The 57,671-nt window shown below is 42.2% G+C and carries 44 protein-coding genes and 1 riboswitch (1 of these 45 running past the window's edge); of the genes, 43 read left to right on the top strand and 1 reads right to left on the bottom strand.

The window, feature by feature from the left end:
* From CTER_RS09145 to CTER_RS09100, 9 genes are all read left to right on the top strand, one after another.
* A protein-coding gene (locus tag CTER_RS09145; RefSeq protein WP_004625151.1) for a sensor histidine kinase crosses the window boundary here: on the top strand, positions 1 to 898 show its end. 902 nt of this gene lie to the left of the window's left edge; the window shows 898 of its 1,800 coding nt (coding positions 903-1,800); its start codon lies off the left edge, out of view; the stop codon is at positions 896 to 898.
* A gap of 27 nt (positions 899 to 925) precedes the next feature.
* Complete coding sequence (locus CTER_RS09140) at positions 926 to 2,338, top strand: response regulator transcription factor (protein ID WP_004625108.1); 1,413 nt, start codon at positions 926 to 928, stop codon at positions 2,336 to 2,338.
* A gap of 394 nt (positions 2,339 to 2,732) precedes the next feature.
* Positions 2,733 to 5,198, top strand: a complete 2,466-nt coding sequence (locus CTER_RS26885) for a discoidin domain-containing protein (RefSeq protein ID WP_004625134.1) — start codon at positions 2,733 to 2,735, stop codon at positions 5,196 to 5,198.
* Between the two features lie 319 nt (positions 5,199 to 5,517).
* Complete coding sequence (locus CTER_RS09125) at positions 5,518 to 6,375, top strand: glycoside hydrolase family 16 protein (protein ID WP_004625159.1); 858 nt, start codon at positions 5,518 to 5,520, stop codon at positions 6,373 to 6,375.
* Positions 6,376 to 6,583: 208 nt separating this feature from the next.
* Positions 6,584 to 7,525 (top strand): ABC transporter permease, encoded by a 942-nt coding sequence (locus CTER_RS09120; protein WP_004625170.1) that lies wholly within the window; start codon positions 6,584 to 6,586, stop codon positions 7,523 to 7,525.
* A 39-nt stretch (positions 7,526 to 7,564) separates the two neighbouring features.
* Positions 7,565 to 8,506 carry a carbohydrate ABC transporter permease gene (locus tag CTER_RS09115; RefSeq protein WP_004625142.1) on the top strand — a complete coding sequence of 314 codons (942 nt, stop codon included), beginning with the start codon at positions 7,565 to 7,567 and terminating at the stop codon, positions 8,504 to 8,506.
* A gap of 100 nt (positions 8,507 to 8,606) precedes the next feature.
* Positions 8,607 to 10,253, top strand: coding sequence for a type 2 periplasmic-binding domain-containing protein (locus tag CTER_RS09110; RefSeq protein ID WP_004625138.1), 1,647 nt, complete (start codon positions 8,607 to 8,609; stop codon positions 10,251 to 10,253).
* A gap of 184 nt (positions 10,254 to 10,437) precedes the next feature.
* Positions 10,438 to 11,850, top strand: a complete 1,413-nt coding sequence (locus CTER_RS09105; RefSeq protein ID WP_004625209.1) for a phosphoglucomutase/phosphomannomutase family protein — start codon at positions 10,438 to 10,440, stop codon at positions 11,848 to 11,850.
* 38 nt (positions 11,851 to 11,888) lie between these two features.
* The gene (locus CTER_RS09100; RefSeq protein WP_004625220.1) at positions 11,889 to 14,528 is read left to right on the top strand and encodes a GH36-type glycosyl hydrolase domain-containing protein; all 2,640 of its coding nucleotides are present in this window, start codon (positions 11,889 to 11,891) and stop codon (positions 14,526 to 14,528) included.
* A gap of 254 nt (positions 14,529 to 14,782) precedes the next feature.
* Here CTER_RS09100 and CTER_RS09095 read toward each other — a convergent pair whose 3' ends face one another.
* On the bottom strand, positions 14,783 to 15,457 hold the full coding sequence (locus tag CTER_RS09095) for a DUF2461 domain-containing protein (protein WP_004625216.1): 675 nt from the start codon (positions 15,455 to 15,457) through the stop codon (positions 14,783 to 14,785).
* Positions 15,458 to 15,677: 220 nt separating this feature from the next.
* On the opposite strand from CTER_RS09095, the gene pheA reads away from it, so the two are divergent.
* The 34 genes from pheA to CTER_RS08925 all read left to right on the top strand — a co-directional run.
* On the top strand, positions 15,678 to 16,565 hold the full coding sequence (gene pheA, locus CTER_RS09090) for a prephenate dehydratase (protein WP_479725113.1): 888 nt from the start codon (positions 15,678 to 15,680) through the stop codon (positions 16,563 to 16,565).
* A 224-nt stretch (positions 16,566 to 16,789) separates the two neighbouring features.
* Positions 16,790 to 17,134, top strand: a complete 345-nt coding sequence (locus CTER_RS09085; protein WP_004625201.1) for a MazG-like family protein — start codon at positions 16,790 to 16,792, stop codon at positions 17,132 to 17,134.
* Between the two features lie 30 nt (positions 17,135 to 17,164).
* Complete coding sequence (locus tag CTER_RS09080; RefSeq protein WP_004625186.1) at positions 17,165 to 19,168, top strand: DHH family phosphoesterase; 2,004 nt, start codon at positions 17,165 to 17,167, stop codon at positions 19,166 to 19,168.
* A gap of 111 nt (positions 19,169 to 19,279) precedes the next feature.
* The gene (rplI, locus tag CTER_RS09075; protein ID WP_004625191.1) at positions 19,280 to 19,726 is read left to right on the top strand and encodes a 50S ribosomal protein L9; all 447 of its coding nucleotides are present in this window, start codon (positions 19,280 to 19,282) and stop codon (positions 19,724 to 19,726) included.
* A gap of 28 nt (positions 19,727 to 19,754) precedes the next feature.
* A complete protein-coding gene (dnaB, locus tag CTER_RS09070; RefSeq protein ID WP_004625123.1) occupies positions 19,755 to 21,095 on the top strand; it encodes a replicative DNA helicase in 1,341 nt (446 codons plus the stop codon).
* A 78-nt stretch (positions 21,096 to 21,173) separates the two neighbouring features.
* A complete protein-coding gene (gene tilS, locus CTER_RS09065) occupies positions 21,174 to 22,607 on the top strand; it encodes a tRNA lysidine(34) synthetase TilS (RefSeq protein ID WP_004625179.1) in 1,434 nt (477 codons plus the stop codon).
* Positions 22,608 to 22,728: 121 nt separating this feature from the next.
* The gene (hpt, locus tag CTER_RS09060) at positions 22,729 to 23,268 is read left to right on the top strand and encodes a hypoxanthine phosphoribosyltransferase (protein ID WP_004625174.1); all 540 of its coding nucleotides are present in this window, start codon (positions 22,729 to 22,731) and stop codon (positions 23,266 to 23,268) included.
* A 219-nt stretch (positions 23,269 to 23,487) separates the two neighbouring features.
* Positions 23,488 to 25,353 (top strand): ATP-dependent zinc metalloprotease FtsH, encoded by a 1,866-nt coding sequence (gene ftsH / locus CTER_RS09055; RefSeq protein ID WP_004625182.1) that lies wholly within the window; start codon positions 23,488 to 23,490, stop codon positions 25,351 to 25,353.
* Positions 25,354 to 25,590: 237 nt separating this feature from the next.
* Positions 25,591 to 27,321, top strand: a complete 1,731-nt coding sequence (locus CTER_RS09050) for a sensor histidine kinase (protein WP_004625192.1) — start codon at positions 25,591 to 25,593, stop codon at positions 27,319 to 27,321.
* Positions 27,314 to 28,984, top strand: a complete 1,671-nt coding sequence (locus CTER_RS09045) for a response regulator transcription factor (RefSeq protein ID WP_004625223.1) — start codon at positions 27,314 to 27,316, stop codon at positions 28,982 to 28,984. Before CTER_RS09050 ends, CTER_RS09045 begins: the two co-directional genes overlap by 8 nt.
* A gap of 117 nt (positions 28,985 to 29,101) precedes the next feature.
* Positions 29,102 to 30,001 (top strand): ABC transporter permease, encoded by a 900-nt coding sequence (locus CTER_RS09040; RefSeq protein ID WP_004625205.1) that lies wholly within the window; start codon positions 29,102 to 29,104, stop codon positions 29,999 to 30,001.
* A gap of 15 nt (positions 30,002 to 30,016) precedes the next feature.
* Positions 30,017 to 30,901 (top strand): carbohydrate ABC transporter permease, encoded by an 885-nt coding sequence (locus CTER_RS09035; RefSeq protein WP_004625154.1) that lies wholly within the window; start codon positions 30,017 to 30,019, stop codon positions 30,899 to 30,901.
* A 21-nt stretch (positions 30,902 to 30,922) separates the two neighbouring features.
* The gene (locus tag CTER_RS09030; protein WP_004625153.1) at positions 30,923 to 32,410 is read left to right on the top strand and encodes a glycoside hydrolase family 43 protein; all 1,488 of its coding nucleotides are present in this window, start codon (positions 30,923 to 30,925) and stop codon (positions 32,408 to 32,410) included.
* Positions 32,411 to 32,550: 140 nt separating this feature from the next.
* Complete coding sequence (locus CTER_RS09025) at positions 32,551 to 34,257, top strand: extracellular solute-binding protein (protein WP_004625127.1); 1,707 nt, start codon at positions 32,551 to 32,553, stop codon at positions 34,255 to 34,257.
* A 353-nt stretch (positions 34,258 to 34,610) separates the two neighbouring features.
* Entirely contained in the window at positions 34,611 to 36,695 is a 2,085-nt protein-coding gene (locus CTER_RS09020) for a glycosyl hydrolase family 95 catalytic domain-containing protein (protein ID WP_051066559.1), read from the top strand.
* 121 nt (positions 36,696 to 36,816) lie between these two features.
* Positions 36,817 to 38,343, top strand: coding sequence for an endo-1,4-beta-xylanase (locus CTER_RS09015; protein ID WP_004625131.1), 1,527 nt, complete (start codon positions 36,817 to 36,819; stop codon positions 38,341 to 38,343).
* Positions 38,344 to 38,396: 53 nt separating this feature from the next.
* Positions 38,397 to 39,785, top strand: a complete 1,389-nt coding sequence (locus CTER_RS09010) for a family 4 glycosyl hydrolase (RefSeq protein ID WP_004625135.1) — start codon at positions 38,397 to 38,399, stop codon at positions 39,783 to 39,785.
* A 158-nt stretch (positions 39,786 to 39,943) separates the two neighbouring features.
* Entirely contained in the window at positions 39,944 to 40,333 is a 390-nt protein-coding gene (locus CTER_RS09005) for a thioesterase family protein (RefSeq protein WP_004625143.1), read from the top strand.
* 57 nt (positions 40,334 to 40,390) lie between these two features.
* A riboswitch (SAM riboswitch) is annotated at positions 40,391 to 40,495 on the top strand.
* A gap of 115 nt (positions 40,496 to 40,610) precedes the next feature.
* Positions 40,611 to 41,801, top strand: a complete 1,191-nt coding sequence (gene metK, locus CTER_RS09000) for a methionine adenosyltransferase (RefSeq protein ID WP_004625157.1) — start codon at positions 40,611 to 40,613, stop codon at positions 41,799 to 41,801.
* Positions 41,802 to 42,349: 548 nt separating this feature from the next.
* Positions 42,350 to 43,648: a hemolysin family protein gene (locus CTER_RS08995; protein WP_004625103.1), complete on the top strand. Its 1,299-nt coding sequence runs from the start codon at positions 42,350 to 42,352 to the stop codon at positions 43,646 to 43,648.
* A 57-nt stretch (positions 43,649 to 43,705) separates the two neighbouring features.
* Entirely contained in the window at positions 43,706 to 44,053 is a 348-nt protein-coding gene (locus CTER_RS08990; RefSeq protein ID WP_004625217.1) for a glycosyltransferase family 2 protein, read from the top strand.
* A gap of 212 nt (positions 44,054 to 44,265) precedes the next feature.
* Complete coding sequence (recD2, locus tag CTER_RS08985) at positions 44,266 to 46,680, top strand: SF1B family DNA helicase RecD2 (protein ID WP_004625152.1); 2,415 nt, start codon at positions 44,266 to 44,268, stop codon at positions 46,678 to 46,680.
* Between the two features lie 254 nt (positions 46,681 to 46,934).
* Entirely contained in the window at positions 46,935 to 47,477 is a 543-nt protein-coding gene (locus CTER_RS08980) for a ComF family protein (protein ID WP_242834960.1), read from the top strand.
* Positions 47,478 to 47,519: 42 nt separating this feature from the next.
* Positions 47,520 to 47,930: a hypothetical protein gene (locus CTER_RS08975; protein ID WP_004625173.1), complete on the top strand. Its 411-nt coding sequence runs from the start codon at positions 47,520 to 47,522 to the stop codon at positions 47,928 to 47,930.
* Between the two features lie 255 nt (positions 47,931 to 48,185).
* Positions 48,186 to 48,473 (top strand): flagellar biosynthesis anti-sigma factor FlgM, encoded by a 288-nt coding sequence (locus tag CTER_RS08970; protein ID WP_004625195.1) that lies wholly within the window; start codon positions 48,186 to 48,188, stop codon positions 48,471 to 48,473.
* A 99-nt stretch (positions 48,474 to 48,572) separates the two neighbouring features.
* Positions 48,573 to 49,073: a flagellar protein FlgN gene (locus CTER_RS08965; protein WP_004625115.1), complete on the top strand. Its 501-nt coding sequence runs from the start codon at positions 48,573 to 48,575 to the stop codon at positions 49,071 to 49,073.
* 106 nt (positions 49,074 to 49,179) lie between these two features.
* Positions 49,180 to 51,312, top strand: coding sequence for a flagellar hook-associated protein FlgK (gene flgK / locus CTER_RS08960; protein WP_004625116.1), 2,133 nt, complete (start codon positions 49,180 to 49,182; stop codon positions 51,310 to 51,312).
* A gap of 98 nt (positions 51,313 to 51,410) precedes the next feature.
* Positions 51,411 to 53,075 carry a flagellar hook-associated protein FlgK gene (gene flgK / locus CTER_RS08955; RefSeq protein WP_004625106.1) on the top strand — a complete coding sequence of 555 codons (1,665 nt, stop codon included), beginning with the start codon at positions 51,411 to 51,413 and terminating at the stop codon, positions 53,073 to 53,075.
* A gap of 41 nt (positions 53,076 to 53,116) precedes the next feature.
* Entirely contained in the window at positions 53,117 to 54,049 is a 933-nt protein-coding gene (gene flgL, locus CTER_RS08950; RefSeq protein WP_004625177.1) for a flagellar hook-associated protein FlgL, read from the top strand.
* A gap of 95 nt (positions 54,050 to 54,144) precedes the next feature.
* Entirely contained in the window at positions 54,145 to 54,726 is a 582-nt protein-coding gene (locus CTER_RS08945) for a DUF6470 family protein (RefSeq protein ID WP_004625221.1), read from the top strand.
* 147 nt (positions 54,727 to 54,873) lie between these two features.
* Positions 54,874 to 55,320, top strand: a complete 447-nt coding sequence (gene fliW / locus CTER_RS08940) for a flagellar assembly protein FliW (RefSeq protein ID WP_004625185.1) — start codon at positions 54,874 to 54,876, stop codon at positions 55,318 to 55,320.
* A gap of 2 nt (positions 55,321 to 55,322) precedes the next feature.
* On the top strand, positions 55,323 to 55,547 hold the full coding sequence (gene csrA, locus CTER_RS08935; protein WP_004625128.1) for a carbon storage regulator CsrA: 225 nt from the start codon (positions 55,323 to 55,325) through the stop codon (positions 55,545 to 55,547).
* 368 nt (positions 55,548 to 55,915) lie between these two features.
* Positions 55,916 to 56,734, top strand: a complete 819-nt coding sequence (locus CTER_RS08930; RefSeq protein WP_004625099.1) for a flagellin N-terminal helical domain-containing protein — start codon at positions 55,916 to 55,918, stop codon at positions 56,732 to 56,734.
* 89 nt (positions 56,735 to 56,823) lie between these two features.
* Positions 56,824 to 57,671 (top strand): tetratricopeptide repeat-containing glycosyltransferase family 2 protein (locus tag CTER_RS08925; protein WP_004625139.1); only part of this gene is annotated, 848 nt, incomplete at its 3' end.

Raw genomic sequence — 57,671 nt, 5'->3', positions numbered from 1 at the left:
CATAATATGTCTTTTATTCTTTTTCACAATAAATAATATTACAAAGCCCATTCAGAAACTCATATTCTTTATGAACAATATTAAATCAGGAAGTATAAAGGATCTGAGGAAGAAGGTAAAACTTGAGGGAAGCTCGGAAATAAATATTCTGGAATATGAGTTTAACAGTATGATGAATGAAATAAATAACCTGACCAGGCGTCTGTTTGAAACCAGCTCAAAGCTCTACGAGGTGGAACTGCAGAAGGACAAGGCCGAGCTTGCATATCTGAGAAGCCAGATAAATCCCCATTTCCTGTATAACACGCTGGAGGTTATGAAGGGCATATCTCTTGAAGAGGGTGTGGACAAACTGTATGAGATGTCAAAGGCGCTGGCGCTTATATTCCGGTATAGTGCAAACGGGTCAAATATTGTGAAGTTGAACGATGAAATCAACATTATCCGTGCTTACATTCAGATACACATAATAAGATTCGGCAGCAGACTTGAAGCCAACTTTGATTTTGAGGAGAGGACACTGGATGCAGATATTCTCAAAATGATTTTGCAGCCCCTTGTGGAAAATGCCATCTACCATGGAATTGAGCCAAAAAGGGATAAGGGTATTCTGTGGGTGGGAAGTAAGTTCGAAGACGGCAAGCTTCTCATATGGGTGGAGGACAACGGTCTGGGAATAGATCAGGCAAAGCTTGACAGCATAAAACTCAAGCTGGCCGAATCTCCTCATATATTATCTGAACAAAAACAGGACAGAACCATGGGTGACAGCATAGGTATATATAATGTAAATAATAGATTGAAGCTTACATACGGAATCCAACATGGGTTGAATATTGAAAGCAGGAAGGGTGAGGGCACAAGAGTCACAATTACCATTCCGGGGATAGGGGTTTAAATGTGTGATAGAAGAGGCGGAGGGTGTATGTATAAGGTTTTGATTGTTGATGATGAGGAGTTTATTGTTAAAAGCCTGCTTATGGGCACTGACTGGAACAGCTGCGGCTTTGAAGTTGCAGGCAGTGCCAGGGACGGTGTTGAGGCCTATGAGAAGATTTGCCGGATAAAACCGGACCTTGTTTTTACCGACATTCGCATGCCGGGCATGAGCGGACTTGAGCTTATCAAAAATATCCAGGCAATTCACAAGGATATTCTGTTTGTTGTTATAAGCGGATATGCGGAATTTGCATATGCCAGAAAGGCTCTTGACTACGGGGCTGTGGGGTATTGCCTGAAACCCTTTGATGATGAAGAGATCACTAAAGTTCTCAAGAAGGCCGCCAAAATACTTATCAATGGCGGAAGAAAAGAAAAGCCCGACATAATTCCTCTGCTGGAGGAAGAAACCCCCGAAGCCCGGCACCAGTTGGACTCATACTTCACATCCAATGGAATAGCCGAGGGTGACAAGATTGTTATTGTTGCTTCCATAGGCAAGGAGCTTACCTTTGAAAATAAGCAATATACCGCTATAAAGACAGGAAGCAGTAAAACAATTTATATTGGAAAATACGAGGACTTCAGCAGCATAGCCCACAGTATTGAAACAATTCCGGAAGGGGTCAAGGGTGTCGGAATATACGAAGGAGCGTACTCCGCATTTAGCATGAGGAAATACATAGACGAGGCCTTTACACTGGCATATCAGTTTTTCACCACCGGTACCAGAAAAATTACTAACGGAATTAACGGCAATAATATTGATATTGAGACTTTAATGGTAAAATATGAAAATGCTTTTACAAAGATGGATTTAAGCGAACTGGTCAGGCATCTGGACAATTTTTATAAAAACGCTGTTGACGGCAGGCTGTCAATAAAGCATGCCATGAATATTTTCAACAGCTATGTTAAATTCAGTATCAGGAATCTGGGCGAGGACTGTTATGAGGAATATGTCTATAACTTTGATGATCTATGTTATTTATTTATAGATATGTATACCATGGTTGAATATATAAAAGAAAAAATTACAGGGTTTATGGGAACTAACATTAATGTTCTTACAGATGAAGTACGCAATGAGTATTTTAAGAAGATCATCAATTACATAAATCAAAACTTTTTCAAGGATATATCCATCAGAAGTCTGGCCCAGGATTTTGTCATCAATCCAAACTATATAAGTCAGCTTTTCAGAAAAGAGCTGGGAATGACCTTCACCGATTATATTACTAAAATGAGAATGAATTATGCAAAGGAGCTTCTGCAGAAGACGGAATACTCCCAGGGCGAAATAGCTGCAAAATGCGGATATTCGGACTATTTTTACTTTATCAGAGTTTTTAAAAAAACCACCGGAGTAACGCCCGGACAATTCAGGCACAAAGAATAGCATAAAACTTTGTGTGTTTGTGCTAATTGAAACTTTGTTTTGGGTGCGTCCTTATTGCATGAAGTTAGTACGGAAGTTACCAGTTGATATAAAAAAATTACACAGGTAAAGCAAAAATTAAATTAACTTGCACAACGCGTTAAATCAGTTTGAATGTGTTAGCTTAATAATACATAAAAGTAATTATATGGATTGTAATTAGTTGTTTATGGATTAAAACCAGAACTCAAAGAAGTTTATACAAACTTCTTATTTTTTTTGCATTTTTTTAAATATATTATCTAATTCTGGTTCATATAAAAACCGGACCTATTGAGGTAGTATAAAAGTAAAAGGAGAACAGGCACTTTAATGCTAGTGTTAAATTATTGTTTGGAGAATGGAGGATAGTAGTATGAGAATTTTTAATTCAAGGCATCGGGCAAGTTTTGAAAAGGTATTTACTCTTTTGATGATTGTGTGCTTGATTACTACGGTAATACCATTGGCAGGTAATGCTGACACTGCAGGTGCGGCAGCTTACCCCGAATGGAATGCAACCACAGCATATCCCGCAAACAGTATTGTCACCCACAATCGTGCCACCTGGCAGGCTAAATGGTATACTGTAAACGAAGAACCCGTGGATGTTCTGGGAAATGCATGGACGTGCATAATTCCGGCACCGCCCATTCCGCCTGCACCTGCTGAGAATCCGGGCGGATACGATTCACCGGCGGTATTTTTTGATGACTTTAATATGTATTCAACCAGTTCCGACCAGTCACTAATCGATTTCGGATATGAGGTCAGTGACAGGACAGGAGGTCCCGGCCCCGGAGGCTGTGTATGGTCCAAAAACAATGTATCCTTTGTGCCCAATCCGGAGAAATCGTCCGACAAACTTCTCAGACTTACAGCCACAACCAACGGTCAGGGAAATAATACCGTACAGGCTGAACTTTTGGCTCCCCGGCAGTTTTTATACGGAACCTATTCGGCCAGGGTAAAGTTTTCCGATGCTCCGGCATACGGCGCTGACGGAGACCAGGTGGTCCAGACCTTCTATACAATATCACCCTACACACTTGCAAACAGTACCGATTATGGAGAGATGGACTTTGAATACCTGCCTAACGGCGGATGGGGAAAAGATACCAGCACCATGTGGAACACTACCTGGGATACCGGCAGTGACAGAGTGACCCAGGCTACAAGCCAGAGCTTCAACGGCTGGTATATCTGCTCAATACAGTGCTCCAGCTCGGAGGTCAAATATTATATCAACGGTTCTCTGGTTGCCTCACACAGCGGCAAATATGTTCCCACCACACCAATGTTCCTGTCCTTCAATGAATGGTTCATAGATGGAGTATGGGCTGGAGGCAGCAGTCAGAGGGCTTATATCCAGGATGTTGACTGGGTGTACTATGCCAAGGACAAGCTTATGACTCCCGCGCAAACAGAAGCAAATGTCAATTACTACAGGAATAATTCCGTATCCAGAAAAGACACCGTTAAGAATTCGGCTGCCAATAACGGACCAAAGGCTGCCATACTTTCAGCGGATAACCCGGTAAATTCCGGCAGTTATACCATAACTGCAAAGGTGCTTCCAAACAGTGCCGCAACCTCCATAAATATTTATGAAGGCAGCAGCAGGGTGCTAACACAGGCAGTTTCACCAAACTCCTCCCAGGAGCAGACCTTTACATATAATGTAAACGGCAAGGGGAATGGAATATACAGTTATAGAGCCGACCTGTCCAATTCATCGGGAACTACCCAGAGCACGACCACCACTGTTCAGGTAACCCAGTCCTCCGGAAGTACTTTGCTACCTGCATCCATTGGTGTAGACAATGCAAATAATACCGGCAATTATACAGTAACTGTTACCGCTCCTGCAAATAACAGTGCAACCAGCCTCAAACTGTACGAAACGGCAGGCGGAACCACAAATGCAGTCCTGAGCAAAACAATTACGCCAAATTCGCCGGCAGTGCAAACCTTCACTTATACGGCGGCAAATAAACCTGCCGGAACCTACACTTACAGGGCTGAATTGTCCAATCCGGGGGGAAACACCGCACAGAGCACCAATCTTACCGTAACAGTGACCTCGGCTCCTGTTTTAAGAGCTCCGGCCGTTTCAGCCGACAGTACGAACAATACCGGCAATTATAACATCACGGTCAGTGTTCCGGCATACAACAGTGCAACAGGAGTGAAGCTGTTTGAAACAGCGGGTAATGCTACAAGTACGGTTTTGGACAAACCCCTTGCAGTGAATTCCTCCACTGTACAAACCTTCAGTTTTCCAGCTGCAGGAAAAGCACAGGGAACCTATACCTATAGGGCTGAGGTGGCCGATACAGCCGGAAATACCTTGCAGAGCAATACAGTAACAGTCACTGTAAATCAGAACACCGGAGGCAACACCGATAACGTGGCACTGGGAAAGAGTGTGACCTCAAGCACGTATATAGCAAACAGTTCGGTAATTACCGATGCCGACAAGGCCACCTACAATCTGGCCGGTGTCGGGGAAGGCCTGCAGTGGATACAGATCGATCTGGGCCGGAGCTATAACATAAATACCATAAAGCAGTGGCACTATTACGGTGACGGAAGGCAGTACCATGATGTCATAGTCAAGGTATCCAATGATCCGGACTTCAAAACAGGAGTCACCACGGTTTTCAATAACGATAACGACAACAGTGCCGGCTTCGGTGCGGGAACAGACAGTGAATATTCCGAGAGCAGCAGCGGAAAAACCATTAACTTCAACACTGTAAATGCCCGTTATGTGAGACTGTATGTCAATGGAAACAATGTAAATCCATATAACCACTTTGTTGAAGTAGAAGTGTATTAGAAAATGCAGCCGCTGCCAGGCCATATTTGAAGCGGCTGTGGTGAGAAATAACCTTATGTATGGACTGAAATTAGAAATATATATAATGCAAACAGGGAGGAGGGATGGAACCGCCTCCCTGTTTGCATATATACGGGTTTGCCGGTTTGCGTCTATTCAGGGGTTCTTGCGGAAGCAGGTTCAATCCTTTTGATCTAAGAATAGTGTATATAATTTATAAGTTTATTAAATATGAATTCAATTATGTAAATGCTAGACTTATTCCGGCAGGCACTTTTACCGTGCAAAACGAGTTATATTAAAAAAAGGAGAGGTTGCTATGGCACAAGGGAAAATGGAACAGACGGAAGATATACAAATATTGTTTGATGATTTTGACTATACCGGCCCGGAAGACAAAAAACTTGCCGGTTTCAAGTGGTCCGTAAAGGAGGGCATTGCCGGTCCTGGACCTGTGGGCTGCAGCTGGTCCAGAGATAATATCAGTTTTATAAGTGATCCGGAAAACAGCAAAAATAAAATCATGAGACTCAGTGCTTCCACCGACGGTACTGCTTCAGGCTGCAGCCATGCCGAGATACTTCACGAAACAAAATACTTTGAGGGAACTTACGCCGCAAGGGTAAGATTTTCCGACAAGCCTCAGGCCGGAGAAAACGGAGATAAGATTAACGAGACATTCTTTACAATATCGCCCCTCAGATATGCAAATGATCCCCTGTACAGCGAATGTGATTTTGAGTATCTCGCCAATGGCGGCTGGGACAGAGAAGGGGCTACGATGTGGCTTACCTCGTGGCATACATATGAGGATTTCCCCGATTTTAAAATGGATAACATAAATAATGCAATAGGTGAAAGCCATGAAGGCTGGCATGTTTTGGTATGCGTGGCAGCCGCAGGTGAGGTAAAGTACTATATAGACGGTGTGCTGAGGGCTGTTCATGGGGAAAGGTTTTATCCCAGAGCCTTAATGAATATTTCATTCAACCTCTGGTTTTTAAACGAAGAGGGCGCTTTATTGCCGGAAGGCGGTAAAAGAACCTACACCATGGATGTTGACTGGGTCTTTCATTCGGCAAATCAAATAATGACTTCAGAGGAGATTGCAGATTGTGTCAATGCCTATAGGACCCGTGGAATAAAGCGGTTTGATTCGGTTAATGGAAATACGTGACATGGACTGAAATTAGAAAAAATGCGGCATTTTCACTCTTAGCAGCTGAATTATCTAATGATAATACATACTTTAACTAAGCTGTGTTTATGGTTTACATGGAAACCTGTTGTTAAAATAAAAATATAACGAGGCGGTAAATGTCCATTGCGTTATAATTTCTGTGACAACAGTATGAAAAAAATCAAGTAGTTCGGGGAGGAATTACATGTCTTCAAAGAAAGGGTTGCCGGCGCACAAAACATCAATTTTAAAATCAATTCTCTTTTATAAATATTTTTACCTGATGCTGCTTCCTGTAGTCGCATGGTATGCTATCTTTGCATATGCACCGATGTACGGTATAACCCTGGCCTTTAAAACCTTTCATTACGGTAAGGGTATATTGGGCAGTCCATGGATCGGTTTTCAGAATTTTATTGATTTAATGAGTGATACAGGTTTTTGGAGTGCTTTTAAAAACACTATCATCATCAGCTTCGGAAAGCTGCTTTTTCATTTTCCCACACCTATAATTCTGGCTATTTTACTCAATGAACTGATATTTCGACGTGCAAAAAAGGTCTTTCAAACCATACTGACATTTCCGCACTTCATATCCTGGATCGTACTTGCGGGAATCATGACAAATATTCTGGGTCAAAGCGGTGTTGTGAATCAGGTGATTTCAAACCTGGGAGGCGGTACAGTTCCGTTCCTGTCAGATCCGTCAGTATTCAGACCCGTCATTTACATATCTCACATATGGAAGGAAATAGGCTGGGATTCCATCATATATATTGCAGCGCTGGCAGGAATATCGCCGGAACTTTATGAAGCAGCCAAAATCGACGGTGCCAGCAGGTGGCACCAGATCAGATATGTTACCTGGCCCGGAATACGTCCCACCGTTGCAATATTGTTTATATTGACCATAGGTCAGATGCTGAACCTGGGCTCAAGCTTCGATCAGATATTCAATCTATACAGCTCTCCCGTCTATGGGGTAGCAGATACGATTGACACATTTGTTTACCGCACAACCTTCACAATCGGTGCTGATTTCGGATATATGACCGCAGTGGGCTTCCTGAAGTCGGCTATCAATGTAGCAATGATCTACCTGGCAAATACACTTGTTAAAAAATCGGGTGAACAAGGCCTGTTCTAAATTTCACAGGTTCATTAAAATATAAATCGGAGAGAGACTATGAATAATACTAAGACTTATACGGATGATGGTTTGTTCGGGAAAAATTCAAAGAGTGCCGGACAGAAATTCAATAAAGAGGATGTTAGCATAAATATAGTCATAACGGCTGTACTGACATTACTTGCACTTGTAGCCATGTTTCCTTTTTATAATGTCATAATTCTGTCCTTCGCTAGTGTGGAGGGTATGGCCAGGCATCCGGTATATCTGCTTCCCTATTCCTTTGATCTCACAACCTATAAAAATCTTTTTGCCGAGGTGAACTTTTACAGGGCATTCGGTGTGTCGGTTTTTGTGACAATTACAGGGGTGGTATTGAATATGTTCCTTTCGGTATTGGGGGCATATGCACTGTCGAAGAAAGCCATGCCGGGAAGAAACTTCATACTATCGGCAATACTGTTTACAATGTTTTTCTCAGGAGGCTTGATTCCGTATTATCTGGTAATTCAGTCCCTGAACCTGGTAAATAATATTCTGGTAATGGTCATACCTACGGGAATAACCACAATGTATCTGATAATTATGAAAAATTACTTCAACACTCTTCCCGACAGCATTGAGGAGTCGGCAAAAGTGGACGGAGCAAATGACCTGTATATACTCTGGAAGATAATCTTACCCATATCAAAGCCTTTCATTGCCACGTTTGCACTGTTTTATGCAGTTGACAGGTGGAATGAGTGGTATAATTCCCTGATTTTTATCAGTGATTCGGCGAAAGTACCTTTACAGATATATCTGAGAGAGCTTTTGATAAATATGAATGTCCAGCTGAGCTCCTCGGCGGCGGCCGTTGTAGAAAGCAAGGCCGGGGTGGGGATACAGGCCACTCAGATGGCATCCATCGTAATATCCGCAATTCCCATAATGTGTGTGTACCCATTCCTGCAGAAACACTTTGTGAGGGGAATAATGGTTGGGTCCATAAAAGAGTAGTTAAATCAGGATTTGTTTGTTGGCAATGATTCCAGGAAGTTGTTAAATAACCTTGTTATTTAATGATTTCTAAATATAAATCAAAGGGGGAACAAATTAAATGGGTAAGTTAAAACGCAGTTTGGCAATTATGTTAATGTCGGCTTTACTTGTTTCAGGTGTCACCGCATGCGGAGGAACATCGGAGAATACCCGAGACAGTCAGACATCTGCTGCCGCCGGATCATCTGCAAGTTCCGAGAGCACAAATACCGCACCGGATGTAAGTGAAAAGATGGATATTTCGGTAGCGCTTTGGGGTATAGATGAAGCCCTGGCAAATGCCGACAATGACCAATTTTTACAGGCAATGTACAAAAAGCTCAATATTACACTGAAACCCCGCCAGATCACCTGGGACGACTATACGCAAAAGGCTCAGATGTGGTCGGCATCCGGGGATATGCCCGACATAATGTCTATTGATGCTGTAGGGACCACCTATTACAGGAACTGGATAAATCAAGGGGTCATTAAACCGCTGCCTGAAGATTTATCAAAATATCCGACTCTCAAGGAGTATATGAACAAGCCGGATATCCAGGCCCTCAAGCAGCCTGACGGAAAAATATACACAGTTCCGAGGAGTTTGTACGATTCCCTGGACTATTGCTCACACGACAGAATAGTTTTATACCGCTGGGATCTGGCTCAAAAAGCAGGCATAACCAAGGAACCTGAAACCTGGGATGAATTTAATGCAATGCTCAAGGCCATTGTTGACAAGGACCCTGAAGGAAAGAAAATCAGCGGTTTGACTGCCAACAATGTAAAGCAGATCAGCGGATTCTTCTGGCTGTTCAGCGATCCTGCGGCAACCAGTGACGGCAGCGGCAGTGACTTTAAATGGATAAAGAAAGACGGCAAATATGTCCCGGCTGTTCTTACAACAGATCTGGCACTTCCTTCCCTCCAAAACATGAGAACCATGTATGACCAGAGGATGATAGACAGGGATATTGCAAATATGAAGGGCACCCAATCCTATGACAAGTTTGTATCCGGAACATCTGCGGCATTACTGCTGGTTGGTTACGGCAATGTCAACAATCAGGTCAATGAAAGATGGAAGAAGCTCCATCCCGATGTACCTCTTTTTGACGCCGTAAAGAAAGCAGATTACTTCCCGGCCACAGACGGAAACAAATATCACTGTACCTTTAAGACTTATTGGTCTGAGAGCTATTTCAGCAATAAAATGGACGACAAAAAAATGGATAGGATCATGATGCTGTATGATTACATGCTTCAGCCCGAAACAAAGGAATTCTACAGATATGGAGTCAAGGATGTGGATTACAAGAAAGACGGAGACAAGATCACCAAAATCACAAGCCAGGAGGAGCTTGACAAAAAACAGCCATCATCGGCAAATCTCCAGGCTCTGGTTGAATTCGACAACGCGTACCTGTATGATCCCAACAATTCAACTATAGATTCGGCAATACGTGAATCTGCCATAAAAGACCTTGAGCATTCAAGAGAGGTCACAAAGCAGCCCGATTATGAAGTAAAGCTTACAGATATTTCAACTCCCACAAAAGATAAGTTCTCGATACTTGATCATGAATTCATGCTGAAGATCATGGCAGGAAAAGAACCTGTGGAAAAGATGTGGGCCGATGTTCTGAAGGAATATGAAGCCAAGGGCCTGAGCAAGATGATTGATGAAGTCAATGCAAAAGCCAAGGAAATGGGCCTGAACTAAACTAAGATAAATTAAATAAAATAAACCGATTTATCAGGGGTTGCTGCAAACAAATATCGGCAGGTTACTGTTGTGAAATGACACGGTTGTATACTGCAGATGTCCATGGTTTTGCAGCAGCCCCGTTAAATATGGCGCATTAATAATATAAATGAAAAGCTTTGGAACTCACATGGAGGTCAATATGATAAAATTCGGCACAGGCGGCTGGAGGGCAATAATCGGAGAAGAATTTACCAAGGAGAACTTGGTGATACTTGCCCAGGCCATAGCAGATATGATGCAGGATGAAAAAATAAGCCATTTTGGGTTTGTTATTGGATACGACAGAAGATTTCTGTCTGATAAGGCTGCCGGTTGGTTTTCCGAAATACTTGCAGCAAACGGTATAACTGTTTTATTTATAGACAGGGTTGCACCCACTCCGCTGGTAATGTACGCGGTAAAAAACTTCAATACCTGCTATGGAGCCGCTGTCACAGCCAGCCATAACCCTGCCGATTACAACGGTATAAAAATTTTTACCCGAGGAGGGCGCGATGCGACAGAAGCAGTAACCGGGAAAATAGAAGAATACATCGGAAAAATCGCAAAGGAAAATATAAAATCCATTGCCTTTGAGGACGGGATAAAAAAGGGCTTGATAAAAATAATCGATCCAATGAACGATTATATAGATACCATCATTTCCATGATCGATACTCAGGCCATAAAGGAAAGAAAGTTAAAGGTTCTTCTGGACCCCATGTTCGGGGTGTCAAAAACCTCGCTTCAGACCATTCTAGTCACAGCCCGCTGCGAGGTGGATATTATCAATGACAGGCACGATACACTTTTTGGAGGAAGGTTGCCCTCACCAAGCTCCCACACACTGCAGAGGCTCAGGGACATGGTGGTTGAAAAGGGTTATGACATAGGCATCGGAACAGACGGGGATGCCGACAGGCTGGGTATAATCGATGAGAAGGGAAATTTTATTCACCCCAACAGTATACTGGCCATGCTGTATTATTATCTGCTGAAGTATAAAGGCTGGAAGGGCGGTGTGGTCAGAAATGTTGCCACGACACATTTGCTGGATAAGATAGCCAAGGCCTTTGGAGAGGAATGTTATGAGGTGCCTGTGGGCTTCAAGAACATCAGCTCCATGATGGAGGAAAAATCGGCTTTGCTTGGGGGTGAAAGCAGCGGCGGCTTAACCATCCGAGGACATATCAAGGGCAAGGACGGGATTTTTGCGGCAAGTCTCCTTATTGAATTGTTAAGTATCACAGGCATGAAGCTTTCTGATCTGCTGAATGAGATACACGGGCAATTCGGTAAATTTTATTTTGCCGAAGCGGATTTCAGATATATGGATAAGGACAGAGAAAGACTTGTCAGGGTTTTATATGAGGAAAAAAGAATTCCTGATTTTAATATAAAAATAAAAAATATCAGCTATAGTGACGGAGTTAAAATTTATTTTGAAAGTAGCGGCTGGATAATAGTCAGGTTCTCTGGAACCGAACCTTTGCTCAGGGTTTTCTGCGAGATGAATACCCTGGAAGATGCTGACGGTGTCAGCAGAAAGATGAAGGAATTCCTGAAACTTTAGAATATAACCTTAGAATACATTAAAAATGCGAGGGCCATATGGGGACTTTCAAGGAGAAGATACAGGAATTATCAAAATGGAACAGGGAGCTGAAAAATAATAAAATATTGAAGGAAAATCATTCCCTTCCCGGAAACACATATATCCTGGACGATAATGACATTTTATCCCTTCCCAGGGACGACGGAGACTGCCGTTATCCCTATGGCAGGGATGGCTTTAATTTCTGGGCCTATACTTCGGGTTACATGCATTGCAATGAAGGGCTGTTTTCGGTATTCCTGAGAGCAAATGAGGGTCAGGAGCCCAAAGTTGCTTTTTTTGCGGGCTTTCCAACCGGTAATGGAACATATGAACCCGTCTCTCTTTTATCTGTGCCCGCAGCCCGCAGCCTCACACCTGGAGAGGGTGAATTTGAACAGTTTACGGTTTTCTCCAGGAGCAGTGTATATTACATCACTGAAACCCACGGTATGAGATTTACCCTGAGAATCTTTCCGGATAGGGACAGGAAATTATACTTTACCTTATATATTGAAAATCTGGAAGCAGAAAAAAAGGAGTTTTATATATCGAGTTTTATAAACCCATTCCTGAACCACAGCTTGGGTGAGGACGGGGAGAGCCGCTGGTTCAGGGAAGTGAGCTATATTGAAGCCAGCAGCCGGAATAATGACCTGGGCTCCTTTAAAATAAAGGTAAATGAAGATATCAACAGAACCACCTCAGTCTCAAATATAGGTGTAATCCGCAGATTCATAGGTGTTTCAGGAGACAGTGCGCTGATAAGGCATGAGGAATCAGCCTCCAGATATGAATATGTAGGAGGCTCCAGAGGCAGCCTCCATGCTCCGGCAGCTCTTACGGCAGGCGGCTTCCGGCACAAAAAGCATATTTGTGCTTTTACTGAGGCCGGAGCGGCGGCTGATATTATTCATTTACGGCTTCAAGGAAACGAATACATAAGATATGATGCAGTACTGGGCTACAGGATTCATTGCAGGAGTGAAGATGAGGCCGGTTACCTGCTGTCCGGACAATTCACACCTGCCGGGATTGATCTTAGAGAGAGTGAGCTCCACCAACAATCGGTCATGGATGGAAAGGACCTGACTTTGAAGGCAGATAGATCAAATACGGTTTTACTCCGGGAGGGCATATTTAATTCTTTCTTCGAGCACTTAAAAACCCAGGTGGAGTTTTGTTCGCTGATAAAGGGATATGTACAGCTCTATGCCGGCTCATTGATTGGAATAAGGGATATATTTCAGGCACTGGAAGGGCTGGTTTACTGGCAGCCGGACAAGGTCCGCAGAAAGATGCTGGAGGCCATGGAATTTGTACTGGAGGACGGACGCTGTCCCAGACAGTACACACTCCCCACAAGCCCTGAAACCACTCCTGTTATGGACTTGAGGCTGTTTATCGATCAGGGTGTATGGGTCATATCGGCAATGAGTACATACATACGGGTTACCGGCGATAGAAAAATTCTTTCAGAGGTATGCGGCTATTATGAAATAGTCGACGAGAAAAAAAGCCTGGTAAGGAAGAGTAAGTGCAGAGACAGTCTCCTGGAGCATCTCTTTAAAATAATGAAATTTTTGCTTTCAAACCGCGATATAGATCAGACAGGCTGTATAAAAGTGTTGTACGGTGACTGGAATGATGCCCTTGACGGGTTGGGTGTAAGTATTGATCCCAATAAGGAATATGGTACCGGTGTGTCGGTAATGGCCTCACTACAGGTATATCAGAACCTGAATGAGATGGCCCAACTGCTGTTGCATCTCAATGCCGCTAAATACGCGGAAGAAATACGGTACTATAAAGCAGCGGCAGAGGAACTGCGGTTCAACCTGCAAAAATATGCAGTTATAAGCAATGACTGCCGGCAAAAAAGAATAGTCCACGGTTGGGGAGACAGGAGATCATATTTTGTAGGCAGTTTTGATGATCCCGACCATGTTTCAAGGACCGGACTGACCTCCAATGTCTTCTGGGTGCTGAGCGGCCTTAATTCAACAGACAGATACATGGAAGATACCATTTTGGATTCATTCCGGGCATTGGACACTAAATATGGTTTTAAAACCTTTGATCATGCCTTCAGCCCCAATACGCCAGGGGTGGGGAGAATACCCCGGCTGCCGGCCGGAACGGCGGAAAACGGGGCAGTTTATGTGCATGCGTCAGCATTTGCGGTAATGGCGCTGTTTCAGATGGGCCGGCCAAAAGAAGCCTGGGAGCAGCTGACCAAGTTATTTCCTTTCACACACCGGACCATATCCTGCTCACCGTACGTAATGCCAAACTCATACGGATTTAATGAAGAAAAAGGGATAGACGGAGAGTCAATGCTGGACTGGCAGACGGGGAGTTCCAATGTCATACTTAAAACCCTCATACGTTTTGTAATGGGGATTGAACCGGATTTTGACGGCATATGGCTGCAGCCGGCAGAAGGGCTCCCTTTTAAAGGGTTTACCTTTGATATTAAAATAAAAGGCTGCAGGTTGAAGGTACAATATAAAAACTCCGGCAAGGGGGCCAGAACCTATTTTTTGAATGACATAAAAAGAGAAGGTATATACAGTGAAGCCATGAAGCTTAACAGGTTGTGGATATCCGACGGGGACCTGAAAACTTCAGTACTGAATATATTGGTGGAAGACTAGGTTAAAGAGCTGATACAAACAAATGCAATACATATTAAAAGTATTGTAATAGTGCTCCCGTACAAGCATCAATAAATGGCTTGCTCACAAAGTACATACCTGAAATTTGTACAGCTCACCACAAGTGTTTTGCCTACAATTTCAGGCTGTACTTTTAATTGAGCTTCGCATTTATTGAAGTTGTACTCCGCGCACTAAAAAAGATATTCATGTATTACATTTTGCCGCAATATAAAAAAGTCTCCGGTTCGGATTTATATTCTCGATTCAACAACACATAAAAAATCATAGATGGGCTTCAGTTCCTTGAAGCCTTTTTTCAATACCTCGGGAAGCTCCTTTGAAAAGGCCAGCTCAAAGTTGTTTTGCACACTTTCAAAATATATATTTTTTCTGTCCAGCCAGGTTCTTATATTTTCTGGCTGATCGGGAAATTTGGTCCGTTTGTACATTTCCCCGCCTATTATGAATTTATCCTGTGCTTCATAGTATTTTTGGGCCATGATAAAAGCCGGATGTCTGTTGACTATCATATCGCGCATATTGGCCATTGAAGCAGGTTCTGCGCCGTAATAGCCTATTCCGTAGCTGGAACCCTTCTGATCTATTCCAAACCAGAAACAGGGGGCAGTGGACATCAGAGACTTATCCCTTAGAAAAACCAGCCAGACATTATCCCTGTAAAGGGTTTTATCCTTGGTAAAGCGGGTGTCCCTGCGGACTCTGGATATAAGCTTGGAGGGGACAGTTATAAGCTGACTGTCTATCTCCAGCATAGTGGGGGCAAGCTCGTTTATCAGTTCGGTAAAAGGATTGTGAACATACTCTTTATAATCGGCTTTATGGGCATCATACCATTCCTTGCTGTTGTTCATTCTATTTTCAAATAAAAACCTGAGCGCATCTCCGGTAATACCGTTAAAACTCATAACTATCCTCCTGTTATATGTATTATAGTAATAAAGCAAACGTCTGTTCTTTATCTATATATTTTGACAGAAATTTTATCATAAATCAATAGCAAGTAAAGGAACCTGCTTTTCAAACTTATTGGAATTTACCCCATCCCTGTTGGAAAAACAGGAAAAGAGTGATATGATATTTTTACCTCTTTTCCTTGCCTGTTTGTGTATAAGGTGATATATTACAGTGGGGATTGAAGGAATTGAAGTAAAGGATGGATATTTTCAATACATGAATAAAAGCATAGGTTTTTTAGGGCCAAAGGGGACTTTCTCCCACGAGGCTGTTGAAGGATACAGGTCGGGGCAAAATAAAGCATATGAATTAAAGGAATACCATTCCATAAAAGATGTCCTTTGTGCACTTAAGGACGGAGAGGTTGACGAGGCGATAGTCCCTATAGAAAATTCCCTTGAAGGTGCTGTAAATGTCACTCTGGATGTGCTTGCAAAAGAAGAGGACATGTTCATCGTTGACGAATTTATCATACCTGTAAACCTTAATCTTGTGGCAAAACAAGGTACAAAGGCGGAAGACATAAAGGTTTTAATGTCCCATCCGCAGCCCCTGGGCCAGTGCAGAAACTATCTGAACACAAATTTTCCGGGAGTTGTCCAACTGGAGGAAAACAGTACTTCAAAAGCAGCTCAGAAGGTGGTTGACGGGGATGGCACCTGCGCGGCCATTACTTCGAAAATTGCAGCAAAAATCTATGGACTTGAGGTTCTGGAGACAAATATCCAGGACAATGAAAACAACCACACCAGGTTTGTTATAATAGCCAGGTCCTTAAAAGCAAAGACAGGTGCAGATAAAACCTCTATTGTGTTTTCAACCGATAACAAGCCGGGAAGCCTTTACAGGGTGTTGGACATATTCAGCCTGTGGGATATAAACATGACAAGGATTGAATCCAGACCCTCGAAGAGTGCGCTGGGGCAATACATATTTTTTGTTGATATAGACGGGCATATTGAAGATCCGGATGTACATGATGCTCTGACCATGGTGAAGAGGAAAACCTCCTTTTATAAATTTCTTGGTTCTTATCCTGCATTTGCGGGTAAAATATAACATGAATTTTTTATACAGCGGAAAAAATTCCTGTTGAACCTGTGCGTTATAGCCGGGAAATGAAGTCAAATAACCTTATAAGTGGTATAATTTAGGAACGGTTAAATAATAAAATGCGAAAGTAGTACCTGTTATTAATGCAAAACTTAAAGGATAATCACTTGCATAACATTTTGTGGCCGCTATTGCGGCTCAAAGCCATAAATATGGCTTAGGAGGTTAATATGGCTTCATTTGATAATCAACTGGATATTACGAGAAATATTAAAATTATTGACTGGCTGAAAAGTGAGCTTCTGACAGATGTGGCCAACTTGTTCAAGGCGCTGGTAAACGGAGTCGGGGAAGAGGTTTCGGACACCATTTCAGACACTCTTGCCAATATAATTTTAATCTGTTATCTTCTTGGAAAAAGATTTGGAATTAATTATAGAGCAATTGAAACTAAGATTGAAAATAAGATAAGACTTGGTCTTGTTGAAAACCATGATGTAGAAAAATATTATGGGGATCTCTCGGAGCTTTCAAGGCATTTGAACAGCTCAAGAGGAAGAAGACAGGGGGCCTGAGTCGTGTGCTGGGCAAGAGGAGATTTTTAAATGGATAACAAAAAACTATCACGTATTTTTATTCCAAAGGCAGGTTTCTATCTTTGGGTAATTTTATTTTTGATTGTGATAATTACAATATTAAATCCATTGGTAGCTATTCCTGGATTTGTTTTATTTATTTTTCTCGTTATTTACAATTATAAATCAAACCATATCAGGAACAGAGAAATAACTAAATACATAGAAACACTCACATTTAACATCGACTGTGCCACAAAGGATACCCTGCTCAATTTTCCCATGCCTCTGGTGCTGGCTGAACTTGACGGGACAACTGTCTGGTACAATTCTTCCTTCAGGTGTATTTTTGAAGATGATAACCTTCTTCAGAAGACGGTTTCAAACCTTATTAATGAAATAAGGCCCCAGCTTACAGAGGGAGACAGTATAAATATTTCCAGGGATGTCACCATTAACAACCGCTACTATTCCGTATTGGGCAATCTTGTGAAGGTTGATGACAACAACGACAAGGAGAGCGTTATTGTGATGCTCTACTTTGTAGATAATACCGAGCTTGTAAATGAAAAACAAAAGTTTGAGGACAACAAAAATACGGTAGGTGTTATTGTTATTGACAATTACGATGATCTGATGCAGAGTCTTGAGGACTCAAAGAGGCCTCAGATGCTGGCTGAGATAGAAAAGAAGATTACCAGCTGGATAAGCCATACCGGAGGTATACTGAAGAAGTTTGAAAGAGATAAATATTTGTGCATCCATGCCTTCAAGTATTTAAAGGAATTGGAAGAGAAGAAATTTGAAATCCTTGAGACAGTAAAAGAGATCAATCTGGGGAACAAAATACCTGTGACTTTGAGTATAGGTATGGGCATAAATGCTCCTACAATTGTTGAAAACCTTCAGAATGCCTATGCCGGAATAGATATTGCGCTGGGCCGGGGCGGCGACCACGTCGTAATAAAGGACGGAGACAATTTCAGATTCTTTGGTGGCCGCAACAGGGAGCTTGAGAAGCGGACAAGGGTCAAGGCGAGAGTCATTGCTTACGCGTTGAGGGGTTTGATTGATCAGGCGCCGTCAGTACTGATAATGGGACATGAAAATGCGGATATTGACAGCCTTGGTGCTGCATTGGGCATATACAGAATAGTAAAAAGCCGCGACAAACGCGTAAATATAGTGCTGAATCATTCAAATGCAAATATTGATTCAATACTAAACAAGCTTGCAAAGGAGCCTGAATACAGCAATGTTTTTGTGGGCAGAAACGAAGCCCTTGATATCATAACAAAGAAAACCCTGCTGATAGTGGTTGATACCCACAGGCCGAGCTTTACAGAAACACCCGAGCTTCTCAGGATGACAGATCAGATAGTCATAATAGACCATCACAGGCGCGGAGCCGACTTTATACAGGACGCGGTGCTTTCCTACCAGGAGACCTACGCATCCTCAGCCTGCGAGCTGGTTACCGAGCTGCTGCAGTATCTTGAAGAGAAAATCAGGCTTACCAATATTGAAACAGAAGCTCTGTATGCGGGAATAGTGGTAGACACCAAAAACTTTATATTCAAAACCGGGGTCAGAACTTTTGAAGCAGCATCTTACCTGAGAAGGCAGGGCGTGGATACCGTCTCGGTCAAGCAGCTGTTCCAGAACGATTTGAAAACGTATATTACAATATCAAATATAGTAAAAGATGCCGAAGTAGTGTATGATAATATTGCGATCTCAACTTGTCCGACAAATATAAAAAATGCACAGTTGATTGCAGCACAGGCGGCAGATCAGCTTTTGAGCCTTTCGGGACTTGTTGCGGCTTTTGTTCTCAGTTATCATGAGGGAGAGGTGGTCATCAGCGGAAGATCACTTGGTGAGATCAATGTTCAGATGATCCTTGAAAAGCTGGGCGGAGGCGGGCACATGACCGTTGCAGGAGCCCAGATCGAAAATGTGTCGATCCAGGAGGCCAAGGAAAGTCTGAAAACCGCAATTTATGAATACATTGACAGTTTGAACAAGGAATAGCTGTCAACTTCTTTATTCGCCTTACAGCGGATGAGAGAGTGAAAAGATTTCATTACAGTTTTGTGGCCGCTATGCGGCTCAAAGCCATAATATGGCTCATGGAGGTTAATTATGAAAGTTATTTTAAAAGAAGATGTTAAGGGATTGGGCAAGAAGGAACAGATGGTGGAAGCCAGCGACGGATATGCGAGAAACTTCCTGTTTCCAAAGGGGCTTGCAGTGGAAGCAACTGCTGCAAATATGAATATCATGAAGACCAGAAAGGAAGCCGAAGCCCATAAAAAAGAAAAGGAAATAGCCCAGGCTAAAGAGCTGGCTAATAAGATAAAGAGCATTACAGCAACCATAAAGGTCAAGGCCGGTGAAAACGGAAAATTATTCGGATCAATCACCAGCAAGGATGTTGCCGAAACCCTGAAAACCCAGCATAAACTTGATATTGATAAGAAAAAGCTGGTCATGCCTGATGCAATAAAATCCGTTGGTACTTTTGAGGTTGAAGTCAAGCTTTATCCCGAAGTAAGCTCAAAATTTACTGTAAAGATAGAAAGCCTGTAAAAACGCAAAGGAAGAATGGGGAAATGACATGGATTTAGGAGCTCTTGGCAGAATTCCTCCTCAAAGCGTAGAGGCTGAACAATCAGTTATAGGATCAATGCTGATAGACAAGGAAGTAATTCCTGTCGTAATGGAAGTTCTTAAGCCGGAGGATTTCTACAGACCAGACCACAAGGAAATATACGATGTAATTATAGAACTGTTTGACAAGGCTCAGCCCATAGATCTCATAACCGTTTCCGAACGTCTGAGGCTTCATGGCAAGCTGGATCTGGTAGGCGGGCTGGAATACCTGACAAACATTGCAACAGATGTGCCCACAACGGCAAATGTCAAACATTATGCGAAGATTGTTGAAGAGAAGTCTCTTTTGAGAAGGCTTATAAAGGCATCCTCAGATATAGTGGATCTTGGGTTCAATGCATCTGAAGAAGTCTCCTTCATACTGGACAAGGCCGAACAAAACATATTTGATATTCTTCAGAAAAGAAGCTCTCAGGGGTTTGTTCCCATTAAGGATGTGCTTGTTGATACTTTTAACAAGCTTGAGGAATTATATAATAACAAGGGGCACATAACCGGGATTCCCACAGGCTTTGTGGATCTGGATTTTAAGACCTCGGGCTTACATAATTCGGACCTGGTTCTGATAGCGGCAAGACCTGCCATGGGAAAGACCGCCTTTGCCTTGAATCTGGCTCAAAATGCAGCAGTTCACAGCGGGATTCCCGTTGCATTATTCAGCCTGGAAATGTCCAAGGAGCAGTTGGTAAACAGAATGCTTTGCAGTGAAGCCATGGTGGACAGTAATAAAATGAAGACGGGACAGCTTGAGGACAATGACTGGCAGAAGGTTGCCAGAGCTTTGGGCCCCCTGTCCGAAGCACCGATATTCATTGATGATACGCCGGGTATTTCAATAACAGAAATCAGGGCAAAATGCAGGAGAATGAAGCTTGAGCATAATTTGGGGCTGGTAGTCATAGACTATCTGCAGCTTATGCAGGGGAGCAGATCGAGGAGTGAGAACAGGCAGCAGGAAATATCCGAAATATCCCGTTCTCTGAAGATCCTTGCAAAGGAAATAAATGTCCCGGTCATATGTCTGTCACAGCTGAGCCGTGCTGCTGAAACCAGAACGGATCACAGACCCATTCTCAGTGATTTGAGAGAATCGGGAGCAATAGAGCAGGATGCCGATATCGTTATGTTTTTATACAGGGATGACTATTATAATCCCGACACCGAAAAGAAAAACATTGCAGAGATTATTCTTGCAAAACACAGAAGTGGTTCGACCGGTACTGTGGAGATGGTATGGCTTGGACAGTATACCAAGTTTGCCAATCTGGAGAAATTCAGGCAGTAGTCAGTGCTTGGCAATGAAGGCCGGTTTTCAGCCGGATTGAAAAAAATCTATTGCACATTCCTTAACAAGAGGATTTATATGCTGAAACAACAGGTTTTAGATACAATTAAAAAGAATGATCTTATTAAATATGGAGATGGTATCGTGGTGGGCATATCCGGAGGGTATGACTCAGTATGCCTTCTCCATATTCTGTATTCCATAGCAGAGGAATTCTCTCTGAAACTTTATCCTGTTCATATTAATCACATGCTGCGGGGCCAGGAGGCTATGCGTGACGAGGACTTTGTTCTGGCTTTTTGCGCCCGGATGGGCCTTGATGCGACCGCAGTAAGAATCGACATTGCCCAAAAGGCCCGGAATGAGAAAATATCCCTGGAGGAGGCAGGCAGAAATGCCAGGTACGAAACCTTCAAACGGATAGCCGCCGAAAAATCGGCGAATAAAATAGCTGTAGCCCATTCCAGGAATGATCAGGCCGAAACTCTGCTTATGAGAATATTCCGGGGAACAGGTCCTGAGGGCCTTAAAGGGATTGAGTACAAAAGGGATAACATAATCAGGCCTCTGCTGGACGCCGACAGGGCGCAGATCGAGGAATATGTGGGGAGTAACGGCCTTAAAGCAATCACCGACAGCTCAAATCTCCACACCGATTATTTCAGAAACCGCATACGCTTAAATGTCCTGCCGGAGATAAATAAGGCCGTGGGGACCGATATTACCGAGAATTTATTGCGTTTATCAAAAATTATAGTGGCAGACGAGGATTTTTTACGATATAATTCTGAATTATACTATGAAAAAGCGGTGCTGGTTAAAAGGGAGTCTTTCATAGAGCTGGATTTGAGAGTACTGGCCCCATTACACCGGGCTGTGGGCAGCCGGGTTTTAAGGCAGGCATTTATTGATGCCAGCGGTATTGCAACAGGGCTTGAGTATGTACATGTGGAAAAGCTGCTGCAGCTTGTGTCAGACGGACGTACAGGCGCCGGTTTGGATTTGCCGCTGGGCTACAGGGTTGTGAAATCCTATAACTCCATAACCATACAAAAACAGGAGGATGAAAAGACCGAAAAATTTGAGTACTGCTTAAAACTGCCCGGCCATACTGAAATTAATATATTAAATAGCAGGATTAACAGTGAAATACTGAATTTCAATAATACAGAACAGTGCAAAGCTTTTATCGGCCGGCAAAAGGGAATTTACAAAGAATTTTTCGATTTTGAAAAGATAAAAAATAAACTTGACATAAACAAGGATTTTCAACCGGTGGTAAGAAACAGACGAGATGGTGATATTTTCAAGCCGCTTAAGGCAAATGGCACGAAAAAACTGAAAGAATACTTTATTGATATAAAAATTCCTAAAAACCGGCGTGACGGGTTTCCATTAATTGCAATAAATAAGGAGATTATTTGGATTATAGGAAATAAAACAAGTGATAATTATAAAGTAACTGATAATACTAAATCTGTATTGATGATTTCTTATGAACAACTGGATTGATCAGGCTTTTATGGAAAAAGTCAACGACGTAAATGAAAAGCAGATCGTAGATTAATAACTTAATTATAGAATAGATTATTATAATATTGATGCTAAAACTTAACAAGGGGGATAAGTGGCAATGGATGTAATTGAGCGAGTTTTAATTTCGAAGGAGGAGCTCGATAGACAGGTAGAAGAGTTGGGCAGCCGTATTTCAAAGGATTATGAGGGGAAAGAACTGGTCATAATCGGAGTATTAAAGGGTGGTTTTATATTCCTTGCAGATCTTGCAAGAAAAATAACCATACCTGTAGATCTGGATTTCATATCGGTTTCCAGCTATGGAGATTCGTCAAAATCATCAGGCGTTGTAAAAATTATCAAGGATGTTGATACAAATATATCAGGAAAACATGTGTTAATAGTTGAGGATATTATTGATACCGGACTCACATTGAATCATCTTGTGGAATTGCTTAAAACAAGGGGTCCTCTCAGCGTTAAAATCTGCGCTGCGCTGGATAAGCCGTCCAGGAGGAAGGCAGAAGTGCATGTTGAATATAAGGGAATTGAAATACCTGATGAATTTGTTATAGGTTACGGTCTGGATTACGCCGGAAAATACAGAAATCTTCCGGAAGTGTGTATCCTCAAAAAGGATGTATACTCAAAAAAATAAAAAATATTGACAGGCAATTGACTTTGTTGTGTTTTATATGTGTATATGCTAATATAATAATACTGTACAAAACAGGAAAAAAGCTAATATGCAATGATTATAATGTTTGAACGAAGTGGCAGATTGGTATTAAATTATATATGACAAACGTAGGTGGGGTTGGTTGAATCAGCCTATGGACTAGGTTTGATACCTTGGTTAGCATAAGGAGGGAGATATTTGAAATATTTTAAGGGTATCAGTTTTTATATTATTATTTTTATAATAATTTTAGTAATAATTACATTCTATACTGCATCTGATAATCCTCCCAAAATGGATTATTCTATGTTATTGACCCAGATGGATGCGGGAAATGTAAAAAGTATTGGGCTGCAAACTGACACAGCTACGGTAGAACTTAGGAAACCTTTGGATGAAAAAAGCAAGGTGACCAAATATGTGGTAACCGTTCCGCCTGATGTTACTTCGGCATCTGAAAGGTTCACGGATGCATACGTTGAAAAGAAAATAGAAAAATACAGTGTTACAACTCCGCCGCAGCCACCGTGGTGGGTATCCATTCTTCCGACTATCGGATTTATCGTTATAGTTATTTTGATCTGGTTCTTCTTCATACAGCAGTCCCAGGGCGGCGGAGGCGGAAACAGGGTGATGTCCTTCGGTAAAAGCCGTGCAAAAATGACTGTTGATGATAAAAAGAAGATTACTTTTGATAATGTGGCAGGAGCCGATGAAGAAAAGGAAGAACTGGCTGAAATAGTCGAATTCCTTAAAGCTCCGAAAAAGTTTGTTGAGTTGGGTGCCAGAATACCAAAGGGTGTACTTTTGGTGGGACCTCCCGGTACAGGTAAAACCTTGCTTGCAAAGGCCGTATCCGGTGAAGCGGGAGTGCCTTTCTTCAGCATAAGCGGTTCAGACTTCGTCGAAATGTTTGTGGGTGTGGGTGCTTCCCGTGTCCGTGACCTTTTTGAGCAGGCAAAGAAAAACGCACCCTGCATAGTGTTCATTGATGAAATTGACGCTGTGGGCCGACACAGAGGAGCCGGTCTGGGCGGCGGACATGATGAAAGAGAACAGACTCTTAACCAGCTGCTTGTTGAAATGGATGGTTTCGGCATTAATGAAGGAGTAATTATCCTGGCAGCCACCAACAGACCTGACATTCTGGACCCGGCCCTGTTGAGACCCGGACGTTTCGACAGAAGGGTTGTTGTAGGACTTCCCGATATAAGGGGAAGAGAGCAGATATTAAAGGTTCATTCAAGAGGAAAACCTTTGTCCGAGGATGTAAAACTTGACGATCTGGCAAGAATAACACCCGGCTTTACAGGTGCCGATCTGGAAAATCTGCTGAATGAAGCAGCTCTGCTTTCTGCCAGAGGAAATAAGAAGAAAATTGGAAACGAAGAGATAAAGGAAGCCGCCTTCAAGGTCATGATGGGCCCTGAAAAGAAGAGCCGTGTTATGAGTGAAAGAGACAAAAAGGTTACGGCTTTCCATGAGGCAGGCCATGCTATTGCCATAAAGCTTGTATCTACCAGCCAGAAGGTTGACAGAGTATCCATTATTCCTGCGGGTATGGCCGGCGGTTATACTGCAAGCCGACCTCAGGAGGATAAGAGCTACCACACCAAGTCCCAGCTGATAGAGGAAATCATAATTGCCCTGGGAGGCAGAGCTGCCGAACAGATCATACTTAATGAAGTCAGTACCGGAGCTTCCAGCGATTTGAAGAAGGTAAACCAGATTGCAAAGAACATGGTTACCAAGTACGGTATGAGTGAAAAACTGGGAAATATGATTTTCGGGAATGAAAACGACGAGGTGTTTATAGGAAGAGACCTGGCCCATTCCAGGGATTACAGCGATGAAATAGCTGCAATCATTGATAATGAAGTGAAGAGTATTATCGACAATGCGTACGAAAGGACTCTTAAACTCCTGACGGAGAATATCGACAAGCTGCACAGGCTTGCAGAGATTCTTCTCGACAAGGAGAAGGTTGAAGGTGCGGAATTCGAGTCAATATTCGAAGGTTCGGTTCTGGAAGGGGCATCTCCGGCACCTCAATTGGAAGGCTAATTAATATTTTATTTAACAGCAGAAGGGTTTGCTCAACAAAAGGGCAAGCCTTTTTGTTTAAAGAAACTTTTTTTTAGATTATAACGCATAAATTCAGCAGAAAAATTTTCGGTTGTATAAAAATTTTCTTACATCTATGCGTTTCAACGAGGCAATGGTGTCCTAATGGACATCTATTGCCTCGTTATAATGTGGAAATGTGAAAACAAAGCTTAATATTGGGGTGGAGGTTGAAATATGAAAAAGGAATTGTGGCGGAAATCCGTTCTGAAGAGGCTGATCATATCATTTATTTTAATTCTTATGCCCATATATATTCTCAGTATAATTATATACGATCTGGGTATCAGCACCCTGAGAAACGAGATTTCAAATTCCATGGTCTCGCAGCTTTCCTTTTACAAAGACAGTCTTGAGAATGATATAAACAGAGTGGGGAATCTGGAGGTTGAACTGGTCAATGACAAAGACCTGAACAGACTGGCTGCCATCCCGGAATCAATGGACGGGATCGAACAGATGGAGAGAATACTCCGGGTTCAGCAAAGGTTGTATGCCGTTAAGAGCAGCAGTAAATATATAGGGGATATGTATGTTATGATCCCTGCACTGCAGCGGACTGTGTCCTCCACATCGGTATCGGAATTTGACAGTGATTTGTTCGAGAAAATGAAATATATAGATACCCACCCTGAAGCCGAACTTGATAAGAATGTTATCAAATATATGACGGTTTCATATCCCTACGCCTATATGACCAATAAGAGGGAAAAGCTTTTTATTATTGTCATAGAGATATCAAAGAGCAGAGTGATTGAAGCTTTGCAGTCAATGGTACAAAATCCTGCCGCAGGAGTTATGTTTGTAAAAAACTCAAACAAGTCAATAATTGCAGCTGATAATAATGATTTAAACCAGCAGGTGTTTAACAAAATAACCAGAAAAAATAACGCGGAGGAAATCGTTGTAAATAATAACAGGTATCTGGCGGTTTCCTTGAATTCCAGCGTATTTGATTCCACACTGTGCAAATACCTTCCGGAGGATTCTGTATTTTATGCCCTGAAAAAGTACAGCAGCTGGTTTCTGCTGCTGACAGTGTCGGCTGTGGTTATTATAGTACTTTTTTCAATCTACATGTATAATTTCATCCATAAGCCTATCAGCAAGCTGGCCGCATCCTTTAAAAAGGTTGAAAAGGGAGATTTTGAGATAAATATTGAGCACAGGCACGATGATGAATTCAGATATATTTATCACCGTTTCAATGTGATGATTGAAAATCTTAAAGCTCTTGTGGACCAGGTCTACAAGCAAAAAATATTGGTCCAGAGGGCTGAAATGAAGCAGCTTCAATCTCAAATCAGGCCCCACTTTCTGTATAACAGCTTTTTTATTTTAAACACCATGGCCCGGGTAGGTGATTATGACAATCTGGAGGTATTTACTGAGCAGCTGGGTCAGTATTTTCAATTTATAACAAGAAACGCCGCCGATGAAGTTCCTATTGAAAAGGAGATCAATCATGCGAGGGTTTACTCGGAAATTCAGGCCATGCGCTTTTCAAATCAGATAAAAGTCAGGTTTGACCAGCTCCCCGATGAATTCAAGGACCTGGTTGTACCAAGACTTATTTTGCAGCCTGTCATTGAAAATGCCTTTGAGCACGGCCTGACAATGTCCAACGGGCAGGGACTTCTGGTAATCAGTTTTGAGAATAATGAAAACCAATACAAAATAATTGTTGAAGATAACGGAAACAATCTGGATGAACAAATACTCATCTCCATGAGGAGTTCCCTGGAGGAAAATTCCGAAAGTGGGGAGGTTACCGCACTGCAAAATATTCATCAGAGATTGAAACTCAAGTTTGGTTCCTCCAGCGGTTTGCAGCTGGAAAAAGGCGCACTTGGAGGACTAAGGGCTACAATTACAATCTTTATTGAAAAGGAGGATCAGAATGTATAGACTGTTGATAGTAGATGATGAAGCAATAATCGCAGATGGTCTTTGTGAGGTTTTGGGCAATATCAGGGAGGTTGAGCTGGATGTATACAAGGCATATTCAGGCCAGGAAGCCCTGAACTTACTCAACCGCACAAGAATTGACATCGTGCTCACCGATATCTGCATGCCGGAAATAACAGGCCTGCAGCTTTTGGAAACCATCCGCAGCAAATGGCCTGAATGCAAGGTGATATTTCTGACCGGACACAGTGAGTTTGAATACGTTTATACTGCTATTCAAAACGATGGTGTGAGCTATATCCTTAAAACCGAAGGTTATAATAAAATAATTGAAACCGTCATAAATACAGCCGGGAAAATTGAGGAGGATTTGAAGAAATCCGCCCTGGTAAAGCAGGCTCAGGAACAGATTGTAACCACAAAGAGCCTTTTGCAGACAATATATTTGAGAGGAATGCTCAATGACGAATTAAGCCTGTCGGAAATCAGGCAGCAGCAGTTTGATGAGCTGGAGATTCCTTTGTCTGTAAAGAAACAGGTAGTAATGCTGGCCGGAAGGATTGACGATATTCCGAAGGGGACTCCCTACTCGGTAAAATCCGAATGGTTTTTGAACATAAAGTATATCGCAGAAAAATATTTGTCTTCAAAAACATGCTTTGCATATTTGAACCATGACAACTCCACTCTCATATGGTTTATACAGCCTGCGGCAGATGAAGACGGACAGCCCGGCGAGGGGGCATGGAATGATATGCTCACATTTGTAAAGGGTGTTGCGGAATTAATGCAGGAATCCTTTTGGAACTCCACAGGCAAATCCATATCCTTTGTTCTCGATGATACACATGTGGGCTGGAAGGAGCTGCGGGACAGGTATTTTACTTTAAAGATGCTCTTAAACTATAAAATAGGCAAAGGTGAAGGCCGGCTTCTCTCTGATACTACTTTGCTTGAGAAGGATTTTCAGAATTCCTCTGTAATGGGAAAAGGCGGTCTGCCAAACCGGTACAGAACCGATGACCTGGCTGAAATACTTGAAAACGGGACAAAAGAGGATTTCCTCGCATGTCTTGGCAAACTGACAGAGAAGCTTTTGAAAGCACAGAGCATGCATGATATAGTGGCCGTTGAACAATATTTTGCCATAGCATTGGTTATTCTGTCCTATATCAACAAGTGGAATCTCACCGAAAAGATTGCCTTTAAAATAAGTATATACCAGCTGATGAACCTGGAATACCATGAATCCTGGAAATATGCCGTTGAGTATCTAAAACAGCTCGGAGGCATTTTGTTTGAGATACAGGAAGGTGAAGAGGAAAAAAGAGCACAGGATGTTATCGGGATTGTTCAGAAGCATATTAATGACAATCTTCATATGCAGGATGAAGTATCCCTTATTAGGCTTGCTGAAATAGTATATTTCAATCCGTCCTATCTCTCCCGCTTGTTTAAGCAGGTAACAGGAACGAACCTGTCCGACTATATCAGCGACTGCAGGATAAGAAAAGCAAAGAAACTGCTGGAGAGCCCTGATTTCAGGATTCATGAAATTTCCGAAGCGGTTGGTTACTTGAGTGCTACAAATTTTGCACGTTTCTTTAAAAAAGTTACTTCAATGACTCCTCAGGAGTACAGAGACTCAAAACTCATCAAGTAAAGAGATGATTTGAAAGTAAAGATATGAATATTGTTCGGTGATATTGCCGCCCTTATAATTTAATGTAGATACTGCTCTATTAAATAACATAAGCTCTACATAAAGGAGGAGGCAATTATGATCAGCGCAAAAAAGCTGAGGCAACTACCTCTGCATATCATGGTTATACCAGGGGTCATCATAACATTAATTTATCACTATATTCCCATGCTGGGAATTATCATGGCTTTCCAGAAGTTTGTCCCTGCCAGGGGATTTTTTAAATCAAAATGGGTGGGACTTGATAATTTCCAATACATGCTGAATTTACCGAATATCAGATCGGTAATATTTAATACTGTATTCATATCACTGATGAAAATCATTGTCGGTCTTATAGTTCCTGTAGTGTTTGCATTGCTTCTCAATGAAATGAGAAGAGAGCGGTACAAGCGAACCCTGCAGACAATTATCTATTTTCCCTATTTTCTATCGTGGGTAATCCTTGGAGGGATACTTATTGACGTACTTTCCCCTTCAAGCGGTATTGTCAACCAATTGCTCGGCCTGTTTGGAATAGATCCCATCTTCTTCCTGGGGGACGCAAAATGGTTCCCGTATACACTGGTTTTAACAAATACCTGGAAGAGTTTCGGATATGATACCATTGTTTACCTTGCAGCTCTTACAAGTATTGACATGGCCCTGTATGAAGCCGCATATGTGGATGGTGCGGGACGCTGGAAACAAACCCTGCATGTTACCATACCGGGAATACTTCCAATAGTTACACTTATGACTGTGCTTGCACTTGGAAACATATTAAATGCAGGTTTCGACCAGGTATTCAACCTCTATAGCCCGCAGGTTTACAGCACCGGAGATATTCTTGATACCCTGGTGTACAGAATCGGTCTTGTTGATGCACAGTACAGTGTGGCGACAGCTGTAGGTCTCTTTAAATCGGTAATATCATTTGTACTTATTTTAATTTCTAATAAACTGGCCAATAAGTATGCCGGATATAGAATATTCTAGGGAGGATGGGGTAAAATGAAGAATTATTCAACTTTGGGCTCTAGAGCATTTAGTATATTTAACTATGTATTTCTTAGTCTGGTAGCTTTCGGATGTCTTTTGCCGTTAATTAATGTCCTGGCAATATCATTCAGTTCCAAATCAGCGGCAGCGGCAGGTTATGTAAAACTTTGGCCGGTTGATTTCACACTGGATTCTTACGTCTTTGCTCTTAAAAAGCAGGAATTCCTGGCAGCCTTTTTGGTCTCTCTTAAGAGAGTGGGCCTGGGTTACATTGTAAATATGGTACTGACCATATTTATTGCCTACCCGTTAGCCAAGGAAAAATCGGAGTTTTCCGCAAGAAACATATATGCCTGGTTCTTTATTGTAACAATGCTTTTCAGCGGCGGTCTCATACCAACTTATATGGTTGTAAGGTACACCGGCCTGATGGACTCCATATGGGCGCTGATCATACCTAATGCAGTACCGGTATTCAATGTTATCCTGCTGATGAATTTCTTCAGGGGATTGCCGAAGGAAATTGAAGAAGCAGCCTTTATAGACGGCTGTGACTACTGGAGAACTCTTTTTAAGATTGTATTGCCGCTTTCGCTGCCTTCCATAGCCACTTTGTCGCTGTTTGTGCTGGTCGGTCACTGGAACGGATGGTTTGACGGTCTCATCTATATGAACTCAACATCCAAATGGCCGCTCCAGAGCTATTTGAGATCAATAATAATAAACGCCGACACTATGATGAGTGCCAGTGATGAAATTGCAACAATGCGGAATGTATCCAACAGAACCTTTAATGCAGCACAGGTGTTCCTGGCGGCAGTTCCGGTACTTGCGGTATATCCGTTCCTGCAGAAGTACTTTATGAAAGGTCTCGTAATGGGAAGCGTCAAAGGTTAAAAGTATATTTAGGAGGCTAATATGACTTTTTCGGAAGAATTTCACAATAATGTATGGGGAGATATTGGAAATAATTTATATAAAAATCCGGTTCTCAATGCCGACTATTCAGACCCTGACATAATTCGGATAGATAGCGATTTTTACATGGTGTGCTCGGATTTTCACTACATGGGGATACCGGTGCTGCATTCAAAGGATCTGGTGAACTGGACAATAGTAGGGCAGGTTTATGATCAATTGAATATTCACAGCAGATATGATGAGATGGATGGTTATGGCAAGGGAAGCTGGGCGCCTGCCCTCAGATATCATGACGGACGTTTTTATGTATACTTCTGCACACCCGATGAAGGTTTGTATATGAGCAGTGCAGAACAGCCCCAGGGCCCGTGGACTCCTCTGCATGAGGTAAAGAGAATTTCCGGCTGGGAAGACCCGTGTCCTTTCTGGGACGATGACGGCAATGCCTATCTTGGACACAGTACGGTAGGGGCGGGGCCCATCATAATTCACAGAATGAGTGCTGACGGAAAACAGCTTCTGGATGAAGGAGTTATAGCCTATGTGGGAAAAATAGCGGAAGGGACTAAAATATACAAACGAAACAACTATTATTACCTTGTTATTCCCGAAGGCGGAGTTGAAAAAGGCTGGCAGACTGTTCTGAGATCTGCGAACATATATGGACCCTATGAGAGGAAGGTCGTTCTGCAGACCGGCAATACAGATGTTAACGGGCCTCATCAGGGCGGTTTGGTGGAATTGGAGTCGGGGGAAAGCTGGTTCATGCATTTCCAGAGTGCAGGTGCGTTAGGCCGTGTGTGCCATCTGCAGCCGGTGACATGGGTGGATGACTGGCCGTTAATGGGGAATGAAGGTGAGCCGGTCAGTATATATAACAAACCAAATGTGGCCAAATTTTATCCGGTGACATTGCCCCAGGCCTCTGATGAGTTTGATGCTCCCGAACTTGGACTTCAATGGCAGTGGAATCACAATCCCGTCCGGGAAAAGTGGTCCCTGGCTCTGAGACCCGGCTGCCTGTCTTTGACTGCTATGAAAGCGAACAATATTTATCAGGCCAGAAATACACTGACACAAAAGCTGATGGGGAAATACGGAGCTATAACTGTAAAGATGGACACCAGGCATATGCAAGCCGGACAAACGGCAGGCTTATGCTATCTGGGGGGAAAAGAGGAAAACTGGGTCGCAGCTGCGGCTGGTGCTAATTCCTGCCGGATAAAAGCTGTAACCGGGGGTACCGTCTATTATGGACCTGAGATTAAAGCAGGGGAAGTCTGGTTAAAAACAATAGTGGACCTGGATGGTAAAACGGAATTCTATTTCAGTTTAAATGGACATGATTTCTATCGGCTGGGTGGATATTGTATGTTGAAAGAGGGCTTCTGGAAGGGTGCAAGAGTGGGCCTGTTCAGCTACAACACTGAAGCTGCGGCCGGCAGAGCCGATTTTGACTACTTCCACTATGATGTATTTAAGTAAGAGTTATCAATTTTTGTTTTAAAATTCTAATCAAAGTAAAGAGATGAATTGAAAGTAAAAATATGAATATTGTTTGAAGAACTTAGGGGTCCTATAATAAAGTTGAGGCCTCAGTAAACAAATAAAATCGGAGGGAACTTATGAAAAGATTTTCTTTAACCCGACTGGCAGCTCTTTCATTGGCAGCTATGATGACAGTTTCAATGGCAGCTTGCGGCAGTAATGGCAGCAAGACCAGTGAAGCAACCTCAAGCGGTTCTTCAGCCGCTTCCTCAACAGCAGCAGTTGATCAAAAACCTGCGGATCTTTTGGCTAAATACACACCTGAAATTGATTTGACAGCATGGAGATACCTTAACAACGGTATTGAATTTGCACCCGGTGATACTATCGACAACAATGTCTGGATGAAACATTACAAAGAAGACTACGGTATTAATCTTAAGTATGTTTGGACTGTTCCGGAAGAACAGTTTGACCAGAAATTGAATATATCTGTTGCTTCGGGAGACCTACCCGATATTATGTGGCTTAGAAACAAACAGTTGATTGAGCTGGCTGAAAACGACATGCTCTATGATTTGACAGATTTATATAAGAACAATACATCAGATTTTGTAAAAAGTATATTGGAGCAGGACAAGGCAAGCTTTGATTCTGCTAAAATAAACGGTAAGCTTATGGCGATACCAAGCACCGCGTCATCAGTGGACAATCTGCAGATTCTCTATATAAGAGCTGATTGGCTGAAAAACCTTGGTCTCGAAGTGCCCAAGACCTTACAGGAATTGTATACTGTGGCAGAGGCGTTTGCAAAGAACGATCCTGACAAAAACGGTAAGAACGATACCATCGGTCTTGCACTTGTTAAGAACTTCCTTGATACAAATAATAAACATGCATCGGCAGCCGGCCTGTTTGCAGGTTATCATGCTTATCCCAGAAGGTGGATAAAGGATGAATCGGGAAATGCGGCATATGGTTCAATCCAACCACAGGTTAAGACAGCATTGCAGGAGATGCAGAACATGTACAAGGGCGGTCTTTTGGACAAGGAATTCGGTGTCAAGGACAGGGCCAAGGTCACAGAAACAGTATCGGCCGGTAAGGTTGGTATTACCTACGGCGGATTATCCTCACCCGGCGCCTTCCTCAAGGATAACGCAATCAATGAACCTAACGCCGACTGGCAGGCAATAGAACTGGTGTCAATAGACGACAAGCCTGCAATACCTGTTACCTCAATGCCTGTCTCAAGATACTTTGCAGTCAGTAAGAATTGCAAAAATCCTGAAGCAATTATGAAAATCCTTGAAGATACTTGTGTGGGATACCAACCAGGTAATTCCCCGGAATTAAAGGCAAGAAATGACAAGTTCGGTGTAACTCCGGATGGTATAGCCGTATGGCAATATCAGTTGATATCAGTTGAACCGGCTCTTAAAAACCTTAACGCTCACAATAACGTAATAGAAGCTATCCAGAGTAAGGACACTTCAAAATTAAATTCTGAGGAAATGGGTTACTATGAAAAAATTCAGAAATCCCAGGCTGGAGACAGACAATTCTGGGGTGATGAAAGAATATTCGGCACACCTTCCAGCAGTGATGTCATAGGCAAATATGTTGACAGCAACAACCTGCTGACAAATCTGTTCTACGGTTCTCCCACACCTACGATGGTTGAGAAGCAGGCAACACTTGAAGCTATGGAAGATGAAGTATTTACAAAGATTATTATGGGTGCCTCCATTGATTCCTTTGATAAATTTGTTTCAGATTGGAAGAAACTAGGCGGTGACCAAATTACAAAAGAAGTTAACGAATGGTATGCACAGGCAAAATAATATGCTGTACTTATGATTAATTAAATGTATAACATGGAGGATGCGGCTGATTCAGCCGCATTCTTTTTAAGAGTATAGGAATTTATAACTTTTGGAACAGTAATGAGGCACTTATAATACTGAGTTTGAATGTGTACACCAGAGAATTCAAACATTAAATTTCTATACTCGGCGATTGGAAAGGGGAATCCCCTTCCCGGTTTAGAGGGGGTGCTCAGGAGCGTAAGCTCCGTCGAAGGGGGGGAGTAGTCCCCCATAGCGAACAAGATAATTTGCGTAGCATAGGCAGATTACTTGAGTAGGCGCAAGCGGATTTGCGAAGCAAATTTCTTGAAAGGGTAAAAGGGGACGTTATGCAAAAGACCGATTCCAAATATAACTCAGAAAAGATAAACAGATATGCATTGGTTACTCGTAACAGCCCGGTACTGGAAGCGCCGGATACAAAGGCTCCATTAACTGTGGGGAATGGCGAATTTGCCTTTACCGCCGATATTACAGGACTTCAAACCTTTTATGAGCAATACGAATATTTTCCCCTGTGTACAATGGCACAGTGGGGCTGGCATTCCTTCCCGGTTGAAAGGGATTATTCAAAACTGCGGCTTAAACAATATGAAAGCCATGGCAGGCTGGTGGGCTATGCCGCAGATGATACAGGTCAGGAGCAGCTGTTTAAAAATCTGAGGGAAAATCCTCACCGCCTGAACTTGTGTAATATTAAACTGAACCTAAAGGAAAACAACAGGACAGCAGTCCTGTCAGACATAAAGAATGCAAGGCAGAAACTGGACTTGTGGCAGGGCATACTGCAATCCGACTTTACGGTATTTAATGAAAGCGTCAGTGTGGAGACCTGTGCAGACCCGGAAATTGATGCCGTAAGCGCATGTGTGGGCTCAAATCTGGCCCGGTCGGGAAGGCTGGGGGTTGTATTTGCCTTCCCATATGGAAGTCCTGAAAAAAAGGCATCGGATTGGGGACAGGAAGAAGCGCATAAAAGCGAAATCGTTCATTCCAGCTCCGGCAGGGTTATTATCAAGAGAACTTTGGACCGGGATAAGTATTATGTTGACATTGTATTTGGTTCACATGCAGGAATAGAGCAAACAGGCTGCCACCAATTCACTCTTTCACCGGCGGAGAATACAGGCGAAATTTGCTTTACAGCAAGCTTTTCTGCCCAAATGCCTGCAAATACGCCAGGGGATTTTCATGAGACCAAAGGCCGCTCCTCAACTCACTGGGAAAAATTCTGGAGCAGCGGAGGAGCCGTCCAGCTGGTCAACTCTTCCGACAGCAGAGCTGCCGAACTGGAAAGGAGAATAGTTCTTTCGCAATATCTGACGGCTGTTCAATGCAGTGGAACTACTCCGCCAGCTGAGACAGGACTAACCTGCAACAGCTGGTACGGGAAATTTCATCTGGAAATGCACTACTGGCATGCGGCACAGTTTACACTTTGGGGAAAATCCCAGCTGCTGGAACGGAGTCTTGACTGGTATCTGAAGATACTGCCCCAGGCGGGGAAGGATGCTGAAAATCAGGGATATGAAGGTGCCAGATGGACAAAGATGAGTGACCCCGGCGGACTTAATGCTCCATCCAGCATAGGAGTACTTCTGGTGTGGCAGCAGCCCCATCCGATAATGCTTTCTGAGCTGTGCTACAGGGCCCGGCCGGAGATGGAAACATTGAAAAAGTATCGCAGCCTTGTAATGGAGAGTGCCGATTTTATGGTTTCCTTCCTGCATTATGATAACGAAACCGGCAGATATGTTATGGGCCCTCCTCTCATACCTGCACAGGAGACACATGCACCCGAAGACACCATGAACCCGACCTACGAGCTGGAATATTTCCGCTGGGGGCTTAAGACGGCTGTGGAATGGCAGCTGCGTCTCGGGGAGACACCGAACCCCCGGTATCTTGACGCAGCAGCAAAGTTGTCTGCGCTTCCTGCAAAGGACGGCGTGTATCTGGCCCATGAAAACTGTCCCGAAACCTTCACCAAAGCGCCCTTTAACCATGACCACCCCTCCATGCTTGCAGCACTGGGAGTCCTCCCGGGAGACACGGTGGACAGGGGGATAATGGAGAACACTTTAAAGCGGGTTCTTGAATGCTGGGATTTTGATTCCATGTGGGGCTGGGATTTTGCAATGATGGCCATGTGCTGTGCCAGACTTGGCCTTACATCACTTGCGGTGGATTTACTGCTGGCGGATAAACCTAAGAACACCTATGCTTTAAACGGCCATAACTCCCAGGCAGACCGAGAGGACCTGCCTCTCTATTTGCCAGGCAACGGCAGTCTGCTGCTGGCTGTGGCCATGATGGCCGCAGGCTGGGAGGGTGACGGAGGAAAATCTCTGCCGGGCTTCCCGGACGATGGCAGCTGGTGCGTTGAGGCAGAGGGTTTGCTGAAATATATTTAGTCATTTCTTAGTTAGTTTTTGTTTAGCCAGGTGTCGTTGGTGATAGGTTATACCAACCGCTGACACAGCAAGTTAAATTAATTCGTTGTACCGCTAATTAAAAAGGAAAGGTGATAAAATTATGAGCAGGCTTGTTAAAGTAAAAATGACGGATACAAATGATCAACCAATGCCGGAATACATATTAAACACTCTTTACGCAAGCGATATGTATTTTGAACCTGATATCCGTAAAAGCACTGTTATGTCCGACGGCACTGTTGAACTCCAGGTGGAAAGCCCGACCATTATGCTCCATGGACGTGTAAATCTGCCGCTTTATGGCAATATTTGGGTAATGGCCCATAATCACGGGGAAGGATATAAAAGCTCGGATTTTGCAGACGGAAGAAATTTTGATTTTGTTGCTGAAGCAATCGGAACCTATCTCTGGGAGGCTGAAAACTTTTCCAAGGGGATTATCCCCACACCATATGCAAGAGGACATTTCGATGCGGCAAAGGAATATTGCTCACTGGCCGGTGAAGATGTGGATGCCGGTTACTGCCGTTTAAAGGCCCTGTCGCATGCAGTGCTGGCAGCTGAGGCAATGTGTTATGAAACAGCACTTGCAAAACTGGCCGAAAAGCCGAGACCTGAGCTGATGCTAGGCTGCAACATATTCAAGCATGCAGGAAACGACCGGCATGGGGAATATTTCAAGGAGCTTTTCAACTTCGCAACAATACCTTTCTACTCTTACCAGCTGGCTCCCGAGGAGGGACGCCTGGATTTTGAAAGAAGGGATGAATTGGTGGATTGGTGTGAGGCCAATGGGATAACGCCAAAAGGACATCCCCTGTGGTTTGGACACAAGGAAACAAATCCTGCATGGATGTTCACAAAAAGTTATGAAGAGCTCTCAGAGTTTGCAAGGGATACAATCAAAAAGACAGCGGGCCGTTACAAAGGCCGCATAAAAGTCTGGGATTCCATGAATGAACCCCATGACTGGGCAAACTGCTTCAATTTTACTCAGGAGCAGCTTATGGAGCTTACACGTATCTGCTGTGAGACGGTACGTGAAACCGATCCTGGTGCAACTTCAGTCATAAATGTTTGCCTGCCCTTTGCAGAATATGTAGCAGGGAAATTTGTCTGCTACGGACCTGTTTTTGATCAGCCCGTTTCCCCTATGAAATTTTTCAGACGTGCAATAGAAAAAGGCATTGATTTCGATGTGGTAGGAATACAGCTTTACTTCCCGGCAAGGGACATGGTTGCCGTAAATCGTCTGCTTGACGTATATGCAGGCTTCGGAAAGCCCATCCACATAACCGAAATGGGTGTTCCAGGCGGGAACACAAGAGGACAGACTGACGACATCAGCACAGTTGATCCCCAGTCACAGATCGGATTGACAAAAGGCGGCTGGCATTCGGCCTGGAATGAACATGTTCAGGCCGATTGGATGGAACAGTTCTATACCATCGCAGCAGCCCGGCCCGAAATCAAGGCCCTGACCTGGTGGGATTCAATGGACCCTGGCTTTATGAAAACCAGCCCTTTCCTTTTTGAAGACCAGGTGCCAAGGGAGATGTATTTCAGACTCAAGTCGCTGAAGCACAGGCTGAGAGGCAGGCCGGACAATCTGAAAATCGGGCACTGATGATACTGCTTGAATTAAATATCAAAGTCTTAAAGAGTATGGAGGAGTTAAAAATGAAGTACGATAAGAATAATCTAAACATTGCCTATATCGGCGGAGGTTCAAGAGGCTGGGCATGGAACCTGATGAAGGATCTTGCCGTGGATGAGGAGATTTCAGGTACGGTAAGGCTGTACGATATTGATATGGACGCAGCAAAAGCAAATGAAAAAATAGGAAACATGCTTTCATCCCGTGCAGATGTACCCGGAAAATGGCAGTATAAAGCCATGGAAACTCTGAAAGAGGCACTCACCGGTGCGGATTTCGTAATAATATCCATCCTTCCCGGTTCTTTTGAAGAGATGGCTTCAGATGTCCATTTGCCGGAAGAGTACGGAATATATCAGTCGGTTGGCGATACTGTGGGACCGGGAGGGCTTGTAAGAGCTTTGAGAACAATTCCAATGTTCGTAGAGATTGCAGAAGCCATAAAAGCACATTCTCCAGAGGCCTGGGTCATTAACTATACCAACCCCATGACCCTCTGTACAAAAACCCTCTATAAGGTATTCCCGGCAATAAAAGCTTTCGGCTGCTGTCATGAAGTATTTTCAACACAAAAGCTTATGGCGGCAATGCTGAAGGAAATGAGAGGGATACAGGGCATCGGCAGAGAGGAAATAAAGGTAAATGTCATAGGCATCAACCACTTTACATGGCTCAATAGTGCGGCGTATCAGGGTGAGGATCTGCTGCCGCTGTACAGGCAATTTACAGAAAAATATGCCGAAGAAGGTTTTGCAATCGATGTAGAAGCGGATGCCGTACGCAACAGCTATTTTAACAGTGTTAACAAAGTAAAATTTGATCTATTCAGGAGATATGGGCTTGCTGCCGCAGCAGGCGACAGGCATCTGGCAGAATTCTGCCCTCCATGGTATCTGAAGGATCCCGACACAGCCAGGGAATGGGGTTTTGGTTTGACTCCCGTAAGCTGGAGAGTTAAGGATCTAAAGGACAAAATGGAAAAAAGCCGCCGGCTGCTGAGCGGTGAAGAGCAAATGGAGCTGCAGCACTCCGGTGAAGAAGGAATAAAACAAATTAAAGCCCTGGTAGGTTTGGGCGATCTGGTAACAAACGTAAATCTCCCCAATATGGGACAAATACAGGGCCTGCCTGCAGGGGCGGTAGTGGAAACCAACGCCGTATTTTCACAAAACAGCATAAGGCCGGTAAGTGCGGGACAGCTGCCCGATGAGGTATACAGCCTTGTTATACGGCATGTTATAAATCAGGAAACTGTTATAAAAGCTGCCTTCTCCAAAGATAAAGACCTGGCTTTTAAAGCCTTTGCAAATGATCCCCTGGTGAATATCGGCATTAAGGATGCCGGGAGATTGTTTGAAAGAATGCTTGCAAATACCCGGGCATACCTGCCGGGCTGGGAAATTGAAAAATAGTATTGAGAAAAAGTTGGTCAAAAGCACCAAAGAGGAATTTATTCCTTTTAATATGGTGAACCTGCGAGTATAATAAAGCATAGTTCAACAGTTAATTATTTTACTGTTGGCTGTGCTTATTATATTTTAAAATGGAATCATTGAAGGAGAAGAATACTATGGAATTTACAATTGGATTAACAGGCGAAGCATCAGTTCCGGTAGACGGCAGTAATACTGCAGAGACAATGGGCAGCGGGGAGCTGGAGGTTTTTGCGACACCCTCCATGATAGCGCTTATGGAAAAAGCAGCTACCAATGCTCTTAAGGGATTCATGCCGGCAGACAGCTCTTCGGTAGGAACAATGATAAATGTTAAACACTCGGCAGCCACTCCCATGGGGATGAAGGTAACAGCAAAGGCTGTACTGACAGAAGTTGATGGAAAGCGTCTGGTTTTCACAGTTGGAGCCTTTGATGAAAAGGAAAAAATCGGAGAAGGCATGCATGAGAGATTTATCATCAATATAGATCGTTTTATGGCAAAAACCAATGGAAAAATTTTGTAAAAGCTGTTGACGGCTTTTCAAATTTATGATTTAATAGACTCAAAGTCAATATTTTTATCCTTATCAAGAGAGGTGGAGGGAATCGGCCCTATGAAACCCGGCAACCACATTTAAACATGTACGGTGCCAATTCCTGCAGGCATGCTGCCTGAAAGATGAGGGGTGATCATTATATATTATAAGATAAATGACAAACCTCGAAAGAGGTTTTTTTATTGCCTTGAAATGGATAAAAACTGACCTCAGGTTAAATATTATAAAATGGAGGTATCAAAAGATGTCAAAGAGACTATTTACATCGGAATCAGTAACAGAAGGGCATCCGGATAAAATTTGCGACCAGATTTCAGATGCGGTATTGGACGCAATTTATGAACTGGATCCTCAGGCCAGAGTGGCTTGTGAGACAGCAGTAACAACCGGCGTGGTAATGGTTATGGGTGAAATTTCAACTCAGTGTTATGTTGATATCCCAAAGGTTGTAAGAAATACCATCAGAGAAATAGGCTACGATAGAGCAAAGTATGGTTTTGACAGTGAAACCTGTGCAGTGCTTACTTCAATTGATGAACAGTCGGCCGATATAGCTATGGGAGTTGACAGGGCTCTGGAAGCCAAGACAGGAGAGATGAGCGAAGCTCAGATCCAGGCAATTGGAGCGGGTGACCAGGGAATGATGTTCGGCTTTGCGTGTGATGAAACGCCTGAATTGATGCCCATGCCGATAACACTGGCACACAAGCTTTCCAAAAAGCTCAGCGAGGTTCGGAAGGATGGAACACTGGATTACCTCAGACCTGACGGAAAGTCCCAGGTAACTGTTGAATATGACGGAGACAGGCCTGTAAGAGTGGATACAATAGTTATTTCAACCCAGCATGGTCCGGATGTAAGCCATGAAATCATAGAAAGAGATATGATGGAGTTTGTAATAAAGCCTGTTATTCCTGCCAATCTGCTTGATGCCAATACCAGGTACTTTATCAATCCGACAGGCAGATTTGTGGTGGGTGGCCCCCAGGGCGACTCTGGATTGACCGGAAGGAAGATTATAGTTGATACCTATGGCGGTTACGCAAGACACGGCGGCGGAGCATTCTCGGGAAAGGATCCCACCAAGGTTGACCGTTCTGCAGCATATGCGGCAAGATATGTCGCCAAAAATATAGTTGCCGCAGGCATTGCAAGAAAATGTGAAGTTCAGCTTGCATATGCCATCGGAGTTGCAAAGCCTGTATCAGTTTTAGTTGATACCTTTGGTACGGCTGCCATTCCGGAGGAAAAGATTTCAGAGCTTATCAACAGGCACTTTGATCTCAGGCCGGCAGGAATAATAAAAACTCTCGAATTAAGAAGGCCAATCTTCAAAAAGACTGCCGCATACGGACATTTCGGAAGAAATGATGCAGATTTTACCTGGGAGAAAACAGATGTTGCCGAAATACTGAAAAAAGAGGCCGGACTATAAAATAATTCAGAAAAAGTTCGGTATAAACTTAAAAAATTTTCATGGAGGGTGTATTATCAGCCGTAAGGCAGAGAAACACTCTCTGTTTATGTGCATATTTTCTCTTTCCTGTTCATTAATTCTAAAATATTATGACCGGGTGCGGCATATAATATTAATGAAAAATAATATAATGACTGATTTTTATAAAACAACGGAAGATGAGATAAATACTAAAATAAAGAACGGGAGCGGATGAGCGATGTAGATTTCAGCATTTTGAGCAGATTCAGCGGAATTTCACTTTATATGGTTTGACACTCTGATAAAAATATTGTAAATTATTTATAAAAATGTAACAGGGGGGTTAATAATAGTATGGACGATAATCCTGAGGGTACGTGCAATCATAGTACGGCGTTCCGCTGGATATTACTTAATAACGAAATCATTAATAAAAAGAGCTATTTTAGAAGACTCTGACAGTCCTTGCCCTGGATTGGTGTGTCTTTTTTTATTACCTGGAAAATAATTTTTTATTAAGTTTATTCAGATGGAGGATGGAATAATTGTTTACCGAAATTTTTGTATTAGTAATACTTGTAATTATGAATGCTTTTTTTGCAGCTTCAGAAATTGCATTGATATCATTAAATGATAATAAGATCCGTTTGCAGGCTGAAGATGGGGACAAAAAAGCAAAAATTCTACAGAATCTTTTGTCCGAGCCAAGCAAATTTTTAGCTACAATTCAGATAGGAATCACCCTGGCAGGGTTTTTAGCCAGTGCATTTGCTTCAGAGACTTTTGCCGAACCGCTGGTTAGGTTCCTGGTATCAGTTGGGGTACCGGTACCTGAAGCTTGGCTTAAAACGGCATCAATGCTGGTAATAACCATGATATTGTCATATTTTACACTGGTTCTGGGTGAGCTTGTACCAAAAAGGCTGGCCATGAAAAAAGCTGAGCCTATCGCCAGATTTGTAGCCGGTCCGCTGCAGATTCTTTCGGTTTTAACTGCACCGTTTGTAAAAATGCTGACAGTTTCAACCAACTTTTTTGTGAGGCTGTTCGGTGTTGATCCCAATGCCGAAGAGGATCAGGTTACTGAAGAAGAAATCAGGATGATGGTTGATGTGGGAGAAGAAAAAGGCGCCATACATGTAAGCGAAAAATACATGATTAACAACATCTTCGAATTCAATAATAAGACCGTTTCGGATATAATGACGCACAGGACGGATATAGCGGCACTTCCCATAGATGCAAGTCTGCGTGAAGTTATTGATTTTATAAATAACGAAAAGTACTCCAGGATACCGGTGTATGAGGATAACATAGATAATATAGTAGGAGTAATGCATTCAAAATATGCTTTCAAATTTGTTACCAATGATGATATGTCAAACTTCAGCTTGAAAGAATTGATAAGGCAGCCTTATTTTGTGCCCGAATCCAAAAGAACTGATGAGCTTTTCAAGGAGCTTCAGCAAAACAAGACACATATGGCAATAATTATTGACGAGTATGGCGGCACGGCCGGGATTGTTACACTTGAAGATTTAATTGAAGAAATAGTAGGCAATATTTTTGATGAAGATGATGATGAAGAAAAAGAATTGGAAAAAATCGACGATAACACATTTATAATAAAAGGTTCAATCAGCCTGGATGAAGCGCAGGAGATTCTTGGAGCAACTCTGCCGGTTGATGACTATGAAACTCTGAGCGGTTTTATTATTGGGCAGATAGGCAGGATTCCTGAAAAAGGAGACGAACCCACCATAGAGTTCAATGAGTTTGTATTTAAAGTGGAAGAGGTGGAGGAAAAGAAGGTATCGAAGGTAAAAGTCTGCCGGGCCCTGTAACATATACCCGTTACACTTCATAAAATATGGTACGACAAATTTTAGGGAGTGATAAATATGGGTATAGACTACGCAATACTTTCACTTCTGGCCATATTTGGACTTATTAGTCTGTTTTTGGACATCTTTAAATTGATGGGCAGGAAAAAATACTTTGTAGAAAAAGCGAATCTGGTTCTTCTGGTTAACGACCAGGAGCAGCACATTGAAAGAATGGTCAGAGATGCAATGGAAAGCAAGTTTGTACGGAATATAGCCATAAACGGCAATTTTATAGTGGTCGATATGAACTCAAAGGACGAAACCTTGAAGTTATTGAGAAAGCTTGAAAATCAGTTCCCGCTTTTGGAGGTATGCTCCTTTGAGGATAGGGATTGCATATTCTATAAAAACAAAACTTCATAAATATGGGCCTACATAAAAATGAGAAATTCCTCCGGGGTGTATAAACCGCAGCCGGAGGAATTTTTTTTCTTATATGCTCTAATTCTTGATGGTGCGGACAAAATACGATATTATTTATAGTGAAAAGTAAGGTCGGTCACAGACCATTGGGTAAATATTATAATTTTACAGTGTGCACATGATTTGGCCGTTGGCACACAGATGGAGATGTTATGGCAATTGGGCAGTTTCAGCAGCAAAGATTTTCTTTTGACAGTTATGCTGTAGGTACGAACTTAAGCATCATCGGAAGATTTGATTATAAAATATATGAAAATTCGGAAAACGGGTACAAAATCTATACTTTTGACATTGAGAGAATAATAGATGAAGATGGTTTTGAACACGAGGCTGCCGATCAGATAAGTGTGACGGGCTATTACGAAGTCAATGAACACTGTGCCGTACTGCCCAGCAAAGTAACGGGTGTGGTGGCTGCCTACAGGGGAGAAAAGCAGCTTAAGGCCGATACTGTGGAATTTATTGAGCCTGCTACCGATGAAGGGATAATTTCCTTTTTGTCCTGCGGAATAATCAAGGGTGTGGGCGAAAAGACCGCAAGGAACATAGTATCGGGCTATAAGTCCGGTTCGGGCCATGTTGAGGGCTTTGGCAGCAAAACCCTTGAGATAATAAAAAACGAGCCTTTGTCCCTGACCAGGATAAGAGGAATCTCACCCGATAAAGCTAGAGTCATCCATGATTCCTATATGGAAAACATGGAGTATCAAAATGTCATGATTTTCTTTCAGAAGTTTGGAGTATCTTCTGCAAAAGCCATGAAAATATATAACACCTTCAAGGGCACATCCATTGCCATTGCCGAACAGAATCCCTATATGTTCGCAAATATCAGGGGCTTTGGCTTCAAGAGCTGTGATGAAATTGCAAAAAAGCTGGGTATTGACCCGCACTCCATATTCAGACTTGAGTCCGCGCTTAAAAGTGTACTTGAAACCGCGGAAGCCGACGGGCACTGCTATCTTTTCAAGGACAGGCTGCTGGAAATGACGGCAAAGGCATTAAGTGACGAAACAGATACCATATCGGCAGCCGAGCTGGAAGAAGCTTATGTCAGAATGGTTAAGACCGGCAACTTCGTAAATTTGACCTATTCGGAAAACCAGGAAAGTTTCGAAGCTGTGTATACAAAGGAAATGTATAAAATGGAGTACGAAACTGCCGTTGCCATCAAGGAGATAGTGCGCTGCCAGCCCGACGTACGGATGTGTCATGTAGACAAGCTGATTGAGGAATTTGAAGCCATCCGTGGTTTTGAACTCGAAAGTATGCAGAAGGAAGCAGTCAAGGCAGTTTTTGATACAAATCTGCTCATATTGACCGGTTCGGCGGGAAGCGGTAAAACTACAACGGTTGAGTGTATGATATATGTCCTGCAGAGATATTTTGAAAATCAGGAGGAAATGAGCTTCATGCTGGCGGCACCCACGGGAAAAGCCGCAAAACGGCTCACAGAAATCACGGGCTTTGAAGCTATGACCCTTCACCGCCTGCTGCAGTTTTCATATGAGAACAAAGGCTTTTTTTACAGGCAGGGGAATGAACTTCCCTATGATTTGATTGTAGTGGATGAAAGCTCGATGTTGAGCATAGACCTTGCACACGCACTGTTTACGGCTATTTCGCCCGGCACTGCTGTGGTTATGATTGGGGATACACAGCAGCTCCCGTCGGTTGGCGCGGGAAATGTACTGGACGATATGATTAAGAGTGGAATCATCAGGACCGTAAAGCTGAATGTCATAAAGCGCCAGGCTGACGGATCGGGCATCATATCCAATGCAAACAGGATAATTAACGGCGAAATGCCTGAAATCATAAATGAGAACAAAGATTTCTTCATTATAGAGGAAGAGGATAAAAACAGGGTTATAAAAAAGACTCTTGAGGCGCTGACCAGGCTGATGACCGGGTATAACTATACCATTGACGATGTGCAGGTGATTTGCCCCCAAAAGACCTCGGAAATCGGAACCTATGAAATGAACAAGGCCATTCAGGAGCTTATAAATCCGGCAGCCGCAGACAAGGCAGAAATAAAGAGGGGTAACAGCACCTTCAGGGAAGGTGATAAGGTTATCCACCTGAGCAATAACTATGAGTCGCCTCATTATCATAAAGATCCGCTTACCGGAAGGTATGTTGCTGAAGAAAACTGCGGCGTCTTTAACGGGGATATCGGAAGGATCATGGAGATATCTCAAATTAGTGAGGCCGGCGATGCTTCCGGGGATGACGACGTAAACAGTACAATTGCGTCTGAAAAAAGAGTTGCGGTTCAATATGATGATTTTATTATAATTTATCAGATAAATGAACTGGAGGAGATAGATCTTGCCTATAGTCTTACAGTTCACAAGATGCAGGGTTCCCAGTGCGAAGCTGCCATTATTCTTTGTCATATGAGAAATTATATAATGCTTAACCGCAATCTGGGCTATACTGCCGTAACCAGAGCAAAAAGGATGGCCTGCATAATAGGACAGAAAAAAGCCGTAAAAGTAATGGTATCCAATGTAAAAATAAATGAAAGAAATTCGATGTTATGTGAACTGCTAAGGATATAGATTTATGTCAAAAACAGGTACATCATAGTATAAATATGGGAATAATGTAATATTGCATAACATAACAAACTGATGTAAAATGAAATTAAGAATAACAGCGTTCCGTATATAGGAGGAGGGTACTTATAAGCCTGCTAGAGATTTTATTTCCTCCAAGGTGCAGCATCTGCAACAGTATATTATCACCGGGAAGTCCTATCTGTATATGTGAGCCTTGTGCTCTGGATATGGACTATTTTAATAATGGGGTCAATTTGCTGAACTTGCCTGAAGACCATGAAACCTATTGTGATGGGATGATATGCGTAGGTAAATACTGTGATTCTTTGAAAGATTCCCTGAGGAAATACAAGTTTGCCGGTAAACCTTCATACTACCGGGCATTTGGCAAGCTGATTGCATTAAAGGTTCAAAACACCGAACAGTTGGGGAATACCGATATTGTCATTCCTGTACCCATGCATAAAAGCAGGCAGAAACAGAGGGGATACAACCAGGCTGCTTTGATAGCCGGCTATGCAGCCAGTCAGTTGGGTATAAGGTTTGAAAACAACTTACTTATTAAAACCATGGAGACCCGGAACCAAAGCTTGTTAAGCAAGGCAGAACGGCTGGCAAACCTGGAGGGAGTTTTCAGGGTGGTTTTTCCAGAGAAGGTCGCCGGCAAAGATATTTTGCTGGTGGACGATATTATCACTACTGGAAATACTGCCAACCAGTGCAGCAAGGCTTTAAAAGATGCGGGTGCAAACAGGGTCATTGCAGGAGTTATAGCTACGACAAGAATGGATTACTGACATTTTACCTGTATATAACATTTAGTGTTAGGGGGAGAGCATATGCCGGATTTAAGAAACTGCAGGCGTTGCGGGCGAATGTACAACTATATTGGAGGACCACCTATTTGCCTGGATTGTAAAAACGCCGATGAAGAAGTCTTTAAAAAGATAAAGGATTATCTGTATGAATTTCCTGGAGCCACACTGTCTCAGGTCGCTCTGGACTGCGATGTAAGTGTGGAAAAAATAAAGATGTTCCTGAGAGAGGGACGTTTGGAAATTACCGATGGTGCAAATATTATTCTCGAGTGTGAGAGATGCGGCAAATCCATTAAAACCGGCAGATTCTGCAATGAATGCCAGAATCAGCTCCACAATGATATTTCCGGATCATATGTAAAACCTGATAAGGATGAAAAGGAAATAAAGAAGCCGGGTGTGGGTATGAGATACCTGAATAAAAACTTTTAGTTAATTGGCTAAAGCCGGGCTATAAACTTATGAATAATGAAACAGGGGACACTACCCCTGTTTTTTATTGTCTAAATATATGCTAATGCAGCAGATATTTCCTTATTTCCGGGCTTGTAAACTTTGTCCCGGGCTCTTTTTGATATTTCCAGTTATTAATTGAAAAGCAGTACTAAATAATTTTTTTAAATTGACGATAATAGATATAGTAGAATTTATTTTCTGTTATTGTAACTTAGAAGGCAGGTGTAAAAAATGAAAATCACAGGTGATGTTTACAATGTTTCCAAGATTTATGACTCCAAGAAACCGGTTGGAAAAATTGAAAAAACCAGTTCTGTGGCTCCCAAGAAGGATGTAATATCCATATCCAGCAATGCTATGGATTATCAGACCGTGACAAAAGCTCTCAAAGAAGTTCCTGATGTCAGGCAGAACAAGGTTGACGAATTCGCTCAGGCATACAGATCAGGAAGCTATGATGTAAGCGGGAGAGAAATAGTAGAAAAGCTTGGAAAATCTATTATCGATCAGAAAGCGTAATTATACAAAAAGCTTTTGCAGGGTTCTTAAAACAAAAAGCTAAAGATAAAATTTTTGACCTAATGAAATGCACGAATGTTCGGAGGTGTAAAATCAGATATGGAATCAGAATTAGTCAGACAGTTGATCAATATACTGAGCCAGGAAAATGACATATACGATACACTTTATAAGATTTCCAACAATAAAAAGGAACTTATTATTGGGGGGAAGGTTATTGAGCTGGAGAGCATAGTGAAAATAGAGCAATCTCTGGTTATAAAGATCTCAAAACTGGAAGATCAGAGGGAGAATATCGTTAGTGAATTGTGCAGGTTATTGGGTCAAAAACCGGAAGATATTACAATCTCGTTGCTGACTGCAAGACTTGGGGAAGTGGAAGCGACCCAATTAAAAGTATGTCAGGAAAAAATGCTTAAAAGTATCAATGCGCTCAAAGACAATAATGAACTGAACTCAAAGCTTATTAAAACCTCGCTTGAGTACATTGATTTTTCAATAAATATGATGACAAGTATTGATGCCGTAACCAATAATTATGGCAGCACCGGTCATTCGGGAGATACAAAAAAGAGAAATCTTTTTGATGTAAAACTTTAATTTTCTTATATTATAAGATTTTAAGACATAAAGATATAAAGTATTTTAATAATATATTTTTTGATATATTTTCAAAGCAATCTTTCTAATAGGGGGACCAGCAGACATGGCAGTGGGTTTTTCAAGTTATGACATAGCACGTTCAGGATTGTATGTCAGTGAAAGAGGTCTTGCAGTTACAGGACACAACCTTTCCAATGTTGATACAGTCGGATATACGAGGCAGCAGGCCATGATTGAAACAAGTCACTATATCACTGACTACGGCAAGAACGGCAAAATGTTTCAATATGGACTTGGTGCGGATATTCAGGAAACAAGACAGATCAGACATACGTTTCTGGATAATATATACAGACAGGAAAACACCTCACTGGGTTACTGGGAAACCAGAAGCAAAACCTTTCAGGACGTGGAGGCCATATTAAATGATCCCATGGGGGACGGCCTTCAGGAAGTTATGAACCAGTTCTGGGATTCCTGGCAGGAGCTTACCAAGACGCCTGAAAGCTTGACTACGAGGGCATTGGTAAGGCAGAGAGGCCAGGCGCTCACCTATTATTTCAATCATATAGGAACACAGCTTGACAAACTGCAGGCAGATCTGAACTCGGAAATAAAGGTGCGGGTTGATGAAGTAAATGATATTACAGGTCAACTGGCAAAGCTTAATTATAAAATAGCAACGGAAGAAATTGGCGGGGATGCCGCAAATGATTACAGAGACCAGAGAAATGTGCTGCTGGACAGACTTTCAAAGCTCTGTGACGCAGATGTTCTGGAAATGCAGGACGGACAGGTGGATGTTACACTTGGAGGCTATTACCTGGTATCCAAGGGAACTTCAACAAACTTGTACGTTGAAGCCAATCCAAAGCATGGAGAATATTTCTATCCCATGCTCCAGGGAACTAATACCGAAGTCAATATAAAGGGCGGAATACTCAAAGGATTACTCGAGTCCAGAGGTGAGGTGCCCGGCATAAAAGGAAGTTATGAAAACGGAACTCCCAAAGAGAAGGTAGATATAACCTTCGCCATCGATACATCCTATGGCTCGGGAACCGGTGCTGATGAATATCTTTCAAAGCTGAGAGATACGATTGACGAATATGTTGCAGGTTTAAAAAATTCCGGTGTTGATTTCAATATACGGTTTGTGTCCATGGGAGCAGGTTCAACTGTTTTCAATGGTGCGGTGTATGACAGGGATAATATAGATGCCTTCATAAATGACACTGCGGGATTGGACGCGTTATGCTCAGAGGCAGGTGACACTGACGCAAGTTTCGGTGCATTGATTTCAACACTTGAAGGTTTGAATGCCGGCGGCAGTTTCAGAGAGGATGCCGCGAAAGCAACATTTGTACTTACAAATGAAAGTGTGGACGGTAATGACGGAACTCCGGCAGAAGCAGCTGACTATATAAACAGGCTGAACGCCATTGGAATGAGGACATCGGTGGTGACCGGCAAGGATTATTTCAGTTCCGGCGTGGGAAACACCACATCAGGAAAATCTGAAATGGGCTGGAATACCATAGCAGCCGGTACAGGCGGAACCGTATTTGATATCGGAGCAGAAAATTTTAATAATGTAGTGGAATTTGTCAATGCCGATACCAGGAGAGCTGTTAATGCCAACAGCGGGAATATCCCAATTTCAAAGAACATCGTATCCGATGTGAAAATAAAGCTTAACGCAATGCTCAGCGGACTATGCAAGGAGATAAATTATCTGCAAAAGTCGGGATTTACGCTTGACGGTCAGCCGGGGGTCAACTTTTTTGAACCTATAGACGATCTCTTCCCCATCCAGATGGGTAACATAAAGCTCAGTGATGCATTGCTGAGTGATAACGGTTTGAACAATATCGTCACATCCGACGACAAGGATGCAAAGGGCGGAAACAGCATAGCCAGGTTGATTGCCAACCTCAGAGACCAGGATATAATGACGGATGTTACGGGGGTTGTCAGTATTGACGAATATTACAGGGCGGTCATACTTGATATAGGCAACGGAGGTTCTGAAGCCCTGAAAACTGCTGAGAACCAGACAACCATAGTACAGTCGGTAGATCAGCAGCGCAGTTCGATTTCAGGGGTTTCCATGGACGAGGAAATGGCAAATATGATGAAATTCAAGTTTGCATATGACGCTTCTTCAAGAGTTCTTAACATTATAGATTCAATGGTGGAAAACGTCATAATGTCCATGGGCAAGGTCGGAAGATAGGCAGCAGTGCATTAATCATTTGAGGAGTATTAATCATTATATTGTATTGTTCCTTAAAGTATAAATAATAAGTATTTTTACAGAAAACAGGTGAAAAAATGAGACAGAGCTTTTTCGGTCTAAATATTGCATTAAGTGGTCTTTATACCGCTCAGAAAAATTTGAATACTGTGAGCCATAACATATCCAATGCCACAACTCCCGGATATTCCAGGCAGCAGAACGTACAGACTGCCTCCAGGCCGCTTTCGGTTATGGACGGTACCGGCATGATTGGTACGGGCTCTGAGGTAACAGGGGTAAACAGAGTCCGGGATACATATCTGGATTTCAAGTATTGGAGTGAAAATACCGCCAGCGGTGAATGGAGCAAGAAACTGGAAAAGCTTTCGGAGCTTGAAGGCACGTTTAATGAACCGTCGGACAGCGGGTTTGTTAAGATAACGAATGATTTCTTTAATGCATATCAGGAACTTTCAAAGGATCCATCAAGCTCGGCCGTAAGAGCATTGGTCAGAGAAAAGGGAGTAACCCTTGCCAAGTATTTTAACAGCACTGCAACCCATTTTGAAAAAATGCAGGAAGATATAAATGATCAGATAAAAATAACAGTTGATCAGGTAAATTCACTGGCTTTCCAGATACAGCAGCTAAATAAGCAGATATACAGTTTTGAGGTTCAGGGGCAATCGGCAAATGATTTAAGGGACTCCCGGACGCTTTTGGTAGATCAGCTGTCCAAGCTGGTAAATATACAGGCTACCGAAGTTTCCTACGGTAAACTTCCTAACGGACAGGATGACATTCACTTTCTCATAACAGTGAGCGGAAAACCGCTGGTGGATCATTACAATGTAAGCAAGATGAAGGTTGAACAGAGAACGGACAAGTTGAACGCAGAAGATGTAGGAAACTTGTATGAGATAAAATGGGAAGACGGCAATACACTGAAGGTTACCGGAGGAGAACTCAGGGGACTGCTGGATGTAAGGGACGGCAAGGACGGAGCACCGTCTGAGGACGGTTCGTCTACCACACCTATTTATAAGGGAATACCCTATTACCAGAACAAATTAAACGAGTTTGTACGTGTCTTTGCCCTGGCCTTCAATGAAGGTCTGTCCAGGGATGAAGCAGGAAATTGGGTCAACGGCGTAGGACATGTTGACGGTTATGGACTTGATACCGAGTTGGAGGATGGTATCCCTCCATCCCAGAATGTTAGATTCTTTACCATGTTTGGTGACGGTGACAGACCTATATCTAGTGACAAGTTGGTGGATGGCTTGACATTGCCAACACCGCCGGCAGTACCAACACCGGCAGAAAATGCCCTGATAGTGGAGAGATATAACCGGATTACAGCCAAAAACTTTATGGTAAGCAGCGATATAATGGACAATACCGATAAAATCGCAACATCCGATACTCCTGGTGAAAATGGTAATACAAATATATTGGGTAAGATTATGGATATAAGGTCAAATCAAAGTCTTTTTAAAGAAGGAGCACCTGAGGACTTTATGAAATCTCTTGTAGCGGGTCTCGGTATTGACACCCAGCAGGCCGAGAGACTTTCAAAAGGACAGCTTGCAATTGTTCAGCAGGTGGATAACAGAAGGATGTCGGTTTCCGGAGTTGAACTGAATGAGGAAATGACGAATATGGTAAGGTTCCAGCAGGCATATAATGCCGCTGCAAAGATGATAACAACAATGTCTGAAGTATACGACACGCTTATAAATAGATTGGGAGTAGGCTAAACACTAAAGATTGACCAAGTCAAAGATATATGGAGGCTGCAATGAGAATTACAAATAATATGATGATTGCCAATATGACAAGGAACCTCGGCAATAATCTTACCAGATTGAATAATTACCAGAACCAGCTTGATACAGGTAAGAAGATACAGGTGCCCTCGGATGACCCTGTGGTTGCTGCAAGGGCCTTGAAGCTTAGAACAGATGTATCAAAGGTTGAACAGTACCAGAAGAACCTCGGGGATGCAGGCTCCTGGCTTGATGCCACAGATGTGACACTGGGAAAAATAGGAGATGTTCTCCAAAAGGCAAGAGAGCTCACAGAACAGGCTGCAAACGGGACGAATACTCCTGAGGAAACACAAAAGATCGGGTTGGAACTTAAACAGCTGAGAACCCAAATAATTCACCTTTCGAACTCAACTTATGCAGGAAGATATATGTTTTCCGGATATAAAACGGATCAAAAACTTATAGATGATGATGAAGCTTCAGCCAATTATGGACAATATATGATCAACGTTGATAGCAATGCTGAAAGAATGTTCTATGAGATTGGGGTAGGAGACAGCATAAACATTAACGTTGTGGGAGCTGACCTTTTTAGTAATGGTGCTGGTACATCGGTTACCGGCGATGTACCAGGTATGATACAGATGTTTGATTCTGTTATTGCAGATATGGATGCCGGAAATTTTCAACAGTTAAGCAATTCGTTATCGACATTTGATACACAGATAGGTAACGTTTTACGGTGCAGGGCTGATGTCGGAGCAAGACAAAACAGAGTTGACCTTTCAATTGACAGAATGAGCATCGATCTTGTCAACTTTACCGATCTGATGAGCAAAAATGAAGATATTGATGTTGCTGAAACTATAATGAACCTTAAGAATGAAGAAAATGTATATCAGGCTTCCTTGGCGGGTGGTGCAAGAATAATTCAGCAGACATTGGTTGACTTTCTAAGGTAAAATTGGAAGTATCAGCAGTCTTAGAGTATTGAACTTTGACACAAGACAGGTTGTAATGCACAGCCTGTCTTAAATTATACAAGGATGTGAATAATATGGGACTTTCAATCTATACAACCCCTGCTAAATTAGAGTACGAGAGCCGTCTTGCAAAATTGGAATTGACAACACAAAATGCCAGGCTTGAGCTGAGTCAGAAACCACCTGTGATAAATATTGATTCTGAAAGACCTGTAGTTATCATCAATCAGTATCCGTGTTTTGCAGAGGAAGGTTTAAAAAACAACTTTGATCTGATAAAAGAGAACTCTGATCTTGCCCATAGCAAAGTTATGGAGTATATATCCAAAAAGGCTCAGGATGGTGATGCCATGGCTAAAATAGGTCATAAAGCGAGTATAATGCTGGATATCATAAAGAGGGATTCAATAACTATGCATGAGTTTGACATAGGAACCATTCCCATGTCAAGACCTGAAATAGATGTCCAAGGTGGCAACTTAAGGTTTGATGCTGAGTTCCGGAATAATATCGGTGAAATTAACGGTGTAACAGGTACTTACACTCCATGGGAGTTGGATTTTGATTATATCCCGTGGAACCTGAATATCAGGGTTCAGTCATATGGCTCAATCGACATAAAATATACAGGGAATAGTGTTGACACGTACATATAAGATTATTATTACGTATGATTTTTATATAAGTTAATTTGGTTATTATATTTCTTAAATTTTTTTAAATTAGAAAAATATTATGATATACTGGATTATATAAGGGATAATTAATAGATTTTCTAGAATTAAGTATTTGGAGGAATAGACATGATTTTAGAGACAATTCATTTTGGTAAAATCGAAATAAAGGAATCTGATATTATTCGATTTGAAGAAGGAATAATCGGGTTTGAAGATATAAAGACATATGGCATAATAAACAGTGAGGATCCCGAATCGCCGTTCAAGTGGATTCAGGCAGTTAATAAGCCTGATCTGGCATTTGCGTTGGTTGATCCCTTTAAAATAAAAAAGGACTATGATTTTGAACTAAAGAATGAGTACGTTGATTCACTGGGAATCAAGGATGTGTCCGAGGTAAATATTTTTTCAATAGTTGTGGTACCTGAGGATATGAAAAAAATCAGTATGAATCTGAAAGCGCCAATAATTGTTAACAAAAAAAATAATAAAGCAGCTCAGGTAGTTCTTGAGACAGATAAATACACAGTAAGGCATTTCATACTTGATGAACTCAAGAAGCAGGAGGTGTAGCGATGCTGGTACTTTCCCGTAAAAAGGACCAAGGAATAGTCATTGGTGAAAATATAGAACTTACAATTATTGAAATACAGGGAGATCAGGTAAGAATCGGTATTAAAGCCCCCAAAAATGTTTCGATATACCGCACGGAGATATTTCTGGAGATTCAGGATGAAAACAAAAAGGCTGCCAGCGGCGGTATTGTGAAGCTGGATGAAATTATTAAAAATAAGGACTAATTGATTGAATAAACCAAAAGTATATTTATAATACTTCATAGTATTGTTTTTAGAGTTAAATATCTAGTCAGAAATATTTACATATTTCAATAAAATATTTTAAAAAAACTCTAAAGTCTTAGAAATTTCTTCCGATAATATAATAGAGAAACGAATTAAGATATAAATCTTTAAGCTATGGAGTGACAAATTAACAGTATATTTCTCTGATTTGATATCGGAGAAAACAAGATAATTTGTTTTAAGTAGGTATTATAGGCGTTGGCGTTCCCGGGAAGGTCATGCTTATTATATAAATTATCAATTTAATTATAGTGTGAAAAAGGAAGTTCACACTAACTATTTAAAATTCAAGGAGGATTTTTATTATGAGAATTAATCACAACGTTACAGCTATGAATACTCACCGTCAGTTGACAGCTAATACTGGTGCTTCAGCTAAGTCAGTAGAAAAATTATCTTCAGGTCTCCGTATCAACCGTGCTGGTGATGATGCAGCAGGTTTGGCTATCAGTGAAAAAATGAGGGGTCAGATCAGAGGTTTGGATCAGGCTACTAGAAATTCACAGGATGGTATATCATTAATACAGACTGCAGAAGGTGCTCTTAATGAGACACACTCAATTCTTCAAAGAATGAGAGAACTTGCTGTACAGGCTGGTAATGATACAAATACAGAAACTGACCGCACCCAGCTGCAGACCGAAATAACTCAGTTGCAATCTGAAATCAACCGTATAGCTGACACTACCCAATTCAATACAAAAACTCTGCTTAATGGTGATTTCGCTACGTCTGTAATAACTTTACAGGTTGGTGCCAATGATGGACAGACAATTACCTTCAATATCAAGAACATGAATTCAAATTCACTTACTGTTGATGGTGTACAATTAACAGACAACGGAACATGTAGTACAGCTATATCAAATATTGATAAAGCTTTGGATACAGTTTCTACTCAGAGAGCAAATCTTGGTGCTTTGCAGAACCGTCTTGAACACACCATCAACAACCTGAGTACTGCATCAGAAAACCTGTCAGCATCTGAATCACGTATACGTGACGTTGACATGGCAAAGGAAATGATGGAGTTCACTAAGAACAATATCCTTACTCAGGCTTCACAGGCTATGTTGGCCCAGGCTAACCAACTGCCGCAGGGTGTTCTGCAGTTACTCAGATAATAATTGGTAAAAAAGAACACATAATAAAAAATATCATGTCGGCAGTAAAGCTGGCATGATATTTTTTTAATAAAAAGAGGATGGATGATATGGTATATTTGTCTTTATGCATGATAGTAAAAAATGAAGAGAAAGTACTCAGAAGATGTTTGGATTCAGTTAAAGATATTGTTGATGAAATAGTAATTGCCGACACCGGTTCGATAGATAATACCATAAAAATAGCATCAGAATACACAGATCGTATATATAATTTTGAATGGACCGATAGTTTTTCAGATGCAAGAAACTTTGTGCAGTCAAAGGCTAAGGGTAAGTGGATATTGGTACTGGATGCAGATGAATATGTTGATAAAACAAACCTTGAAGCTGTTAAAAGGGAAATAAAGCAGTATGATAACGATATGGATGCGCTTGGTGTAACAATATATAATTTTACCGGTACCGGTGATCAGATGGTTCAGAATAAAAATTTACGTATATATAAAAATAGTAGGGAGATAAGGTATGAACGTGCAATACATGAAGCTTTAGTAAGGGTCAATGGACATTTAAAAACTGTAATGTGTGCGTTGAATATATATCATACAGGTTATTTAGCTGAAGTTGCCAAAAGTAAAGATAAAAGGTCCAGAAATACCCGTTTGTTAGAAAAACAGACACAAAAATCCGGCAACTCAAGTTATGACCAATTTAATTTGGGGAATGAGTTTTTTTCTGCAAAAGATATGAAAAAAGCTTTGGAATCATACCAGAAATCATATGCTTCAGACAAGAATTCCAGTTGGGCATCATTTGCGGTTGTTCAAATTATTATTTGTTTAATTGAATTGGCCAGGTATAAAGAAGCCATTTCGGTTATAGAAGATGCTGATAAAATCTGGCAGGATGTACCGGAATTTAAATACCTGAGAGGGCAGGTATATTATCTGCAAAA

Source organism: Ruminiclostridium cellobioparum subsp. termitidis CT1112 (assembly GCF_000350485.1).
Lineage (GTDB): Bacteria > Bacillota > Clostridia > Acetivibrionales > DSM-1351 > Ruminiclostridium > Ruminiclostridium termitidis.
Note: the sequence above shows the minus strand (reverse complement) of the source record. Positions and strands in the feature narration are given on the sequence as shown.

Bases quoted from the DNA above. Each gene is read 5' to 3' on its own strand.
- CTER_RS08930 (WP_004625099.1), top strand. From the start codon at position 55,916: ATGAGAATTAATCACAACGTTACAGCTATGAATACTCACCGTCAGTTG.
- CTER_RS09120 (WP_004625170.1), top strand. From the start codon at position 6,584: ATGTCTTCAAAGAAAGGGTTGCCGGCGCACAAAACATCAATTTTAAAA.
- CTER_RS09100 (WP_004625220.1), top strand. From the start codon at position 11,889: ATGGGGACTTTCAAGGAGAAGATACAGGAATTATCAAAATGGAACAGG.
- CTER_RS09045 (WP_004625223.1), top strand. From the start codon at position 27,314: ATGTATAGACTGTTGATAGTAGATGATGAAGCAATAATCGCAGATGGT.
- CTER_RS08945 (WP_004625221.1), top strand. From the start codon at position 54,145: ATGGGACTTTCAATCTATACAACCCCTGCTAAATTAGAGTACGAGAGC.
- CTER_RS09035 (WP_004625154.1), top strand. From the start codon at position 30,017: ATGAAGAATTATTCAACTTTGGGCTCTAGAGCATTTAGTATATTTAAC.
- CTER_RS09080 (WP_004625186.1), top strand. From the start codon at position 17,165: ATGGATAACAAAAAACTATCACGTATTTTTATTCCAAAGGCAGGTTTC.
- rplI (WP_004625191.1), top strand. From the start codon at position 19,280: ATGAAAGTTATTTTAAAAGAAGATGTTAAGGGATTGGGCAAGAAGGAA.
- CTER_RS09140 (WP_004625108.1), top strand. From the start codon at position 926: ATGTATAAGGTTTTGATTGTTGATGATGAGGAGTTTATTGTTAAAAGC.
- CTER_RS09025 (WP_004625127.1), top strand. From the start codon at position 32,551: ATGAAAAGATTTTCTTTAACCCGACTGGCAGCTCTTTCATTGGCAGCT.
- flgL (WP_004625177.1), top strand. From the start codon at position 53,117: ATGAGAATTACAAATAATATGATGATTGCCAATATGACAAGGAACCTC.
- CTER_RS09040 (WP_004625205.1), top strand. From the start codon at position 29,102: ATGATCAGCGCAAAAAAGCTGAGGCAACTACCTCTGCATATCATGGTT.
- hpt (WP_004625174.1), top strand. From the start codon at position 22,729: ATGGATGTAATTGAGCGAGTTTTAATTTCGAAGGAGGAGCTCGATAGA.
- CTER_RS09005 (WP_004625143.1), top strand. From the start codon at position 39,944: ATGGAATTTACAATTGGATTAACAGGCGAAGCATCAGTTCCGGTAGAC.
- CTER_RS09115 (WP_004625142.1), top strand. From the start codon at position 7,565: ATGAATAATACTAAGACTTATACGGATGATGGTTTGTTCGGGAAAAAT.
- CTER_RS08975 (WP_004625173.1), top strand. From the start codon at position 47,520: ATGCCGGATTTAAGAAACTGCAGGCGTTGCGGGCGAATGTACAACTAT.
- CTER_RS26885 (WP_004625134.1), top strand. From the start codon at position 2,733: ATGAGAATTTTTAATTCAAGGCATCGGGCAAGTTTTGAAAAGGTATTT.
- CTER_RS09105 (WP_004625209.1), top strand. From the start codon at position 10,438: ATGATAAAATTCGGCACAGGCGGCTGGAGGGCAATAATCGGAGAAGAA.
- CTER_RS09095 (WP_004625216.1), bottom strand. From the start codon at position 15,457: ATGAGTTTTAACGGTATTACCGGAGATGCGCTCAGGTTTTTATTTGAA.
- CTER_RS09085 (WP_004625201.1), top strand. From the start codon at position 16,790: ATGGCTTCATTTGATAATCAACTGGATATTACGAGAAATATTAAAATT.
- flgK (WP_004625106.1), top strand. From the start codon at position 51,411: ATGAGACAGAGCTTTTTCGGTCTAAATATTGCATTAAGTGGTCTTTAT.
- CTER_RS09020 (WP_051066559.1), top strand. From the start codon at position 34,611: ATGCAAAAGACCGATTCCAAATATAACTCAGAAAAGATAAACAGATAT.
- CTER_RS09030 (WP_004625153.1), top strand. From the start codon at position 30,923: ATGACTTTTTCGGAAGAATTTCACAATAATGTATGGGGAGATATTGGA.
- metK (WP_004625157.1), top strand. From the start codon at position 40,611: ATGTCAAAGAGACTATTTACATCGGAATCAGTAACAGAAGGGCATCCG.
- dnaB (WP_004625123.1), top strand. From the start codon at position 19,755: ATGGATTTAGGAGCTCTTGGCAGAATTCCTCCTCAAAGCGTAGAGGCT.
- CTER_RS09050 (WP_004625192.1), top strand. From the start codon at position 25,591: ATGAAAAAGGAATTGTGGCGGAAATCCGTTCTGAAGAGGCTGATCATA.
- CTER_RS09010 (WP_004625135.1), top strand. From the start codon at position 38,397: ATGAAGTACGATAAGAATAATCTAAACATTGCCTATATCGGCGGAGGT.
- CTER_RS09015 (WP_004625131.1), top strand. From the start codon at position 36,817: ATGAGCAGGCTTGTTAAAGTAAAAATGACGGATACAAATGATCAACCA.
- fliW (WP_004625185.1), top strand. From the start codon at position 54,874: ATGATTTTAGAGACAATTCATTTTGGTAAAATCGAAATAAAGGAATCT.
- recD2 (WP_004625152.1), top strand. From the start codon at position 44,266: ATGGCAATTGGGCAGTTTCAGCAGCAAAGATTTTCTTTTGACAGTTAT.
- CTER_RS08990 (WP_004625217.1), top strand. From the start codon at position 43,706: ATGGGTATAGACTACGCAATACTTTCACTTCTGGCCATATTTGGACTT.
- CTER_RS09125 (WP_004625159.1), top strand. From the start codon at position 5,518: ATGGCACAAGGGAAAATGGAACAGACGGAAGATATACAAATATTGTTT.
- csrA (WP_004625128.1), top strand. From the start codon at position 55,323: ATGCTGGTACTTTCCCGTAAAAAGGACCAAGGAATAGTCATTGGTGAA.
- flgK (WP_004625116.1), top strand. From the start codon at position 49,180: ATGGCAGTGGGTTTTTCAAGTTATGACATAGCACGTTCAGGATTGTAT.
- CTER_RS08965 (WP_004625115.1), top strand. From the start codon at position 48,573: ATGGAATCAGAATTAGTCAGACAGTTGATCAATATACTGAGCCAGGAA.
- CTER_RS09110 (WP_004625138.1), top strand. From the start codon at position 8,607: ATGGGTAAGTTAAAACGCAGTTTGGCAATTATGTTAATGTCGGCTTTA.
- CTER_RS08970 (WP_004625195.1), top strand. From the start codon at position 48,186: ATGAAAATCACAGGTGATGTTTACAATGTTTCCAAGATTTATGACTCC.
- tilS (WP_004625179.1), top strand. From the start codon at position 21,174: ATGCTGAAACAACAGGTTTTAGATACAATTAAAAAGAATGATCTTATT.